The organism is Sphingopyxis sp. CCNWLW2 (assembly GCF_037095755.1).
Classification (GTDB): domain Bacteria; phylum Pseudomonadota; class Alphaproteobacteria; order Sphingomonadales; family Sphingomonadaceae; genus Sphingopyxis.
This window is the reverse complement of sequence record NZ_JBAWKJ010000001.1, coordinates 742672-794988: the sequence shown is the minus strand read 5'-3', so window position 1 is coordinate 794988 and position 52317 is coordinate 742672. Positions and strand designations below refer to the sequence as shown.

The 52317-nt window shown below is 64.6% G+C and carries 68 protein-coding genes (2 of these 68 cut by a window edge); 34 read left to right on the top strand and 34 right to left on the bottom strand.

The genetic code is table 11. The features are described 5' to 3' along the window. From V8J55_RS03780 to V8J55_RS03745, 8 genes are all read right to left on the bottom strand, one after another. Window positions 1-38: the start of a hypothetical protein gene (locus tag V8J55_RS03780; protein ID WP_056369387.1), read on the bottom strand. 256 nt of this gene lie to the left of the window's left edge; only the first 38 of its 294 coding nucleotides appear in the window; its start codon is at window positions 36-38; the stop codon falls past the left edge of the window. Between the two features lie 171 nt (window positions 39-209). Continuing rightward, window positions 210-479 (bottom strand): hypothetical protein, encoded by a 270-nt coding sequence (locus V8J55_RS03775; protein ID WP_056369389.1) that lies wholly within the window; start codon window positions 477-479, stop codon window positions 210-212. 201 nt (window positions 480-680) lie between these two features. Then, on the bottom strand, window positions 681-1238 hold the full coding sequence (locus V8J55_RS03770; RefSeq protein WP_056369390.1) for a hypothetical protein: 558 nt from the start codon (window positions 1236-1238) through the stop codon (window positions 681-683). A 36-nt stretch (window positions 1239-1274) separates the two neighbouring features. Beyond that, the gene (locus V8J55_RS03765) at window positions 1275-1697 is read right to left on the bottom strand and encodes an NADH dehydrogenase ubiquinone Fe-S protein 4 (RefSeq protein ID WP_193749215.1); all 423 of its coding nucleotides are present in this window, start codon (window positions 1695-1697) and stop codon (window positions 1275-1277) included. Between the two features lie 100 nt (window positions 1698-1797). Beyond that, window positions 1798-2313, bottom strand: coding sequence for an Hsp20/alpha crystallin family protein (locus V8J55_RS03760; RefSeq protein ID WP_336444418.1), 516 nt, complete (start codon window positions 2311-2313; stop codon window positions 1798-1800). 74 nt (window positions 2314-2387) lie between these two features. Next, a complete protein-coding gene (locus V8J55_RS03755) occupies window positions 2388-2867 on the bottom strand; it encodes an Hsp20 family protein (protein ID WP_062185590.1) in 480 nt (159 codons plus the stop codon). A gap of 204 nt (window positions 2868-3071) precedes the next feature. Next, window positions 3072-4166, bottom strand: a complete 1095-nt coding sequence (locus V8J55_RS03750) for a calcium:proton antiporter (RefSeq protein ID WP_238586768.1) — start codon at window positions 4164-4166, stop codon at window positions 3072-3074. A 106-nt stretch (window positions 4167-4272) separates the two neighbouring features. Next, a complete protein-coding gene (locus tag V8J55_RS03745) occupies window positions 4273-4641 on the bottom strand; it encodes a hypothetical protein (protein ID WP_062185588.1) in 369 nt (122 codons plus the stop codon). Between the two features lie 210 nt (window positions 4642-4851). On the opposite strand from V8J55_RS03745, the gene V8J55_RS03740 reads away from it, so the two are divergent. After that, window positions 4852-5547 (top strand): arsinothricin resistance N-acetyltransferase ArsN1 family B, encoded by a 696-nt coding sequence (locus V8J55_RS03740; RefSeq protein ID WP_238586767.1) that lies wholly within the window; start codon window positions 4852-4854, stop codon window positions 5545-5547. A gap of 87 nt (window positions 5548-5634) precedes the next feature. Here the strand turns inward: V8J55_RS03740 and arsH are convergent, their stop codons facing one another. From arsH to V8J55_RS03720, 4 genes are read right to left on the bottom strand one after another with little or no spacing between them, the layout of a single operon-like run. After that, complete coding sequence (gene arsH, locus V8J55_RS03735) at window positions 5635-6390, bottom strand: arsenical resistance protein ArsH (RefSeq protein ID WP_336444417.1); 756 nt, start codon at window positions 6388-6390, stop codon at window positions 5635-5637. Between the two features lie 5 nt (window positions 6391-6395). After that, a complete protein-coding gene (arsB, locus tag V8J55_RS03730; RefSeq protein WP_062186929.1) occupies window positions 6396-7463 on the bottom strand; it encodes an ACR3 family arsenite efflux transporter in 1068 nt (355 codons plus the stop codon). A 10-nt stretch (window positions 7464-7473) separates the two neighbouring features. Continuing rightward, window positions 7474-7902 (bottom strand): arsenate reductase (glutaredoxin), encoded by a 429-nt coding sequence (gene arsC / locus V8J55_RS03725; RefSeq protein ID WP_062185582.1) that lies wholly within the window; start codon window positions 7900-7902, stop codon window positions 7474-7476. A gap of 12 nt (window positions 7903-7914) precedes the next feature. Continuing rightward, entirely contained in the window at window positions 7915-8244 is a 330-nt protein-coding gene (locus V8J55_RS03720; RefSeq protein ID WP_058538767.1) for an ArsR/SmtB family transcription factor, read from the bottom strand. A 435-nt stretch (window positions 8245-8679) separates the two neighbouring features. Between V8J55_RS03720 and V8J55_RS03715 the strand changes: the two genes are divergently transcribed. Further along, window positions 8680-9054, top strand: a complete 375-nt coding sequence (locus tag V8J55_RS03715; protein ID WP_062185580.1) for a glycine zipper 2TM domain-containing protein — start codon at window positions 8680-8682, stop codon at window positions 9052-9054. A gap of 89 nt (window positions 9055-9143) precedes the next feature. Here V8J55_RS03715 and V8J55_RS03710 read toward each other — a convergent pair whose 3' ends face one another. Continuing rightward, on the bottom strand, window positions 9144-9425 hold the full coding sequence (locus tag V8J55_RS03710) for a DUF1153 domain-containing protein (RefSeq protein WP_336444416.1): 282 nt from the start codon (window positions 9423-9425) through the stop codon (window positions 9144-9146). 263 nt (window positions 9426-9688) lie between these two features. On the opposite strand from V8J55_RS03710, the gene V8J55_RS03705 reads away from it, so the two are divergent. Continuing rightward, window positions 9689-10123 carry a hypothetical protein gene (locus V8J55_RS03705; RefSeq protein WP_193749213.1) on the top strand — a complete coding sequence of 145 codons (435 nt, stop codon included), beginning with the start codon at window positions 9689-9691 and terminating at the stop codon, window positions 10121-10123. A gap of 181 nt (window positions 10124-10304) precedes the next feature. Here V8J55_RS03705 and V8J55_RS03700 read toward each other — a convergent pair whose 3' ends face one another. Continuing rightward, entirely contained in the window at window positions 10305-10808 is a 504-nt protein-coding gene (locus V8J55_RS03700) for a DUF983 domain-containing protein (protein ID WP_336444415.1), read from the bottom strand. Between the two features lie 149 nt (window positions 10809-10957). Here V8J55_RS03700 and V8J55_RS03695 point away from each other — a divergent pair, with 149 nt between their 5' ends. The 4 genes from V8J55_RS03695 (at window position 10958) to V8J55_RS03680 (ending at window position 14939) form a co-directional block, all read left to right on the top strand. Next, window positions 10958-11278, top strand: coding sequence for a helix-turn-helix domain-containing protein (locus V8J55_RS03695; RefSeq protein ID WP_062186927.1), 321 nt, complete (start codon window positions 10958-10960; stop codon window positions 11276-11278). After that, window positions 11275-12936, top strand: coding sequence for a SulP family inorganic anion transporter (locus V8J55_RS03690; RefSeq protein WP_152682485.1), 1662 nt, complete (start codon window positions 11275-11277; stop codon window positions 12934-12936). The genes V8J55_RS03695 and V8J55_RS03690 overlap by 4 nt, the downstream gene beginning before the upstream one ends. 95 nt (window positions 12937-13031) lie before the next feature. Continuing rightward, window positions 13032-13337, top strand: coding sequence for an alkylphosphonate utilization protein (locus tag V8J55_RS03685; protein ID WP_062185572.1), 306 nt, complete (start codon window positions 13032-13034; stop codon window positions 13335-13337). A 531-nt stretch (window positions 13338-13868) separates the two neighbouring features. Next, window positions 13869-14939: a fused MFS/spermidine synthase gene (locus V8J55_RS03680; protein ID WP_336444414.1), complete on the top strand. Its 1071-nt coding sequence runs from the start codon at window positions 13869-13871 to the stop codon at window positions 14937-14939. On the opposite strand, the gene V8J55_RS03675 is transcribed toward V8J55_RS03680, so the two are convergent. Next, window positions 14924-15136 (bottom strand): hypothetical protein, encoded by a 213-nt coding sequence (locus tag V8J55_RS03675; protein WP_336444413.1) that lies wholly within the window; start codon window positions 15134-15136, stop codon window positions 14924-14926. The genes V8J55_RS03680 and V8J55_RS03675 overlap by 16 nt on opposite strands. Before the next feature lie 371 nt (window positions 15137-15507). Between V8J55_RS03675 and V8J55_RS03670 the strand changes: the two genes are divergently transcribed. The 3 genes from V8J55_RS03670 (at window position 15508) to V8J55_RS03660 (ending at window position 17499) form a co-directional block, all read left to right on the top strand. Continuing rightward, complete coding sequence (locus V8J55_RS03670; protein WP_058538779.1) at window positions 15508-16053, top strand: cytochrome b; 546 nt, start codon at window positions 15508-15510, stop codon at window positions 16051-16053. A gap of 330 nt (window positions 16054-16383) precedes the next feature. Then, complete coding sequence (locus V8J55_RS03665) at window positions 16384-16623, top strand: hypothetical protein (RefSeq protein ID WP_152682483.1); 240 nt, start codon at window positions 16384-16386, stop codon at window positions 16621-16623. A gap of 216 nt (window positions 16624-16839) precedes the next feature. Next, entirely contained in the window at window positions 16840-17499 is a 660-nt protein-coding gene (locus V8J55_RS03660; protein ID WP_062185563.1) for a BON domain-containing protein, read from the top strand. Between the two features lie 61 nt (window positions 17500-17560). Here the strand turns inward: V8J55_RS03660 and V8J55_RS03655 are convergent, their stop codons facing one another. Then, window positions 17561-18028 carry an NUDIX domain-containing protein gene (locus V8J55_RS03655; RefSeq protein ID WP_062186925.1) on the bottom strand — a complete coding sequence of 156 codons (468 nt, stop codon included), beginning with the start codon at window positions 18026-18028 and terminating at the stop codon, window positions 17561-17563. 206 nt (window positions 18029-18234) lie between these two features. Here V8J55_RS03655 and V8J55_RS03650 point away from each other — a divergent pair, with 206 nt between their 5' ends. From V8J55_RS03650 to V8J55_RS03635, 4 genes are all read left to right on the top strand, one after another. Then, window positions 18235-18408, top strand: a complete 174-nt coding sequence (locus V8J55_RS03650) for a hypothetical protein (RefSeq protein WP_156419645.1) — start codon at window positions 18235-18237, stop codon at window positions 18406-18408. Window positions 18409-18668: 260 nt separating this feature from the next. Continuing rightward, window positions 18669-20222: a flavin-containing monooxygenase gene (locus V8J55_RS03645; protein WP_062185561.1), complete on the top strand. Its 1554-nt coding sequence runs from the start codon at window positions 18669-18671 to the stop codon at window positions 20220-20222. A gap of 73 nt (window positions 20223-20295) precedes the next feature. Then, window positions 20296-20586, top strand: a complete 291-nt coding sequence (locus V8J55_RS03640) for a hypothetical protein (protein WP_336444412.1) — start codon at window positions 20296-20298, stop codon at window positions 20584-20586. Beyond that, on the top strand, window positions 20472-20750 hold the full coding sequence (locus tag V8J55_RS03635) for a potassium channel family protein (protein ID WP_336445701.1): 279 nt from the start codon (window positions 20472-20474) through the stop codon (window positions 20748-20750). Before V8J55_RS03640 ends, V8J55_RS03635 begins: the two co-directional genes overlap by 115 nt. A 30-nt stretch (window positions 20751-20780) precedes the next feature. On the opposite strand, the gene V8J55_RS03630 is transcribed toward V8J55_RS03635, so the two are convergent. The 8 genes from V8J55_RS03630 to V8J55_RS03595 all read right to left on the bottom strand — a co-directional run bounded on the left by V8J55_RS03630 (window position 20781) and on the right by V8J55_RS03595 (window position 27631). Next, entirely contained in the window at window positions 20781-21521 is a 741-nt protein-coding gene (locus tag V8J55_RS03630) for an ATP-grasp fold amidoligase family protein (protein WP_238586766.1), read from the bottom strand. A gap of 333 nt (window positions 21522-21854) precedes the next feature. Beyond that, window positions 21855-22586, bottom strand: a complete 732-nt coding sequence (locus tag V8J55_RS03625) for a VIT1/CCC1 transporter family protein (RefSeq protein WP_062185554.1) — start codon at window positions 22584-22586, stop codon at window positions 21855-21857. Next, window positions 22583-22957 (bottom strand): STAS/SEC14 domain-containing protein, encoded by a 375-nt coding sequence (locus V8J55_RS03620; protein WP_336444411.1) that lies wholly within the window; start codon window positions 22955-22957, stop codon window positions 22583-22585. The genes V8J55_RS03625 and V8J55_RS03620 overlap by 4 nt, the downstream gene beginning before the upstream one ends. Beyond that, window positions 22945-23502, bottom strand: coding sequence for a hypothetical protein (locus V8J55_RS03615; RefSeq protein ID WP_062185550.1), 558 nt, complete (start codon window positions 23500-23502; stop codon window positions 22945-22947). The genes V8J55_RS03620 and V8J55_RS03615 overlap by 13 nt, the downstream gene beginning before the upstream one ends. Before the next feature lie 72 nt (window positions 23503-23574). Continuing rightward, window positions 23575-24228 carry a hypothetical protein gene (locus V8J55_RS03610; RefSeq protein ID WP_062185548.1) on the bottom strand — a complete coding sequence of 218 codons (654 nt, stop codon included), beginning with the start codon at window positions 24226-24228 and terminating at the stop codon, window positions 23575-23577. Beyond that, entirely contained in the window at window positions 24225-25292 is a 1068-nt protein-coding gene (locus V8J55_RS03605) for a zinc-dependent alcohol dehydrogenase family protein (protein ID WP_062185546.1), read from the bottom strand. Before V8J55_RS03605 ends, V8J55_RS03610 begins: the two co-directional genes overlap by 4 nt. A gap of 89 nt (window positions 25293-25381) precedes the next feature. Continuing rightward, complete coding sequence (locus V8J55_RS03600) at window positions 25382-26998, bottom strand: MBL fold metallo-hydrolase (RefSeq protein WP_336444410.1); 1617 nt, start codon at window positions 26996-26998, stop codon at window positions 25382-25384. Window positions 26999-27046: 48 nt separating this feature from the next. Beyond that, complete coding sequence (locus V8J55_RS03595; RefSeq protein WP_336444409.1) at window positions 27047-27631, bottom strand: NAD(P)H-dependent oxidoreductase; 585 nt, start codon at window positions 27629-27631, stop codon at window positions 27047-27049. A gap of 329 nt (window positions 27632-27960) precedes the next feature. Here V8J55_RS03595 and V8J55_RS03590 point away from each other — a divergent pair, with 329 nt between their 5' ends. From V8J55_RS03590 to V8J55_RS03580, 3 genes are all read left to right on the top strand, one after another. Beyond that, entirely contained in the window at window positions 27961-29835 is a 1875-nt protein-coding gene (locus V8J55_RS03590; protein ID WP_062186924.1) for a PAS domain-containing sensor histidine kinase, read from the top strand. Then, window positions 29825-30439: a response regulator transcription factor gene (locus tag V8J55_RS03585; RefSeq protein ID WP_054733988.1), complete on the top strand. Its 615-nt coding sequence runs from the start codon at window positions 29825-29827 to the stop codon at window positions 30437-30439. Before V8J55_RS03590 ends, V8J55_RS03585 begins: the two co-directional genes overlap by 11 nt. Window positions 30440-30511: 72 nt before the next feature. Continuing rightward, complete coding sequence (locus V8J55_RS03580; protein WP_058538791.1) at window positions 30512-30835, top strand: response regulator transcription factor; 324 nt, start codon at window positions 30512-30514, stop codon at window positions 30833-30835. Here the strand turns inward: V8J55_RS03580 and V8J55_RS03575 are convergent. From V8J55_RS03575 to V8J55_RS03560, 4 genes are read right to left on the bottom strand one after another with little or no spacing between them, the layout of a single operon-like run. Then, window positions 30832-32151, bottom strand: coding sequence for an NRAMP family divalent metal transporter (locus tag V8J55_RS03575; RefSeq protein ID WP_336444408.1), 1320 nt, complete (start codon window positions 32149-32151; stop codon window positions 30832-30834). The genes V8J55_RS03580 and V8J55_RS03575 overlap by 4 nt on opposite strands. Window positions 32152-32211: 60 nt before the next feature. Beyond that, window positions 32212-33489, bottom strand: a complete 1278-nt coding sequence (locus V8J55_RS03570; protein WP_062185539.1) for an MgtC/SapB family protein — start codon at window positions 33487-33489, stop codon at window positions 32212-32214. A gap of 20 nt (window positions 33490-33509) precedes the next feature. Beyond that, window positions 33510-33839, bottom strand: a complete 330-nt coding sequence (locus V8J55_RS03565) for a TraR/DksA family transcriptional regulator (RefSeq protein WP_054731556.1) — start codon at window positions 33837-33839, stop codon at window positions 33510-33512. Next, on the bottom strand, window positions 33839-34087 hold the full coding sequence (locus V8J55_RS03560; protein WP_062185537.1) for a YdcH family protein: 249 nt from the start codon (window positions 34085-34087) through the stop codon (window positions 33839-33841). Before V8J55_RS03560 ends, V8J55_RS03565 begins: the two co-directional genes overlap by 1 nt. 268 nt (window positions 34088-34355) lie before the next feature. On the opposite strand from V8J55_RS03560, the gene V8J55_RS03555 reads away from it, so the two are divergent. Next, window positions 34356-35039, top strand: a complete 684-nt coding sequence (locus V8J55_RS03555; RefSeq protein ID WP_062185535.1) for a Crp/Fnr family transcriptional regulator — start codon at window positions 34356-34358, stop codon at window positions 35037-35039. A 4-nt stretch (window positions 35040-35043) separates the two neighbouring features. Then, a complete protein-coding gene (locus V8J55_RS03550; protein WP_336444407.1) occupies window positions 35044-36021 on the top strand; it encodes a L,D-transpeptidase family protein in 978 nt (325 codons plus the stop codon). A gap of 24 nt (window positions 36022-36045) precedes the next feature. Here the strand turns inward: V8J55_RS03550 and V8J55_RS03545 are convergent, their stop codons facing one another. Both V8J55_RS03545 and V8J55_RS03540 read right to left on the bottom strand, forming a co-directional pair. Beyond that, window positions 36046-36174: a hypothetical protein gene (locus V8J55_RS03545; protein ID WP_274520274.1), complete on the bottom strand. Its 129-nt coding sequence runs from the start codon at window positions 36172-36174 to the stop codon at window positions 36046-36048. Window positions 36175-36253: 79 nt separating this feature from the next. Continuing rightward, on the bottom strand, window positions 36254-36739 hold the full coding sequence (locus V8J55_RS03540) for an Hsp20/alpha crystallin family protein (protein ID WP_238586763.1): 486 nt from the start codon (window positions 36737-36739) through the stop codon (window positions 36254-36256). Window positions 36740-37024: 285 nt separating this feature from the next. Between V8J55_RS03540 and V8J55_RS03535 the strand changes: the two genes are divergently transcribed. The 3 genes from V8J55_RS03535 (at window position 37025) to V8J55_RS03525 (ending at window position 39158) form a co-directional block, all read left to right on the top strand. Beyond that, complete coding sequence (locus tag V8J55_RS03535; protein ID WP_336444406.1) at window positions 37025-37684, top strand: BON domain-containing protein; 660 nt, start codon at window positions 37025-37027, stop codon at window positions 37682-37684. Between the two features lie 138 nt (window positions 37685-37822). Further along, window positions 37823-38617 (top strand): universal stress protein, encoded by a 795-nt coding sequence (locus tag V8J55_RS03530; protein ID WP_336444405.1) that lies wholly within the window; start codon window positions 37823-37825, stop codon window positions 38615-38617. Between the two features lie 121 nt (window positions 38618-38738). Next, window positions 38739-39158, top strand: a complete 420-nt coding sequence (locus V8J55_RS03525; RefSeq protein ID WP_336444404.1) for a response regulator — start codon at window positions 38739-38741, stop codon at window positions 39156-39158. Between the two features lie 22 nt (window positions 39159-39180). On the opposite strand, the gene V8J55_RS03520 is transcribed toward V8J55_RS03525, so the two are convergent. The 3 genes from V8J55_RS03520 to V8J55_RS03510 form a co-directional block, all read right to left on the bottom strand. Further along, entirely contained in the window at window positions 39181-39447 is a 267-nt protein-coding gene (locus V8J55_RS03520) for a hypothetical protein (protein WP_336444403.1), read from the bottom strand. Beyond that, window positions 39447-40442, bottom strand: a complete 996-nt coding sequence (locus V8J55_RS03515) for a zinc-dependent alcohol dehydrogenase family protein (protein ID WP_336444402.1) — start codon at window positions 40440-40442, stop codon at window positions 39447-39449. Before V8J55_RS03515 ends, V8J55_RS03520 begins: the two co-directional genes overlap by 1 nt. A gap of 72 nt (window positions 40443-40514) precedes the next feature. Further along, window positions 40515-41060 (bottom strand): GNAT family N-acetyltransferase, encoded by a 546-nt coding sequence (locus tag V8J55_RS03510; protein ID WP_062185525.1) that lies wholly within the window; start codon window positions 41058-41060, stop codon window positions 40515-40517. A gap of 335 nt (window positions 41061-41395) precedes the next feature. Between V8J55_RS03510 and V8J55_RS03505 the strand changes: the two genes are divergently transcribed. Next, window positions 41396-42205 (top strand): universal stress protein, encoded by an 810-nt coding sequence (locus V8J55_RS03505; RefSeq protein WP_062185523.1) that lies wholly within the window; start codon window positions 41396-41398, stop codon window positions 42203-42205. A gap of 31 nt (window positions 42206-42236) precedes the next feature. Continuing rightward, complete coding sequence (locus V8J55_RS03500) at window positions 42237-42926, top strand: Crp/Fnr family transcriptional regulator (RefSeq protein ID WP_062185520.1); 690 nt, start codon at window positions 42237-42239, stop codon at window positions 42924-42926. 25 nt (window positions 42927-42951) lie between these two features. On the opposite strand, the gene V8J55_RS03495 is transcribed toward V8J55_RS03500, so the two are convergent. Further along, window positions 42952-43623, bottom strand: a complete 672-nt coding sequence (locus V8J55_RS03495) for an OmpW/AlkL family protein (protein WP_336444401.1) — start codon at window positions 43621-43623, stop codon at window positions 42952-42954. Window positions 43624-43794: 171 nt separating this feature from the next. Here V8J55_RS03495 and ccoN point away from each other — a divergent pair, with 171 nt between their 5' ends. The 10 genes in view from ccoN to hemN are tightly spaced (at most 59 nt apart) and all read left to right on the top strand, a layout consistent with a single transcriptional unit that may run on beyond the window. Then, the gene (gene ccoN / locus V8J55_RS03490; RefSeq protein WP_062185516.1) at window positions 43795-45453 is read left to right on the top strand and encodes a cytochrome-c oxidase, cbb3-type subunit I; all 1659 of its coding nucleotides are present in this window, start codon (window positions 43795-43797) and stop codon (window positions 45451-45453) included. Window positions 45454-45465: 12 nt separating this feature from the next. Further along, on the top strand, window positions 45466-46230 hold the full coding sequence (gene ccoO, locus V8J55_RS03485; protein WP_058538806.1) for a cytochrome-c oxidase, cbb3-type subunit II: 765 nt from the start codon (window positions 45466-45468) through the stop codon (window positions 46228-46230). Further along, window positions 46227-46385 carry a cbb3-type cytochrome c oxidase subunit 3 gene (locus V8J55_RS03480; protein ID WP_054731544.1) on the top strand — a complete coding sequence of 53 codons (159 nt, stop codon included), beginning with the start codon at window positions 46227-46229 and terminating at the stop codon, window positions 46383-46385. The genes ccoO and V8J55_RS03480 overlap by 4 nt, the downstream gene beginning before the upstream one ends. Beyond that, entirely contained in the window at window positions 46378-47304 is a 927-nt protein-coding gene (gene ccoP, locus V8J55_RS03475; RefSeq protein ID WP_336444400.1) for a cytochrome-c oxidase, cbb3-type subunit III, read from the top strand. The genes V8J55_RS03480 and ccoP overlap by 8 nt, the downstream gene beginning before the upstream one ends. Beyond that, entirely contained in the window at window positions 47291-48748 is a 1458-nt protein-coding gene (ccoG, locus tag V8J55_RS03470) for a cytochrome c oxidase accessory protein CcoG (protein ID WP_336444399.1), read from the top strand. The genes ccoP and ccoG overlap by 14 nt, the downstream gene beginning before the upstream one ends. Beyond that, window positions 48745-49215 carry a FixH family protein gene (locus tag V8J55_RS03465; RefSeq protein ID WP_336444398.1) on the top strand — a complete coding sequence of 157 codons (471 nt, stop codon included), beginning with the start codon at window positions 48745-48747 and terminating at the stop codon, window positions 49213-49215. Before ccoG ends, V8J55_RS03465 begins: the two co-directional genes overlap by 4 nt. Then, a complete protein-coding gene (locus tag V8J55_RS03460; RefSeq protein ID WP_062185504.1) occupies window positions 49212-51326 on the top strand; it encodes a heavy metal translocating P-type ATPase in 2115 nt (704 codons plus the stop codon). The genes V8J55_RS03465 and V8J55_RS03460 overlap by 4 nt, the downstream gene beginning before the upstream one ends. Next, complete coding sequence (gene ccoS, locus V8J55_RS03455; protein ID WP_058538811.1) at window positions 51323-51478, top strand: cbb3-type cytochrome oxidase assembly protein CcoS; 156 nt, start codon at window positions 51323-51325, stop codon at window positions 51476-51478. Before V8J55_RS03460 ends, ccoS begins: the two co-directional genes overlap by 4 nt. Next, window positions 51475-51705: a hypothetical protein gene (locus V8J55_RS03450; RefSeq protein WP_062185502.1), complete on the top strand. Its 231-nt coding sequence runs from the start codon at window positions 51475-51477 to the stop codon at window positions 51703-51705. The genes ccoS and V8J55_RS03450 overlap by 4 nt, the downstream gene beginning before the upstream one ends. A 59-nt stretch (window positions 51706-51764) precedes the next feature. After that, window positions 51765-52317 carry the start of an oxygen-independent coproporphyrinogen III oxidase gene (hemN, locus tag V8J55_RS03445; protein WP_336444397.1) on the top strand. 803 nt of this gene lie beyond the right edge of the window, so 553 of the gene's 1356 nt are visible here — the first part of the coding sequence; its start codon is at window positions 51765-51767; its stop codon lies beyond the right edge, outside the window.

The window sequence follows — 52317 nt, the reverse complement described above, 5'->3', positions numbered from 1 at the left end:
CACAGCGCCAAGTCATCCACTCGCCAATCGTCCGTCATAATCAACCTCGTGGTTGTTACGCAGCATCTGCCAGAGGTTATCATATTTGAAGAGCAGTGACGAATCGCTTGCGCCATTGAAGGAATCCAGGGGGCGAGAGGAATGAGGACCGGTAGCAATCGGTCCAGATCAACATAGGCTTCCCGCCGCTGCGGCCGAGCGAAGGAACACTACCGTTCAAATGCCACTGATTCGGAGACTTCTAAAGGCGGATCGCACATCGCTGACAGCGCGCCAGAGCGGAATCCGGGAAGGCCCTTCAGGTGCTCGATCAGCAATTCCCATCCAACCAGCGCTTCATCGAACGTCCAGACTTTTCCGGCGACCCTGACGTCGCAACAGACCAGGTCGGTTGTGAGTTCGTCGCGCTTATAGAAGGTAACCTTCTGCACATCTGTGATGGGGAGCCGGGAAAGAAGCTCTGCGTCGATACAGGTCATGGGAACATGCCTCAAGATTCGCCCGCCGGGCTAAGTTTCGGGTTTCGAGAAACTGCGCCGCCCGATTGGGCAAGCCCGTGAGCGGCGGGTAAAATAAAACGCGTTTCCGTCGTCTCATGTTCCATTTTTTACGGCGCAAAAGAGAACAAAAGCCCAAAGGGGGAGCAGCGCGTGATGCGCCGCTCCGCGCTCCCGGTGGCTCTAGGTCGTGTATTGCGCCGGGTGTTCGATCGCGACCTCGGTCTCTTCGGCGGTCGGGTCCGACAACATGCCCCCGCAGTCGCCGGAGCTCCTCGACACGACCTTGGGCTTCTGTCCGGACCCGTGCGAAGTGACCTCGACGCTGCGGCTGCAGGTTCCCGCTCCGCTGCTGGTCGCTACGTAACGATAGCTTACGGTTCCGGCCGGCAGCGAGCCGAGGCTGGCGAGGTTGATCTCTCCGAGCGGATTCGGCTGAGATTGCAGCGCGAGCATATGCCGCATCATCATGTCGCTTTGCCGGTTCATTGCCGCCGCGATCCGGTCGAACATCGCGAAGGGGGCCGCGTCGAACGGGTCGATCCACTGGACCGGAACGAAGCGTGCCGCGGGCGCCACGACAACCTTCGGCGCGATCTCGCCTCGATATTCGATCCGCGCGATCGAGCCATCGGGCAGACCGACCTTCATCACACGGGTTTCGGCAGGTGCCGCCAACGCCGTGCCTGCGGCTGCAAGAGCCGCGACACCGGCGAAGACGGCCGTACGGATTTTACGCATCAATCGTCCTCCTCTGTTGATGATGGAAGCCAAAATCTATCCTGCGAAACTGAATGCAGAATGACTCGCCGCGTCCGGCCTGGCCTGTGTTTCGCGGTGCGCGCCGATCGGATAATCGCCGCAGCGCAAAGCGTGCGGACCAGTTGGCGAGCAACAAAGCCGGGGCGGCGCTTCGCTAGTCAAGCAGGGCATGGCTGGCCGGCGTACTTCAGACGAGCCCCGTATCTCGAACGGGATAGTCGCTCGCCGGCAGTAAAGCTCGGCCGCATCGCGGTTCGCGAAGCGAAGTTCGATCTGTCCGAGGGGATCGCCGCCGCCGGTCCATCCGGTCAGCGGATCGGCCCGTGGAACCCAGCGCGGGCCGAAGCGCAACCGCCACAGTCCGGCATGCGCGCGGCCCGACTGGTTTACACGAAGGGGCACAGGCTCGATAATCGCCCATGCATCGGGCGGCAACATGCTGGCGCGATGGCCGACCGATGCACAATTATCATTTGCCGGCGAGGGGGGCGACGCGCCCCCGTAGCCCGGCCCGGGACCGAAGTCCCGGACCTGCCCGTCACGCCGCCTGTCCATTGATCGGGATACGGCGGACATTTTCGTTCGCCGCCTCCGCCTTCGGCAGGGTGACCGTGAGCACGCCATTTCTGAAGGTCGCGCTCGCCTTGTCGCGTTCGACACCGCGCGGGAGACCGATCCGCCGCTCGAAGCGGCCGTAGCTGCGTTCGCTATAGCCGCGGTCCTTGTCTTCGACTTCGGACTTCTTCTCGCCGCGAAGCGTCAGCACGCCTTCCTCGACACTGATGTCGACATCCTTCTCGTCCAGCCCGGGGAGCTCGGCGACGATGCGGACCTCCTTGTCGGTCTCGCCGAACTCGAGGTTCGGCCACGCGGGTTCGCGGCTGAGACCGCCGAACGACGACAGGCCGAAGCCGCGAAAGACATCGTCGAACAGCCGGTTGACGTCGCGGTGAAGCGAGAGGAGCGGATGATCGCCCCGCCCCTGCTCGGCGCGCACCGCGACGGGGAGCCGGTTCTCCTGCCGGCTCCAGGGAATCAGATCACGAATAGACATGATGTCATCTCCTTTCTGGCTAGAGGGTTCAGCAAGGCTCGCCGCCGTCATCGGCGGCGAGCCGGTGGCCTCGATCAGGCCGATTCGCGGTCTTTCTCCCGCGGGGCTGCGAGGCGATCCTGGGCGGGCGAGCTGCCGCCGATCTCGATCTTGCGCGGCTTCATCGCCTCGGGGACGACGCGCTGCAGATCGATCCGCAGCAGACCATTGTCGAAACCGGCGGATTCGACTTCGACATAGTCGGCAAGCTGGAAGCGCCGTTCAAAGGGGCGAGCCGCGATCCCGCGGTGGAGATACTGCTCCTCGTCCTTCTCTTCGCCGCGCTTGCCGCTGATGGTGAGCTGGTTCTGCTGGGCGACCACCTCGATATCCTCGGGGCGGAAGCCCGCCACCGCTAGCGTGATGCGGTAGCTGTCCTCGCCCCGCCGCGAGAGGTCGAAGGGCGGATAGCCTTCGCTGCCGTCGCCGCGCTGATCGGTCTCGAGGAGATCGAACAGGCGGTCGAAACCGACCGTGGAGCGCCGGAAAGGCGCAAAATCAAAGCTGCTTCTCATTTTCCAAATCCTCCTAAGTGAGCAATTTGGGCATGAGACGCGCCGGAGAGAGCCGGCGCTCTCATTTGACCCACCGGGCCCGGTTTCGGCGCCCGGCGATAAAAAGCTAGGAAGCGCCAAATCACTTTCAAGAGCTTTTTGCTTCGCCACTGCTTCGGCCCGTCGCATCATCAGACTTTGCCCGGCACGGCGAACTCAGGACGATCAGGAAAAGACCGTCGTAAAAATATAGGCGGCCAACAGTACGAGATGCACGGCGCCCTGCAAAATCGTGGTTCGTCCGGTTCCGAAAGATAAAATCGCGACGCCAAGCGAGAGCGCCAGAAGTGTCATGCCCTTGGGGTCGAGGCCGAGGGATAGCGGCCAGCCCATGACGAGTGCCGCAATCGCTACCGTCGGGATCGTAAGGCCGATTGTCGCAAGCGCCGATCCCAGCGCAAGGTTGAGACTTGTCTGGAGGCGGTCGCGCCGCGCAGCGCGCAATGCCGCAAGACTTTCCGGAGCGAGAACGAGCGCGGCGACGGCAATGCCGACAAGCGCGCGCGGCAATGCGGCGGCAGCGATCGCTGTTTCGAACGGTTTGGAGAGGCTTTTGGCGAGGAAGACAACGCTCACCAACGCGAGCAGAAGAAGGCCAAGCGATAGTGCCGCCGCGCGCGAGCTGGGTGGCGAAGCATGCGCATCGCCGGCCAGCGCGCCTACGCCTTCAGGCAGGAAATAGTCGCGATGGCGGATGGTCTGGACAAACACGAAGGTTGCGTAGAGCAGCGTCGACACGATCGCGGTAAATATAAGCTGCGCGGCGGAATAAGAGGGCGAGGCTGCGTTCGCGCTCACACTCGGCAGAACAAGTACCAGCGTTGCCATCGCCGCCAGCACGCAGAGCGCGGCGTTGACTCCTTCGAGCACGAAACGCTGCTCGCCGTGCCGAATGCCGCCGACCAACAGGCATCCGCCGACAACGCCGTTGAGGATAAGCATGATTGCGGCAAACACCGTATCGCGCGGCAAGGCCGGATTCGCCGACCCGCTCAGCATCATGGACAGAATCAGCGAAGCCTCGATAATGGTGACCGCGCCTGCGAGGATCAGCGTGCCGAACGGCTCTCCTACCCGGTGGGCGACGACCTCGCCATGATGGACCGTCGCGAGGATGCAGCCGACAAGGATCGCGCTTGTTCCGGCAAGAGCGATACCGTCCGTTTGTGCCGGATGCAGCAGAAGTGCTACCAGGCCTGCAACAGGCATCCACCGGGGCCAGCTCGACATCACCGCAGCCGAAAGGGACTGGATTCTCATGACGCGCCTTTCTGAAACAGGCCGGCGCGCGAAAGTCAAACGTGCAACTCCGGTTCTCCTGGACCGGCCGAGTTCGGACAGAATTAAGCCCCTCTAGGGGTGCCGATCAGAAGTCGCAGGCCGGTATCTGCTTCGCGTCGCGCTCGGCGACGAGGGTCCGCACCTCGGTTTCCAGCTCGAAGCGCGCCGATCTGAAGTCGTCGTCGTGAATCGCGCCGCGGTCGTAGTCGCGTTGCAGCCGGTCGCGATCTCTTGCCCGTTTTGCGAGTTCGCCGTCGATCCGGGATCGGCGCCGTTCGCTCTCGGCGCGCAGTTTCTCGATTTCCGGCAGGGCCTTCTTCCGCCAGGCGGGATCGGTCGCACGGGCCATCTCACCCTCAGAATCGGCGAAAATCTCGAAGCAGGCCTGGTTAGGTGTTTCGGATGCTTCGGAAACGGACGGCGCGATCAGCGCGACAGCAAGGAGAAGGGGCATGAGCGTTGGATAGCAAATGGCATTCCCGGTTTCTACCGGGGCATATGGCGCCGAGATGATTACGCCGTGCGACTTTGCTCGCACTTCACGGCGATTGGTACCCGAGATCTCAAAGCGATCATCCTGACCGTTTGGAGAGCAGGTTTCGCACCTTCGTCGGAAGGGCACTGCAATCGTTCGCTTTGCGCCGTCCGCATGCGATCCTGGCGAATGTCGGCTACCTCGGATTGGCGGCCGGAAGCTGCCGGTCAGAAATCGGCCAATCCTGCATGGGACCAGATCTGCGGCGAATGGCCGGAGTGGGCGGCTTCCGTACAGGCAGCCTCCGCGCTCCTCACAGGCTTAAGTGGACGCAGTGCCTTGATTGCCGGGACGTGGCGGGCCAGTCTGATTAAATTCTGCTTCGGAGGTGGTGCAAACATGCATGTGCGTCAAATAACGATGGGGGACGCGCCAGCGGTTCAAGTAATTTACGCACCCTATGTAACTGCCACCACCATCTCGTTCGAGGAAGTCCCGCCTGATATTATGGAGATTGAAAGGCGCATCGCCGCTATTCTGCCGCGCTATCCCTATCTGGTAGCCGAAGTGGATGGGCGGGTCGTCGGTTATGCCTACGCCAGCGAACATAGGGCGCGCGCCGCATACCGGACATCTGTCGATGTAGCAGTCTATGTGGCGCCTGGCGCGCAACGGCGCGGTGTAGCGCGAAGTCTATACTCGCGCCTGCTGGCTGACGCGGCAAGCTTGGGCTATCACGCGGCTTTTGCTGGCATCGCACTCCCAAACGACGCAAGCGTCGGGCTGCACGAAACCATGGGCTTCGAGCCGGTGGGCATCTACCGTGAGGTCGGGCGAAAATTCGATGCTTGGCACGACGTCGGTTGGTGGCAACGACTGCTGTGAGCGATGTAGAAGTGCCAAGGCATCGCTGAAGCGATTTTACTCATATCGAAGTGTGGGCAATGGGCGGAAACTGGTCCCGATGGCTCTTCAGCGCCCCGGCAACCGGGCTAGTTCAGCCGGCGTGGCAGTTGGTTTCTTGCGGTCCTTGCGCTCGGAATAGCGGTCGACGAGCTGGTCCGCATGACCGCGTGTCAGCACGGTGAAGCGCACCAACTCCTCTGCGACGTCGACGATACGGTCGTAGTAGCTCGAGGGCAGCATCCGGCCGGCCTCGTCGAACTCCTGATAGGCCTTCGCGACGCTCGACTGGTTGGGAATGGTGATCATCCGCATCCAGCGGCCAAGGACGCGCAGCGTGTTGACGCTGTTGAACGATTGCGATCCTGCCGACACCTGCATCACGGCCAGCGTGCGGCCCTGCGTCGGGCGAAGGCCCTTGTAGGCGAGGGGGAGATGGTCGACCTGTGCCTTCATGATTCCGGTAATCTGGCCATGGCGTTCGGGGCTGCACCAGACCTGGCCTTCGGACCAGATCGAATGCTGCCGCAGCTCCTCGACCGCGGGGTGGTCGTCGTCGGCGATCTGATCGGGCAAGGGGAGGTCAGACGGATCGAAGATGCGTGTCTCGCAGCCGAAGAGCTGGAGCAGGCGCGCCGTCTCTTCCACGACGAGGCGCGAATAGGAGCGTTCGCGTAAAGACCCGTAGAGGAGGAGGATGCGCGGCGCCGGATCGAGCGGGCCGAGGCCGAGGGCGGGTTGCGCGCGGAGATATTCGGGGCTGAGCGCCGGCAGACGGTCGGGATCGGTAAGCGTGCGCAGGCGATTATGGGTCTGTTCTGTCATGATACTCAGGATTGTGAAGGAACGGTCGAGGGAAACCAGCGGCGTCCGAGGCGGAAAGCGACGCCGACGAGGAGAATGAGGATGGGAACCTCGACGAGCGGCCCGATCACGGCGGCGAAGGCGACCGGCGAAGCGAGCCCGAAGGCCGCGATGGCCACCGCGATAGCGAGCTCGAAATTATTGCCTGCGGCGGTGAAGGCGACCGCGGTGGTGCGCGGATAGTCCGCCTCGATGAGCTTGCCCATCCAGAAGCTGATGAGGAATTGGACGACGAAGTAGATAGTGAGCGGGATCGCGATCCGCACGACGTCGGCAGGGATGGTGACGATCTCGCCGCCCTTGAGGCTGAACATCGCGACGATCGTGAACAGCAGCGCGACGAGCGTGATCGGGCCGATCCTGGGCAGGAAGCGCGTCTCGTACCACTCGTCTCCCTTCGCCTTCGTGAGAAAGCGGCGGGTGAGGTAGCCGGCAATGAAGGGAATGCCGAGATAGATGAGAACCGCTTCGGCGATCGTCCAGAAGCTCACGTCGATGACGCTGCCTTCGAGCCCGAACAGCGGCGGCAGGACGGTCAGGAAGAACCAGGCGTAGATGCTGAAGAAGAGGATCTGGAAGATCGAATTGAAGGCGACGAGCGCCGCGACATATTGATTGTCGCCCTTCGCGAGCTGGTTCCAGACGATCACCATTGCGATGCAGCGCGCGAGGCCGATCAGGATCAGGCCTGTCATATATTCGGGCTTGTCCGAGAGGAAGATGACCGCGAGCGCGAACATCAACGCCGGGCCGATGATCCAGTTTTGGATCAGCGAAATCGCCAGAACGCGTTTGTCCTCGAACACGCGCGGCAGCTCGTCGTAACGCACGCGGGCAAGCGGCGGATACATCATCAATATGAGGCCGATTGCGATCGGGATGTTCGTCGTTCCGATCGACATGGCGTCGATCGCGGCGGGCAGCCCCTTGAAGGCCGACCCGAGCAACACGCCGAGGCCCATGGCAAGAAAAATCCAGAGTGTCAGATAGCGGTCGAGGAACGACAGGCGTTCGCGTTTGGCGGCAGTGGTCAAGATGCCGGCCTCATCCCTGGACGCGATTGCCAGCGGCATCGACGACCCGTTCGCCATCTTCCTTGGAGAAGGCTCCAAGCTGCCGTGCGGGCAGGATGTCGAGCACGGCTTCAGACGGGCGGCAGAGCCTGACCCCGAGCGGCGACACGACGAGCGGGCGGTTGATGAGGACGGGATGCTCCATCATCGCATCGAACAGGATGTCATCGCTCAGGCTTTCGTTTCCGAGGCCGAGGTCTGCATAAGGCGTGCCCTTCTCGCGGAGCAATTCGCGTGGCTTGATTCCCGCCCGGTCGATCAGTTGTTCGAGCAGTGCACGAGCCGGCGGCGTTTTTAGATATTCGACGACATGCGGCTCGATCCCGGAATTCCGGATCAGCGCGAGCGTGTTGCGTGACGTGCCGCAGTCGGGATTGTGGTAGATGATGATGTCGGTCACACGCCGGTTCCTTCAGCAGCAGGTGAGTTCGGCCAGAAGCGGTTCGCACAGCTCGGGGCGGCTTTGGCAACAGTCCTTCGCAAGGAAGAGCATCAGTTCTCGGAGCGTATCGATATCGGCTCGCTGTATCTGCTGCCGCCCGAGTTTCTCGGATTTTACGAGACCGGCTTTCGCGAGCACAGCGAGATGCGTCGAGAAGGTGCTCTGCGTGAGACCCGACGCGTCAACAAGTTCACCGGTCGATAGACCCTCCGGCTCATGCCGGACAAGAAAGCGGAAGGCTTCGAGACGTGTCGGATGGGCGAGAGCGGCGAGAGCGGGAAGCGCGGAATCGATATTCATACATCGGAATTATCCGATGCGTTGACGCTCGTCAATTCCTATCGGAAATATCCGATGAATTTAGCCGAGTGTCCGCTATTACCCCACTCGTTGGCTAATAGCGGACAGTATCCAACCGGCCACTTTGGTCTTCAAATCGCCAATCTTTGGACGCCAAAAAAGACGCCCGCGCGGCCGAAACCGTGCGGGCGTCAGATGAAGATCTCGGTTTTCTGAAAGGACGAGGTCTCCTGGGTCGCACGGCGCATATAATGTTGCGGGCCGGGTGATAATTGTACCGCTGCGCCAAAAAAGATGCCTTGGCGCGCATTGGACGTCGACCGCAGGTTGGTTCAAATAGGACCCGTTCTGCAATCGGCCGAGCCATGGCGGGTTGTTCAGCCGGGGTTCGGCTGCGCGCCGCTACGTCCGGTCCATGATTGAAGGAGACGGGTCATGAAAAAATATATCGCCGCCGCGGTCCTCGCTGCGCTCGCCGTTCCCGTCGGCCCGGCGCTGGCGGATCCGCCGCCCTGGGCGCCGGCGCACGGCAAGCGCGCCAAGGATCGTGGTCTTTATGACGGATATGGGCGCTATTACGAACCCCGCCGCATTTCGCACAACGACCGTATTTGGCGGAGCAAGGATGGCCGCTACCACTGCCGCCGCGAGAATGGCACGACCGGATTGATCATTGGCGCCGCCGTCGGAGCGCTCGTCGGGCGCGAACTCGATGGAGGGCGTGACCGCACGGTCGGCACGATCATCGGCGCGGCCGGCGGTGGCCTGCTCGGGCGGGCTATCGATCGCGGCGAACTGAAATGCCGCTGATGTGAAAGGACGGCGCGAGAGGGACCAGTCTGCTCGCGCCGTCCCCTTGGACACCGCACGCAGTGGGGGTGCGGGCGGTGACGAAAAATCTATCCGACAGTCTGATCCCGCAGGCGACGTGCTTCCGTCACGCGCAGCCCGGGTATGCCCGCCCGGTCGATAGTGCGGCGCCACGATTCCAGCTCTTCGCCGCTGAGGCGGTATCTTGCGCAGGCGTCGGCCAGCCCGTTCAGCCCGCCATCGATCGCGGCAAGCAACTCCGCCTTGCGGCGTGCGACCCAATAGCCTGCCGTCGATGAAGGCAGATCGTCGATTGTCAGCGGCCCGACCGGCCCGGCGACCGATGTCGGCCTCGTCGTAAATTCGAGCACTGCGAACTCTCCATTCGCTCGGCTGCTGCCGTATGAGTGCCCCCCGCGGCAAAGATGCGGTTTTGAGGTTAACAAAAGGTTGCGGAGGGGCATGGGATGCGCCCAACCGTTCGTCGCTCATGGGACGCGACGGGCCAATTTATGTGCGGGAGGGCGAGCCGCCTGCGGTCCTCTCAACGATTGCCGCTATTGCCAGGCCGGGCGGAATGCTGCAGCATTTTTCCATTAAGAGGGGGAAACTTATGCGAAATGCGAATATTTTTATGGCGATGGCGCTGGTGGCATCGCCGGCTCAGGCTCAGACGGTGCCGGACCTGCCCGCCAATCCGCTGAAGGCGATCGATGGCGAATGGTATGGCGTCGACCACAAGATCAAGTTGTCCGTGGCAAATGGCGTGGTAACGATCGTGGAGAACGACACCGCTGATCCCTACCTCAAGAAGATCGCGGCACCTGCCGGAACCGTCATCGCTCGCATCACGGGCGTGGAATCGACCGGACCCAAGTCGGCGCGGTTCGTCGGCCAATGCCTCGAATTGATCGACACCTCGCGGTCAGACACGATGGCGTGCCCTGGTCACGCTTTCGTGCAGTCGGCGGCCTACGACGGCAAGCCCGGATTGAAGATCAATTTCTGGACCGCCGCTTTTCTTCGCAAGGGCAATATTCCGGAGTATCAATGGCAATATCGGAAGTGACGGGCGAAAGAGCGGAGCAATAATTTCCGGCAACAAAATCAGGGGCCGCTTGGGCCAGATCCGATGTGATAGCAGCCCGTCCGCTATCAGCCACTAACCGCGCTGTCGCGGTTCGGATGCCGCGCGGAGGTTTCAAATCCCGCCTGATGGGCCATGATCGGGGCAGGCCCACCGATAACCTTCATTTGTCGCGACCGGTATTTTCCGGAGCGCGTCGTTCCGTGGTGAATCCGTGCATGCCGAACCACCACTGCAATGCGATTATCGCGCCCTTGGCGGGTTGAAGGAACCCGATCATCAAAACGAGCATGGCGGTCACGATTATCGCGGCCAATGCGATGAGCGACAGCTTCGTGTCCTGAACGAGTGCAATGATGATCGGCGCCATAATATGCCCCGTCAGGAGGATCGCGATATAAGCCGGGAAATCGTCGGCTTGCTGATGCGTCCAGTCTTGCGCGCACGCGGAGCAAATAAGGACGGGTTTGAGAAAGCGATGAAATAGCTTCGCTTCGTTGCAGCGGGGACAGCGACCGCGCGCGCCGCGGAGCATCGCTTTCCAGGCCGAGGCAGGAAGCTCCGCGCTTTCCGTCTTAGGATTCCCGTGATTGGCGGAGATCGGTAATTTTCGGGCGTTGTCCGCACGATAAGAGCGATCCAGAGGCGTTTGCATGAAATCGGGCATCAGCCGCCTCCTGCGCGAAGGTGGGAGCAGCGAGCGGCTCCCGCCAAAGCAAGCATATTCGATATAATGGCGAGCATGATGTATATATACAGCATCGATCCATAATGTTAAGATTGATAAATGATGTATGAAACATCATTGGAGTCGATATGATCACATCGCAGCAGATGCGCGCGGCGCGCGCGCTCCTCGGGATCGACCAGCGCGAGCTTGCCGAACTCGCGGGTCTCTCGCTTCCGACGATCCAGCGCATGGAGGCGTCGAACGGCCAGGTCCGCGGTGTCGTCGATACGCTGGTGAAGGTGATTACGGCGCTGGAAAGCGCCGGCATCGAACTGGTCGGCGAATATTCATCGAGTGTCGGATCCGGGCGCGGCGTGCGGCTTCGCGAGCCCGCCGACGCCGATCCCAAGGCGCCCGGCCGCGCGCTTCTGTCCGCCAAATTTCCGAGCCGGCCCGCAATCCGGTGAAGTCCGAGGCCTATACGCCGAAGCTCTTCACGGTCTTTCGCGAGGGTTATTCCGTCGCCACATTTCGCGCCGATGCGATCGCGGGTCTGACAGTTGCCATCGTCGCGTTGCCGCTTGCCATGGCACTCGGTATCGCCAGCGGCGCCTCGCCCGACAAGGGGCTGATTACAGCCGTCGTCGCGGGTTTCCTGATCTCGGCGCTCGGCGGATCGCGCGTGCAGGTGGGCGGGCCGACCGGCGCCTTCGTCGTCGTGATCTTCAACGTCATCGCGAGCCACGGCTATGACGGCCTGTTGATCGCGACCTTGCTCGCCGGGCTCATCCTCATCGCGGCGGGACTGCTCCGTTTCGGCCAGATGATCAAATATATCCCGCATCCGGTGGTGACCGGCTTCACCGCGGGGATCGCGGTCATCATCGCCTCGAGCCAGGTCAAGGATTTCCTCGGCCTCGCCATCGACAAGGTGCCCGCCGACTTCCTCCCCAAGTGGCAGGCTTATCTGGGGGCGCTGCCCAGCGCGAACTGGGCCGCGATCGGAATCGGCGGCGGCGCGCTGGCGATCATTATCGCGCTCCGCAAATTCGCGCCGCGGCTGCCGGGCTTCCTGATCGCGGTGGTCGTGACCTCGCTCGCCGTCCCGCTTCTGAACCTGCCGGTCGACACGATCGGATCGCGCTTTCCCGACATTCCGGCGGGCCTTCCGTTGCCCTCGTTTCCCGACATCTCGCTCGTCAAGATCAATGCCGTCCTGCCGTCGGCCTTCACGATCGCCTTTCTCGCCGGGATCGAGGCGCTGCTGTCCGCAGTCGTCGCCGACGGCATGGCCGGTACGCGGCATCGTTCGAACCAGGAACTGGTCGGGCAGGGCGTCGCCAACCTCGGTTCGGCGCTGTTCGGCGGCCTCCCGGCCACCGGAGCGATTGCGCGCACCGCGACCAATATCCGGTCGGGTGCGAAGACGCCCGTCGCGGGCATGATGCACGCGGCCTTTCTGCTCGTCTTCATCCTCTTCGGCACGGACCTGATGGCCTATGTGCCGATGGCGGCGCTCGCCGCGATCCTGTTCATGGTCGCCTGGGGCATGAGCGAGTATCAGCGCTTCCTCGCGCTGCTGCGGATGCCGAACAGCGACCGGGCGGTGCTGCTCATCACCTTCGGATTGACAGTCCTCGTCGATCTGACGGTGGCGATCGCGGTCGGGGTGACGCTCGCGTCGCTGCTTTTCATGGCGCGTATGGCCGAAGCGGTCGAGGTCGATCGAAGCGGGCGGCGCGACGCCGAACTCGATGCCGAAGATCTCGACCAGCGCGATGACCTGCCGCCGGGCGTCGAGGTGTTCCGGATCGCCGGTCCCTTCTTTTTCGGGGTCGCGGGTGAGCTGCTCGACACGCTGCGCCGCGTCGGGCAGTCGCCGCGCGTCATCATCTTGCGCATGCGGCTCGTACCGCTCCTCGATGCGAGCGGCGCGCAGGCACTTGAGGAATTTGTCGAACAGGCTCGGCTGGCGGGCGCGCGGGTGATTGTCTCGGGGGTGCAGCCCCAGCCGCGGGCGATGCTCGGGCGGATCGGCCTTGGCGAAGCGGCGGGCCGCATCGCCTATGCGGCCGATTATGCGGGCGCGCAGGCGCTTGCGATCGATCTCGCGGGTGCGAAATGACAGCGGCCCCTGTGAGCGGCAGGCCATTCGCACGCGCCGTTTCTCGATCGGCCGGCGGCCGGGAAACCCAATTCTGACCAAGTCTGGAGAATGAAATGAGTGACAGTGACGACTATGCCTATGACGAGGAAAGCGGCGAGTGGATGCCGGCGTCGGAGCTTGCGGAACGCAAGGCCGCGGCCTCGCAGGTCGAGGTTCGCGACGCGGTCGGGAACCTGCTCGAGGATGGCGACAGCGTCGCACTGATCAAGGATCTCGAGGTCAAGGGGGCCGGCAAGACGCTCAAGGTGGGGACGGTCATCAAGTCGATCCGCCTGACGGGCGATCCGCAGGAGATCGATTGCCGTCACGAGAGCATCAGGGGGCTCGTCTTGCGCGCCGAGTTCGTGCGCAAGCGCTAGGTTTTCCGCTTGCGAAGCCTTGTCGTGGCGGCAGCGGCGCGTGGCTCGTCGCCGGGCCGATCGGTGGAGCCGCAAAGTTCCGCCGGCCTGCCGGGGCCGGATCGACCGGGCCTCGCGATGACGTTCCACCACAATACCGAGAAACGGAACTTGCGACATGATTTCCCAGAATCTCAAACCGACCGCACGGAACAGCCGCTTCTATCTGGCTCGCATGCAGGCGTGTCAGACGGAAGCGAACGAGGCGTCGCTTCCGAACGTACGGGACCGGGCCCTTCGTGCGGCCGTTGCATGGCGCGAGATGTATCAGAAGGCACTGCAGTTCGAGCAGCGGCAAAGCCAATGATCCCGGCCGCGGTGATCATGACCCCGACGGGGTTTGTCTGGCGTTCGGAGGCGACCGGCAGCCTGGCCTTCGGGCAATCGACACATCCTTGCGGGAAGTGCGCATGACGATATTCCTGATCATTCTCGTCTCCGTCTTGCTTCTCGCCCTGTTTATCGGCGTCACCATTGCGGGCGGACGATCGCATGATCGGCAGAACGAGCGCCGCGACCATGACAGATAGGTCCGCGGAAGATTTCGAGGTCGAGATCGCTTGCGAACTCGAAACAGGGGCAGATTGCCGGAGCATCGATCAAGCGGAAACCGAACTCGATCGCTTTCTCGATCATCTCGACGATATCGACCGCGAACAGCGTTATTTTGAACGATATGGGACCGAACATCATCGCGCGTCTCCGATGGAGCCGGGCGAACTCGCCGCCCCGCTCGTCTTCGAGCTGGGCAATATACGGAGCCTCCTCGCAAACTGGGCTTTCGTGCAAAGCGCGATGAGTATCGACGATCCGGACATGTTGATCCTCGACTATACGCGCCGGATGATGGGGTTCCTCCTGTTCCATCCCTCTCCGGGGACCATCGAGATCATCGGGCTCGGCGGCGGATCGCTGGCAAAATACTGCCACCGATATCTTCCGGAGGCGTCGATCGTCGCGGTCGAGATCGACCCCGACGTCATTGCGGTCCGGGAGCAATTCTTCATGCCGCCCGAGAGCGAGCGCTTCGAGATCGTCTGCGATGATGGCGCGGAATTCGTGAGGCGGGATACACGAAGCTGCGATGTCTTGCTTGTCGATGGCTTCGACAAGGACGGACAGCCTGCGCAGCTCTGTTCTTCAAGTTTCTATCGTGATTGCCATTCGCGGTTGAAGCCTGGCGGCATTCTCGTCGTCAACCTGTGCGATGATTACTGGAAGCACGGCTCTATCCTGGCTCGCATAAGAGAGCATTTCGAATGTACGATCGATCTTCCCATGAAGATAGGGATGAACCGGATCATCTTCGCATTCAGGGATGGGCGGCTCCCTTCGGATCCTGCCGCGCTATTGCAGACCGCCGGCGATCTCGATCGCATCCATCCGATATCCTTTTTGCTTTTGGCGAACGAAATATCGGACGGCATCAAATCGCGCGATGAAAGGCTTGGCGACAGTTTCGATAGCGACTTTCAGGAAGCGCAGTCGCTGTCGATCGCCTCGCTTTGGCTCGCGACAGAAATTGAGCATCTGCCGACAATCGACCCCTATATTCTGATCTGAATGGCCGTCTTGAGCACGCCGCATTGCCCGCATAAGGTCTTGGCGCGGTTATATTCCTCGCGCTGGCCGAGTTCGCGGGTTACGACATTGGCCTGGCTTCGAACCGACAGGTTCAGCCGATCGGTGACGCAGTCGTCGCAGATGGGCGAGCCACCGAGGTTCCCTATCAATTGTTCGATCTGTCCGGCTATCGTCATTCGGCGTGGCATGGGTCCGTCATAGTCGCGGAGACAGCACGAAGAAAGTGGCAGCCTATGGACGGCGGTGGTCGTTGCGTGGACCCACAGAAGTTGGCCAGCGCTTCCTCACGGGGTGGCGGAGAAACCTTGATCGGGCCGTCAGGGCTGCTTCTGTGCACTGTGTTCCAAAAGCCGCCTGGCCGCAAAGCGGTTCAAGAGCGGACGGTCCCTTTGCGGCCAGGTCATTTTGTAGCGGGGCCTTGACCGGTGTCAGGTCAGGGGTTGGCCCAAACGGGGTAAAAAGCTTACCGCATAGCGATCCGCGCGGATTGATGCAGATCAATGTAGCGAGAATTCATACAGGGCAATGTGATCGCAGGAGCGCCGCCATGACGATTGAGAAAAAATCCGATTCTTACAGTCGGCCATCGATAATCCTCCACTGGCTTACGGTGCTGGTCATCGCTGCGGTCTACGCCGCTATCGAGCTACGGGAATTCTGGCCAAAAGGCAGTGTGTCCCGTGAAGCGCTCAAGAACTGGCACTTCATGCTTGGACTATCCGTCTTCGGACTCGTCTGGCTCAGGATCATGGCGCGGCTCATATGGCCGGCACCAGCGCCTTTGGAAGGGCCGGGCTGGCGGAAACTGATCGCAAACGCCACTCACTTTGCTCTATATCTTCTGATGATCGGAATGCCGATCGCCGGCTGGCTCATCCTCAGCGCTGAGGGCAAACCCATTCCCTTCTTCGGTTTGGAGCTGCCGCCCTTGGCGGCCCCAAACCATGCACTGGCGGAAGAGGTCGAAGACCTCCACGGCCTGGGCGGCACAATCGGATATTGGCTAATCGGTTTCCACGCAGCAGCAGCATTGTTTCGCCACTATGTTCTAAAAGACAGTCTTCTCTTTCGGATGCGCTATGCTCGGATTTGAATGTCCGCGACCCGGTCGTTTCCTGCCATCCCATCTGGGTCAGCGGCGTACGTCCGCTTTTTGCGATCCGTGCCAAAAAGCGGACTGACCGCAGCCGGTCAGCTCAGGGCGACAAGGTGGCGGTCAACCCTTGCCTTACGGGAACGAGGGCGAGAGCGAAGGCGGCGGCGAACCCGATCTTGCGTCGGGAGACCAAGCATGGCTGGCCGAGCCGAAAATGCCTCCGCCGACGAGGGCTAGCCAAAGCAGCAGGTATGGATTCCAGGCCGTCGGGCTACCGCCCAATGCCGCACCGCAAACCTATGGCCGAGTTTGGCCAAGGTGCCGGTCATGAAGGTGACGCTGATACGGACCTCTCCGTCGCGGTGGAAGATCGTGATCGAGGCGCCCGCCCGACCTGAGAAACCCGATGGCATCGACAAATCCCGCCGGCCCGGCGAGGCAGAATGCCACTCTTCGAAAGCTTTTATCGTACCGGATCATGGAGTCTTCGATTGCATCGCCGTGCCGGCGATGTCTCTACGCCATTGTTCGGCGCGAGCGGCCATCATGCTTCCGTTCAGGGGCTGAGATCGAAAGCAGGAGCAAAAGTCCGGTTCTCTGACCGGAGCCTTTAAGCCGACCCATATTTCGCTGACGTACGATGCCATTGGAGGCAGGCGCTACCCTTACGGAGTTTTCCGAATTGGGCCGGTGCGCGGGGAAGGCGAAGATCTCCGAACCGAACCATCGGGTCCTGCCGGCCTTTGGCCGGGTTGCGACCTTCGGACGAAGAGGAGACAGATGATGTTGAAGAAGACAGACGGGCAGTTGCAGCGCGACGTGATGGACGAGCTCGAATGGGAGCCAAGCGTCGATCATGCGGATATCGGCGTCGCCGTAACAGATGGCGTCGTCACTCTCTCGGGTTACGTGAAAACCTATCCGGAGAAGATCGCCGCCGAGAAGGCGACGCGCCGCGTCGCCGGCGTCCGGGCGATCGCCGAAGAGATCAAGGTCCATTTCGCGTCCGAGCCCAAGATGGCCGATCATGAAATCGCCAGGCGCCTGCTCGACATGATGGCTTGGACGGTGTCGATCCCGACCGACAGGGTTCAGGTCAAGGTCGAGCGGGGCCGGGTGACGCTGAGCGGCATGGTCGACTGGGACTATCAACGCAAGGAAGCCTTCCGGGCCGCCAGCCGCGTTACCGGCGTCGCGGGCGTGAGCAACCTGATCGAGGTCAAGCAGCACCCGGCGCCCGCCGACGTGAAGGAGCGGATCGTTTCGGCCTTCAAACGCCAGGCCGATCTCGACGCCGCCGCGGTGACCGTGACCACCGAAGGGGGAATTGTGAAGCTCGGCGGCAAGGTCAGGGCATGGGCCGAGCGCGGGGTCGCCGAGAGGGCCGCATGGTCGGCGCCGGGGGTCACCCGGGTCGAGGATAATATCACGATCGCCCTTTGAGCGGAGCGATCCCGAAGATACGCTTTGCGGCCGCCCTCGAAGACGGGCGGCCGCTTTTGCGTCAGTGTCGAAGCGCCAGATAATCGGCGAGCCGGTCGACAAAAGGCTGCTGGCTTGGAAGTATCATGGCCGCAGCCTCCGCCGCCGTGAACCATCGCGCCGCGTCGATTTCGGGAAACGACTGGTACAGGCCGCTGCGCGGTGGCCACTCGATCTCGAAGCGATTGCTCACGACCGCAGTAGCATCGAGATCCTGCTCGAGCGCGAAGCCTTCGACGATCTTTCCGCCAGCCTGCCGGAGCGGGCCCAGCGGAACAAGCGTACCTTGCAGCGATATGCCAAGCTCTTCCTGAGCTTCGCGCAAGGCGGCAGCCTCCGCGTTTTCACCCGCCCCAATTCCTCCCTTCGGTATCTGCCAGGCGCCGCGGTCGCGCCCACGCCAATAGGGTCCGCCGGGATGGACGAGCAAGACTTCCGCGCTCCCGCCCTTCAGCCGATAAAGCAGTATCCCGGCGCTTCGCGCTATCACTGGCAGTCGCAGCTGTTTGTCGGCATCGATCCCCTCTCCCAATCATCGCTGCGAGCGGTTCTGCCCGCCAGTCTTCGGCGCCGCCGCGCAGCTATGGCTGAAAGGTAACGCGCCCTTCGTTCCCCGGCCATGTGCGGAATCTACGTATTTCGCGGTCTGACGCTTTCGCTCAATCTCTGACCACGCTTAAGGTGAAGGAGGCCAATATGGATATGCCCGATGTCGACAAGTCGCTTGCGAAACTCGGCGTGCCGCGCCGGATGCGCAAGAAGATCGGCCGCGTTTCGCGATCGCCCAAGCTTCGCGCGGCGGCGGCGCTGGTCCCCATTCTTACCGCTGGCCTCCTCGCGGCGCGCAGATTTGCACGCAAGGGGTCCTGAAAGTGGCGCCATCGAACCCCGAGGATCCGATTGAGCGTGACCGCGAGCACGCGGCTTCGCTCCGACTGTGGCTCGTCTATTTCGCCTTCGTCATTCTGGGCTCGGTCTGGTTCTTTCTCTTCCGGCTCTGACCGGCGCCGCCCACGCGGGTGCGGCAAATCCCAGAGCAGATGAGGCGACGGCCTGGTTGACCAAGGTCAATGACCTTTGCCGATGCGGTGTTCATGCCTTTCCAAAGATAGAAGTGAAGGGAGCTGTCGATGGCGGAAATCAGGCACCGAGGGCGCGCGAGCCAGCCCCGTCCAATCCATGTCGACGTGTTGATCGTTGGTGCCGGCATCTCGGGCATCGGTTCGGCCTATCATCTCCAGCAGCAGTGCCCGGGGAAGAGTTACGCGATCCTCGAGGCGAAACCGACCTTCGGCGGGACATGGGACACGCACAGATATCCCGGCGTGCGATCGGACTCGGACCTCTACACCTTCGGCTATCGCTTCAAGCCCTGGGTGGGCGCGCCGATCGCCAGCGGCGCCGAAATCCTCAAATATATGGGCGAGGTGATCGAGGAGAACGAGATCGGGGTCCATATCCATTATGGCCATCGCATTACCGCCTGCCACTGGTCGAGCGCCGCCAATCACTGGACGATAGAGGCGGTGCGCGCGTCGGATGGCGCGCCGGTTACCTTCACGGCCGGCTTCCTGTGGATGTGCCAGGGCTATTATGATCATGAGAAGCCCTATATCCCCGATTGGCCGGGACTTTCGGATTATGAGGGGCAGTTCATCCATGCCCAGCTCTGGGATTCGGCGATCGATTATGCGGGCAAGCGCATACTCGTCATCGGGTCGGGTGCGACGGCTGCGACCATCGTGCCGGCCTTCGCCGAAAAGGCGGCGCATGTGACGATGCTCCAGCGTTCGCCGACCTATTTCTACTGCAGCGAGAACAGGAACGAACTTGCCGATCGGCTTCGCGAGGTCGGAATCGACGAGCCCACGGTCCACCGCGTCGTGCGGGCACAGATCATGCACGACCAGGATCTGATGACACGGCGGTGCCAATCCGAGCCCGACGCGGTGTTCGAGGATCTGAAAGCGCTGATCCGGGGTTATTCGGGCGATCCCGACTTCAAATTCGAGCCGCATTTCACGCCGAAATACCGCCCGTGGCAGCAGCGGCTCGCCTTCTGTCCCGAAGGCGACATCTTCAAGGCGGCGACCCAGGGAAAGCTGACGGTCGTCACCGATACGATCGACCATTTTACTGCGACGGGTGTCCGCACGGTCGGCGGCGAGGAGATCGAGGCCGACATCATCGTGGCCGCGACCGGATTCAATCTGTCGGTGATGGGCGGGATCCCGTTCGATATCGACGGCGCACCCGTCGATTGGGCGAAGACGATCACCTATCGCGGGATGATGATGACCGGCGTGCCCAACCTTGCCTGGGTCATGGGCTATTTTCGCGCCAGCTGGACCCTCAGGGTCGACATGATGGGAGACTTTGTCTGCAACCTCCTCAACCATATGGACGACATCGGTGCGAGGAGGGTCGAGGTCGCGCTCAGGCCCGAGGATGAGGGCATGCAGATCCTGCCGTGGATCGAGGAGGATAATTTCAATCCGGGCTATCTGATGCGTGGGCTGGGCGCGATGCCGCGCCGCGGTGACAAACCCGAATGGCGCCACAATCAGGATTATTGGGCGGAGAAGGACGCTTTCCCGCGCATCGACCTGCGCGGAGCGGAGTTCGTCTATGACGGTGAGCGACCGGGGGTGTCCAAGCGGGCCACTACGGACGTTGCGGCCTGATGGCGTGGCCCCGCCGCAACATCGGCGAGGGGCATAGGCCTCCCATGATAGAGGCGGCCGCCCCGCGCAGTCCGTGACGCTCGCCCATCAGCTGGCTCTCGCCACGCTCGTCGTCGGCGTCACGGTCGTCGTGCATCTCGCCGGCCTGGCACTGTTGCTCGCCATTCTGCGCCGCTATCGGCGTGCTTCGCGGCGTTATCTCGTCATTCTTCTCAACGGCGGCGCGATCCTCGTCGCCGCCTTCGGGCTATTCGCGCTGCACTCGGCCGAAATCTGGATCTGGGCAGGCATTTACCAGCTGCTCGGCGCTTTCACAGACTTCGAGCAGCGCTCTATTTCTCGACATCGACCTATGTCACGATAGGCTATGGCGATCTCGTCCTGCCCCCGGGGCTGCGCGTCCTCGGTGCGATCGAGGGCGCGAGCGGTATCATCCTGATCGGCTGGTCCACGGCCTTCTTTTTCTCGATCGTCGATCGCATGAAACTCCTCGAACGCAGTTTGGATACCGATCATGGTGGCGGATGACCTAGCGGTGATGCTGACGCGGTGTGGCTGCTAGGCATAACCAATCGGTGCGGATGACACCGGATTTTCAGCCATGGCCGCGAGCCAGAGCGCGCCCAGTTCAAGGTCTATCCAGTCCGCGGCAAAGGGGTCGAGACCGGAACCCGGATAGAGACAATATTCCCCGAAATAGGGTCGACCCCCGATGTCGTAGAAGTCGATGCGAAGAAAATTCATGTCGCCGGCCAGCGTTTCGGCCGCCTCCAGCATCGCAGGCAGTGACGGTGGCGGGGGTGGTTCGTCCGCGGCCCTGACGAGCTGTCGCCAGCTACGGTCGTGAAGGATCCATCGATGCCGGCGGCCCCGCCCGAGATGGACCTGGACATGCGTTGCGGTGCCGCCGAACACATAGATCTTATAGTCGATCGGGAGTGGGAGCGCGCCGCCAAGAAGCGGCTCGGTGAGGATGCCGCGCGGAACGTCGCGATAGGCCCATTCGTCGAGCCAGCGCCCGTGGGGTCTGCGCTGCCAGCGGCGGGCTGTTCTGCGCAGTTGCTGCCATCGCGCGCAGTCGGGCACGGCCGTGATGACCCTATATTGATTGCAGCCGTGGCGCGACTTGATGATCGCGGGGGCCGGGAACGGGATCAGCCAGGGCAGGTCCGTGCCTTGCCAGAGCGTCGGCACGATCCACTCCTCGCCCAGCCGCGCCCCCGCCAAGCGCTTCGCCGCGATCTTGTCCATCATCTGGGTCTGGATCTGCGACCGATCGGTCAGCTTTCTAAGCTGCACAAGTTCGGTGAAGCGGGCGGGATGGTTCCAGTCGATGGGGCGGCCATGGCGCCAGCCATAGAGAAGACCGACGCGCTGCGCGGCGAGCAGAAGCCCCGATCAACGCCGGGTTGGGTCGGCGCGGCAGCGACTGCCGCGGTCATGTTGCTCCCGTTCCACTACGACCGGCGCCCGGATTTCCACATGCGTGCAGGGTGGCCCAAGCGGCCGGGAGCCGCACATGCTTCGATGGTTTGTCCGCGGCCGTCATGAAACAGGTAACCGTGCAGGTGCGAAAAGGCTGCCTCGCCCGATCATTTGTTCTAAGATCGGGGCGGGGTCCGCCCATGTCCGTCAGACAGCCGTGCCCACCAGCCGGCCGATTCCGGCCGTGATGGCCATCGCAAGCGCCCCCCAGAATATGACGCGTGCAACCGGACGGGCGGGCGCGGCGCCACCTGCAAATGCGCCGAGCCATCCCAGCGCGGCGAGGAACAGCAGCGACCCGATGGCTTCGAGTGCAACGATCCCTGTCGTCGGCGCCAGCGCGGCGACGAGGAGCGGCAGCGACGCGCCGGCGGTAAAGGTGGCGGCAGACGCCAGCGCCGCGGTGACCGGGCGCGCGGCCGTCATGTCGGTGATATGGAGTTCGTCGCGCGCATGCGTCGTGAGCGCGTCGAACGCGGTCATCTGGTTGACCACGATGCGCGCGGTTTCCGGATCGAGGCCGCGTCGTTCATAAATGCCGGCCAGCTCGTCGCGTTCAGCCGCGGGGTCGCTCGCCAGCTCTCTCTTTTCGCGGGCAAGGTCCGCCCGCTCGGTATCGGCCTGCGAACTGACCGACACATATTCGCCGGCCGCCATCGACATGGCGCCGGCAACGAGGCCGGCAACCCCCGAAACCAGGATCGATTGACGGGTGGCACCCGACGCCGCGACGCCGATGATAAGACTTGCGGTGGAGACGATCCCGTCGTTCGCGCCGAGCACGGCTGCCCGCAGCCACCCCGTCCGCGATACGAGATGGGCTTCGCGGTGATCGCCGCGTGCCGACGGCCAGGGACCGGGCAGAAGGGTGCCAGTCATCCGTCGCGCCCTTCGACCCACATCAGCGCCGCGCCGCGATCCTCGGGCTTGAACACCCTATAGCTGATATGCGGCAGAAGGGCGCTTTCGATCCGCGTGAGGGCCCGGATCCATAACTGGTTGGCGACGACCGCGACGCGTCCGAACCGGTCGAGCTTTGCGAAAAGGGGCGCGGCGCGCGCGATATGAGCGCCCATCCCGCTGATCTCGATACCGTCGATCGACCGCGTCTCTGCATAGACATGCACCGTCTCGTTCGCCGCCATCGTGGCGTCGAGCCGGTCCATGATCGAGGCCAGTTCTGCCCCGGTGATCTTGCCCTCTATACGGACGGCGAGCACGTCGTCGTTCGTTTTGATCATCTCGAACATGCCGGGGCCTTTCCGGTGACGCTCGCCAGCATCGCCGCGACGGCGAGCAGGTCGAGCGTGAGGCTTTGCGCCGCGGGGACGATCGAGGCGAACGGCCAGGCGAATCCGATCGCGAGCGATACCATCATGCTGACCGCGCCCGAGAGATAGAGCCAGCCGCGGCCCGCATGGCCCCGCACGAGGGCAAGCGTCAGCCGCGCCGCCGCGCCAGCGGCGAGAATACCCGCCATCGCCATGGCGGTATGATAACCCCCGAGCAGCGGATCGACGAACAGGATGATCGCCTGGACGAGGCAGGCGAGCGCGCTTGCGAGCCATAGCCGCCGGTCCAGCCGGTCATTGCAGGTCGCCGCCATGCGGCCTTGGACGAGCGCGGCGAACAGCATCGCGGCGACCAGCATGTAGATGGCGGCGATCGTCTCGAGGAAGGTGCGCGAGAGGACGAACAGGATGAGGAGGCACACCGCCACCCCGATCTCGAGCACCGAGATTTCCTTCCAGAGGCCGCTCTGCACGGGTCGGCCGGGCGCGTCGGTCGCAATCATTATCGTCTCCTTTGCGGAAATTGCGTCGGGAGCAGGCATAACGCCGTGCCGCAAGCGCCGCATTGCGGGATTCTACGGACTCGTCTGTTCCTCCGCTTCCGGTCGCGGTGACGCGGCGCGGGTCCCGGCGGCGATATCGTCGCCGTCCGCGGCCAGCAGCTCGCGGAACGCGGCGAGACGCGTCCGATACCCCTCGGCATCGCCGAATTCGAGAAACTCATAATAGCGCTGGTGCGGATCGCTGATCCTGAGCGCATGCTTGATCGGGCACCAATATTGCTCGGTCCGGCTTCCGATCTCGCGGGCGTAGGCGATCACGCCATTGGCATAGGCGCAATAGGCACAATTCAGCGCTTCGACCCAGTTGAGATAGGCGAGGCGACCCCGGTCGAACGCGATATAGTCGCGTCGCTCGACACGGGCGATCCCATAGGCGCGAAAACAGATGGCCTGGTAGACGCTGATCCAGATATCGAGCAGGACCAGCGGAAGCAGCATCGAGTAGATGACGGGCGCGGTGATGATGACACCGAAGGAGGAGCGGGCGAGAAACGCCCGCACGCTCGTCTTGAGTTTCCTCTGTTCGATCACGATGCCGCGTTCGAACTCGACGAGCCGGTCATGAACCCGGACGCCCAGCGCCCTTCGCCGAAATTCGATCTCGCGATCGAGTTCGACCTGCAGTTCGACGATGGTCCGCGCGATCTCTTTCATGCGCTGCGTCACGCTGCAGGCCTCGCCGTGCGCGGATCGTCGGCTTCGATGATGACCTTCAGTGCCTTGGTCTCGGCCGCCCGCGAGAAGACCTCATATGCGTCCATCATGTCGGCCATCGCAAAATGATGGGTGACAAGCTCTCCGGGATCCAATTGTTTCGCCTCGACCATCCGCAAGAGCTGCGGCGTCGAGACGGTATCGACCAATCGCGTCGTGATCGTGATATTGCGGGACCAGAGGTGTTCGAGGTGCAGGTCGGCCTTGGCGCCATGCACGCCGACATTCGCAATCGTTCCCCCGGCTGCGACAAGCAGCTGACAAAGTTCGAAGGTGGCGGCAACGCCGACAGCCTCGATCACCGTGTCGGCGCCGCGCGCATCCGTCATCTCCATCAGCGCCGCCGCGGCGTCGCGTGTGCCGCTGTTGATCGTGTCGGTGGCGCCGAACCGGCGCGCGATGGCGAGGCGCGCCTCGTCCAGATCGATCATGATGATCCGGGCGGGCGAGAAGAGCTGCGCCGTGAGCAGCGCGGCAAGGCCGATCGGACCCGCGCCGACGATCGCGACGGTCGATCCCGGCGCGACCTTGCCGTTGAGCACGCCGCATTCGAAGCCCGTCGGCAGGATGTCGCTGAGCATGACCAGCGCATCCTCGCCGGCCTCCTCGGGGATGGCATGGAGGCTCGTGTCGGCATGTGGGATACGAACATATTCTGCCTGCGTGCCGTCGATGATGTTGCCGAGGATCCAGCCGCCCGTCGTGCAATGCGATGGCATGCCCCGACGGCAATAGTCGCAGCGGCCGCACGCGGTTATGCAGCTGATCAGAACATGGTCGCCGGGCGCGAAAACGGTCACGCCCGTCCCGATGCTGTCGACGATACCGACGCCCTCGTGCCCGAGGATGCGCCCCGGTTCGCAGCTCGGGACATCGCCTTTCAATATGTGCAGATCGGTGCCGCAAATGGTCGTCCTGGTGATGCGCACAATCGCGTCGCCCGCGTCCTGCACCTGAGGCACCGGCCGCTCCTCGACGGCTTTCAGGCCGGGGCCGTTATAGACGAGGGCTTTCATGCGATGTCTCCTTTGTATGTGGCGGGGCGTCCGGACCTTTGTCTTGGCGGCCTCGATCGCGTGGAACCCGCCGGTTGCGAGGATTTTGTCTATGCCGCGCGGCGCCGCCGCTTCTGCTGGGAGCGCGCCGCCTCATAGTTGGCGAGCACCCGCCGCATCTCGTCGAGCGCCTTGCGCCGCCCTTCCTCGCTGCGGATGTGCGCGAGGTTGTGCTTCAGATTGGCGGCGAAATCGGCGTAGTCATTCTGCCAGTCTTCACCCGCGAGCCGGGCGATATCGACGCGTCCGGTCCGGATTCGCTTGGGCGGTGCGCCGGGGGCGAGCGCGAAAGTCTCCCCGATCGCCGGAGCGACGACGGCGAGGCGGGGCGTTTCGGATTGGACGAGCGTGCGCAGCGCTTCGATCGATTCGCTCTCGCCATGACCCAGAAAAAGTCCGCCACGGATCGGGTGACGTTCGCGTATCCATGCCGCGAGCTCGTCGCGGTCGGCATGCGCCGAATAGCTGTCGATGCGCCGGACGGCGGCGCGGACATTGATGTCCTTGCCAGAAATCCGCACGCGCCCGGCTCCGTCGAGGATGACTCGCCCGAGCGATCCGCGCGCCTGGAACCCGACGAACAGGATCGTCGACTGGCGCCGATGAAGATTATGCTCGAGATGGTGGCGGATGCGCCCGCCCTCGCACATGCCCGAGGCAGCGAGAATGATGGCGCCCGACACGCTGTTGAGGCGGATCGATTCGGCGACATCCTCGACATAGCGGATCGAGGGATGCCGGAAGATGTCGGCGCCTTCGACATCTTCGAGCTCGGCAGCATGGGCCGCGAACACCTTCGTCGCCTGGCTCGCGAGCGGCGAGTCCACGAAGATAGGCACATTGGGGATGCGGTTCGCGTCGGCAAGGCGCGCGAGATCGAGCAGCAGTTCCTGCGTGCGTTCGAGCGCAAAGGTCGGGATCACGAGATTCCCGCCCCTCGCGAGAGCCGCTTTGACTTCGGTTTCGAGTAGCGCGCGGCGCTGTTCGATCGAGAGTTTGGGCCGCGTGCGGTCGCCATAGGTCGCTTCGCATATGAGGAAATCGATGCCCTCCGGCGCTGCGGGATCGTCGTGAAACGCCTTGTTGTCGGGGCCGATGTCGCCGGAAAAGAGCAGATGCACCCCGCCGGCTTCCAGTTCGACCGAGGCCGAACCCAGGATATGGCCGGCGTTCCACAGCCGCGCCCGGAAACCCGGCGCGGGTTCGAACCATGTCCCAAGTCCGACCGGCTCGGCGAGTCGCCAGGCGCGAAGGCCATCGGCCTCGGTATAGAGCGGCTCGAACATCGCTTCGCCGGCGCGGTCATAGCGGCGGTTTCGGCGCGCGGTGTCGCTCTCCTGAATTCTCCCCGCGTCGGCGAGCATATATTCGAGAAGGTCTGCGGTGGGCGCGGTGCACCAGACGGAGCCGTGATAGCCTTCCTTCGCGAGCTTCGGTAACAGCCCGCAATGATCGATATGGGCATGGGTCAGGAGCGCGGCGTCGATCTTGCCGACCTCGAACGCGAACGCGCCATGGTTCAGTGTTTCGAGGCTTCGCGATCCCTGGAACAATCCGCAATCGATCAGGATTCTGTACTGCCCGAGCGTGAGTTCCATGCACGAGCCGGTGACGGTTCCGGCGGCACCATGGAATTGGATCGTCAGCGGCGTTTCGGTATTGGCCATGACTAGCTGCCCTTCTTTCGCGGATGGGATCGACGACCTTGCATCGGCTCAGCGGCCCGCCGCGCCATGTTCGGCCATTGTCTCGAGCCACATGGTGCGGTGCTTGGGATCGCCCTCGACATTGCCGACGATGCTGCGTTCGGTCGGCGCGATGCCGACAAAGCGCAGAATGTTGCGCTCGAGGCTGCGCAGGCTGTGCGCGCGGAAAAAGAAGCGGTAGAAAAGCGCGGGCATCCCCATCGTCACGACGATATGGGCCGTCCGGCCCTTGAGGCGTTTTTCGGGCAAGCCGTTCGCCTTGGGCGCGAACGCGAAGCCCGGGCGCATCACCTGTTCGAAGAAGCCCTTGAGGCGAGCGGGCAGGTCTCCGAGCCAGAGCGGGTAGAAAATCACCAGATGTTCGGCCCATGCAATATCGTCCTGCGCCTCGGCGATCGCGGGCGGAAGCGGACCTTCTTCCCACTCGGCGCGACTTTCGAGCAAATCGAACGAGAGCTCCGCAACCGCGATGCGGCGGACCTCATGACCCGCCGCCAGCGCCGCCGCCGCATAGGTATCGGCCAGCGCATGGACGAACCGTCCCGGATCGGGGTCGGGATGTCCGTCGATGAGCGTGATCCGTCTGGTCTGCATGTGACATCCTGAACGAAGGGCCGCTGCCGGATTTTAGCGCGGGAGCAATGGACCGCCGCGCGGGGCCGAGCTGGACGGGACGGGCGAGGCGCGACGATCCGCGTGCCGCTTTTGATATCGCGGGCGGGTTCCTCCTATCCGTAGATTCCCGCATGGGCGCACGGCGCACACCGCCCTAGCGAAGCGGGATGTCCCTTAAGGAACAATACGGATCGCGAACGCGCCGGGCGTTTCGCGCCCCGCCAAAAGCCGCTATGGACGGTGATCGGGGGAAGGCGCACCGCGAGGGCGGCGGCGCCTTTGCAGCGCGGGCGGAGGCCGCGCGGTCGATGTCGATGATACAACGTCCTTTTGCGATACGCCTGGCGCTGGCGCTGCTGTTTGTCGCTGCTGCGGCGCTGCTCCGCTATGCGCTCACTCCCTGGCTTGGCGGCAGTGCATCCTTCCTGCTTTTCGCACCCGCCATCCTTGCGGCCGCTTTCTATGCCGGTCCGATGGCGGCATCGATTGCGACCGCGCCAGCCCTTGGGCTTGGTCTCTATTTCGCCGGCTTCCGGGACGGCGGCAGCTATAATCTCGTCGAGGTCATAGTGTTTCTGGTCACCGCGGCCGGCATCGTCGCGCTCTCGCAAGCCTTCGAGCGGATGCGGCGGCGCGTGCATGAAAGCGACCATCGCGCTGCGCGGCGCGATGCCGAGGCGGCGCTGGTCGCCGAGGAACTCAATCTGCTCATCGACGGCGCGCAGGGGCATGCGATCTACCTGCTCGATGCCGAAGGCCGCGTGACGATCTGGAACAAGGGCGCCGAACGCCTCAAGGGCTGGCGCGAGGAAGAGGTTGTCGGCAAGGATGCCGCGATCTTCTATCCGCCCGACGCCGTCGCGGCCGGCAAACCTGGGGGCGACCTTGCCGTTGCGGCGCGCGAGGGACGTCTCGAGATGGAGGACTGGCGCGTCCGCAAGGATGGATCCGAGTTCCTCGCCGATGTCTCTATCACGGCGCTTCGCACCGCGGGCGGCGATCTTCGCGGTTTCGCCAAGGTCGTCTCGGACATCACCGGACGGCGCGCCGCCGAGGAGGCGCTGCGGTCGCAGGAAAGCCATCTCCGGTCGATCCTCTCGACGGTGCCCGACGCGATGGTCGTCATCGACGATCAAGGTTCGATCGTGTCCTTCAGCGCGGCCGCCGAGCGGCTGTTCGGGTATCAGGAGGCCGAGCTGCTCGGGGTCAATGTCAGCCGGCTGATGCCCTCACCCGATCGCGAGCGCCACGATGCCTACATCCGGCGCTTCCTCGAAACGGGGGAAAAGCGCATCATCGGCATCGGACGCGTGGTGTTCGCCGAGCGCAGGGACGGCTCGACCTTTCCGATGGAATTGTCGATCGGCGAGGCGTCGAGCGACAGTCACCCGCTCTTTACCGGCTTCATCCGCGACCTCACCGAACGCCAGCAGACCGAGGCGCGGCTCGAATCGCTCCAGTCCGAGCTGATCCATGTTTCGCGCGTCAGCGCGATGGGGACGATGGCCTCGACGCTCGCGCATGAGCTCAACCAGCCGATTACCGCGGTCACCAATTATGTCGAAGCGGTGCGCGACCTGCTCGCCAATCCCGATCCCGACGATATTCCGATGATCCGCGATGCGCTCGACGATACGGCGAAGGAAGCGTTGCGCGCAGGGCATATCGTTCGCCGCCTGCGCGACTTCGTGGCGCGCGGCGAGGTCGAGAAGACGATCGAGAAACTGCCGGTGCTCATCAACGAGGCGGCGGTGCTCGGACTGATGGGCGCGCGCGAGAAGAGCGTTGAGCCGCGCTTCGACCTCGATCCCTATGCCTCGCCGGTGCTCGTCGACAAGGTCCAGATCCAGCAGGTGCTGATCAACCTCATTCGCAACGCTGTCGAAGCGATGGCCGACAGTCCGGTGCGGCAGCTGACCGTCACGAGCCGTCCCGACCAGCGCGGCTTTGTCCGCGTGATCGTCGCCGATACCGGACCGGGCGTGACGCCGGAGGTCGCCGAGCAGCTCTTTACGGCGTTCGTCAGCACCAAGGCAGAAGGCATGGGACTCGGTCTCTCGATCTGCCGGACGATCGTCGAGGCCAATGGCGGACGTATCTGGATGGAGCCGCGCACCGGCGGCGGGACCGAATTTCACTTCACACTGGTGAGCGCGAAGGCGGAGGAAAATGATGTCGGATAGGAAGCTCGTGCATATCGTCGACGATGAGGAGGCGATCCGGCGGTCGGCGAGTTTCATGCTCAAGACCTCGGGCTATGCGGTCGAGACCTGGGCCAATGGCGCGCTGTTCCTGAAGGAAATCCGGCACGTGCCCGAAGGCTGTGTCCTGCTCGACGTGCGCATGCCCGAAATGGACGGGCTCGAGGTCCAGCAGGCGATGCTGGAGCGCGGGGTTACCATGCCGGTGATCGTCCTTACCGGGCACGCCGACGTCTCGATCGCGGTCCGGGCGATGAAGGCCGGCGCGGTCGATTTCCTCGAAAAGCCGTTCGAAAAGGCGGTGCTCATTGCCTCGATCGAGGCCGCTTTCGCCCGCATGGCGGCGGCCGATGGAGCGGTGGCGCGCGCCGCCGAGGCCGAGGTCGTTCTTGGCATCCTGACCCCGCGCGAGCGCGAGGTTCTCGAAGGGCTCGCGCAGGGACTGCCGAACAAGACCATCGCCTATGACCTCGGCATCTCGCCGCGTACCGTCGAAGTCCACCGTGCGAACCTCATGGCGAAGCTCGATGTCCGCAGCCTGTCCGACGCGCTGCGGCTCGCCTTCGCCGCAGGACTCGGTGCCTGAAATCTGCGGACATTACGTAACGACCGCAGGACGCCCGAGCGCTAGACGACTGTCCATCGGAGGATGGACCGCATGACGACAGCCCGCCGCGAAGACCCACAGGCCGCGATCCGCCGCCCCGCGCCGGACCGCGCTGCGCGGTCGCGGCATTCGCCCCCTCTCATCGAACAGCTCACACATCGCGAGCTCGAAGTCGTGGGCGGGCTCGTGCGCGGTCTCACCAACAAGCAGATCGGGCAGGAGCTCGGCATCAGTCACCGCACCGTCGAAATTCATCGCTCGCGCCTGATGCGCAAGCTCGGCGCCGCGACGCTCGCCGGGCTCCTCGGTATCATCCTGCCCCAGCGCGACCGGATCGACGCACTGATCGCGCGGCACGCCCGCGCCCCGCGCTAGATATCTCCCGTCACGAGGAAGAAGAAAAACAGCAAGGTTGCTGCCGTCATCACCGCGGTTGCGGCCCAGCCCGACCAGCTCTGGCGGCGCGAAATGACGAGACGGCCCATCGCGCGCGGATTGCGGGCGATCAGCATCATCACCAGCATGAGCGGCGCGGCGAGCACGCCATTGACCACCGCTGCCCAGTAGAGCGCGCGTGCCGGGTCGATGCCGATCGCCGAGAGCGAGGCGCCGGCAAGCGTGGTCGCGGCGATCGTGCCGTAGAAGAGACGCGCCGAAAGCGGCTTGGCGTCGAGGCTACCTGCCATTCCCGCCATCTCGGTGACGGCATAGGCGGCCGATCCGGCCAGCACCGGGACCGCGAGAAGGCCGGTGCCGATGATTCCGAGCGCGAACATCGCGAAAGCAAACGGCCCGGCGAGCGGACGCAGCGCTTCGGCGGCCTGCGCCGATGTGGCGATATCGCGTATGCCCTCGGCATGCAGCGTCGCCGCGGTCGCGAAGACGATCGCGAGCGAAATGAGAGTGCTGAACGCCATGCCCGTCAGCGTGTCGACACGAATGCGCCTGAATTCGCCATCGGCTGCCGCGGGCGTCAGGCAGAGCGGCTTGGCATGATGGCGATGCTGTTCCTCGATCTCCTGCCCCGCCTGCCAGAAGAAGAGATAGGGGCTGATCGTCGTGCCGAGGATTGCGACGAACGCCGTGGCATAGGCTGCATTGAGTTCGATGTCGGGAAGCAGCAGCGCCGTGAGGGCCGTGCCCCATGGAACATGCACCACGAACAGCACCGCGACATAGGTAAAGAGGGTGAGCGTCGTCCATTTGAGGATTGCGGCGTAGCGAGAATAGCTAAGGCCGACTTCGAGGACGATGCTGAGGATCCCGAACAACAAGGTATAGAGTCCGGCCTTGCCTCCGGCGAGCAGGGCCAGCGCCGCACCCATCGCGCCGAGATCGGCGCCGAGATTGATGATGTTCGCGACGAGCAGCAGCGACACCATCGACCAGAGCAGGGGACGCGAATAATGCCGGCGGAGGTTGCGCGCGATCCCTGCGCCGGTAACCCGCCCGATCTCGGCGGCGATCTCCTGGATCGCCACCATCAGCGGGAAGCTCAGCACGAAGGTCCAGGAGAGCCGGTAACCGAATGCCGCGCCGATCTGGCTGTGCGTTCCGATTCCGCTCGGATCGTCGTCGGCGGCGCCGGCGATCAGGCCCGGACCGAGCGCGCGAAGAAATGTCCGCGGGTTTGACGAGAGGTTCGCCGGCTGGGTCGGCGGTCCTTCATTATGGTCTGTTGCTGCGGTCACCGAAGGCCCCCTTTTGAAACCATTCCACCTCTGGCCACTCCATGCGGCGTCCGATCGGGCTCAGACGAGAAGGGTCGGCAGGACCGCGAGGCTGGCTGCAACGCTCAGCACAAGCGGCAAGGCGAGCTTCCATCCTTTGCGCAGCCCCGCGATCGCCAGGGCGGTGGCGCCCTTGAACAGCGTGTTGGCGAGCACCGGGGCAATGATGACGATCGTCGCGATCTGGCCCTCGAGCAGACCCGGAGGTAGCGATCCCACCGTGATGATCGCGGAGTCGACGTCGGCCAGGCCCGAAAGCGCGATGACCAGCGCGAGGCCGCGTTCGCCCACCATCGCCATCATCCAGCGTGCGGCGACGGTCAGCACCATGACGAGCAGCATGAGGCCGATCGCCGGCGCGAGCCGGAACGGGTTCTTGAGCTCGACGGGACGGTTGGCAGCGCTTTCCTTGCGGCGGCTCCGCAAAGCCCAGAACATCGCGCCGCCGCTCACCAGCGCGGCGGGTGCCGCAAGCCAGCCGAAGGCCGGCATCGCTGCCGGCGCGAGGAACAGGGTCAGGACGATCGCGCGGATCAGCATGACCGCCGACGCCGCGCCGATGCCGGCAATGGCCATCGCCTCGCTTTCCTCTCCGTCGCGCACGCGCATCGCGAGCGCCGCGGTCACCGCGGTCGAGGAAACCATCGCGCCGGTCGCGGCCATGACGAGCGTGCCCCGCGAGGCGCCAAAGCGTTTCGCTGCGATATAGCCGAGAAAGGAGAAGCCCGAGACGAACACCACGACCAGCCAGAGCTGGCGAGGATTCCAGGCGTCATAGGGGCCGAAGCGCTGGTCGGGCAGCAGCGGCAATATGGCGAGCGCGATGAGCGCGAACCGGACGATCGCGCCGACCTCGATATCGCTGAGACCGGAAACCCAGCGATGAAGCTCGGTGCGCAGCGCAAGCACCAGCGTCATGGCAACGGCGACCACCGTCGCCATCTCGCTCCGACCGCTGGCCGCGAGATAGCCGCAACCGAGCGTGATGAGGGCCGCGAGGCTCGATGTCCCGCTCAGCTGCTCGGGCGCCCGCGCGGTTTTCGCATAGCCGATGAGGGTGAGGACAGCTGCAGCCCCGGCGACGATCGCCGCGATCGCCGGGCTTTGAGATCCGGTCGCTCCCGCGATGCCGCCCGCAAGGCCGAACAGCGCAAAGGTCCGCACACCCGCGAAGCGGCTGCCCGCGGTCTCGTTGCGCAGGCTCCAGCCGCGCTGGATGCCGACAAGCAGCCCGAGAAGAAGCGCCAGTCCGATGCCGGCGAGTTGCTGCAGGTTGGCGTCTGGAAGGGATTCGATCATGTCGTTCGCCGGGCGTATGTTCAGCCGCCGAACTCGCGCTCGCAGTCGATGCAATGCGCGGTGTGCGGAACGGCTTCGAGGCGCGCGGCATCGATCGGGATGCCGCACGCGGTGCAGAGGCCGTAATGGCCGGCATCGAGACGCGCGATCGCGAGCCGGATTGCCTTCATCTGCTCAGTTGCGGCGCTTTGCCGCGCATCGATCGTCTCGTCGTCTTCGCGCTCGACAGCCTGCTCGGCGGAATCGTCGTCGAGCGGCACGCGCTGCTCGCTTTCCAGCCGCTCAACCTCCGCTGCGAGCTGGTCGAGGCGCACGACCAGGCCCGCGCGTATTTCGGAAAGACTGTGCATCACGCCTCCTCCTCGATCGCGATGAGCGCGGCAATCTCGTCGAGGGTGAACAGCCGCCGTTTCTTGAGGTCCTCCAGCTGGTCGTCGGCGACCGCCGCAAGACCGGCCTCGACTCGCTGAATCCGGCTCTGAAGGTCATGATGCTCCTCGGCGAGCTGGCGAAAATTCGAACTGCCAAGCTTGAGTGCATGGAGCGCCGGCCCGTGGTCCGGAAACAGCGCATGAAGATCGTGGCCGGCTTCGCTCATCCTGGGTCCTTTCGTCGCGGATTTGTCTCGCCGGATTGCGCCGGGACGCGCGCCCTGTCGTTACGCAATAGCCCTTACGCCCCTGGCGGTTCGCGCCGGTCGGGCCTTTCCTCGCACCACATACGTACAGTTGCGTAATCACGGGCGCATGCGGAGCCGCTATTCCCGGCCGCATGAGGGGTCAGCCACATCTTTTCCGCCATCCAGGCCGCGACCGCCAAGCAACGGAGTGGCGTGCGGAGCGCGCGTCGCTTGCGGGTGCACGGCGATGAGCGATTGCGCATCCTGCGCCGTACGCTGCCGCGCCATCTGCGCCAGCCTTGCCGCCGACGAAGCCGCCGAACTCGGCCGCATGGGGCGGCGGCAACGCGTGAAGGCGGGTCACACCCTGCTCTGGGAAGGCGACGAAGCCCCGACGGTCGCAAATGTCCTGTCGGGCGTCCTGAAGCTGGTCGTCGCCACCGCCGATGGCCGCGAGCAGATCGTCGGGCTCGTCTTCCCTTCCGATTTTATCGGCCGCCCGTTCGGCAAGCAAAGCCCCTACCGGGTCACCGCTATGACCGACGCCGAGGTCTGCATCTTCAATCGCCAGCAGTTCGACGATTTCGCGGGTCGCCATCCGCATCTCCAGCAGAAATTGCTCCATCGCACGCTCGACGAGCTCGACCGCGCGCGGCACTGGATGATGCTGCTCGGCCGCAAGTCGGCACCCGAAAAGGTCGCCTCCTTCCTTCTCGACATGGAAGAGCGGCTGCCCGCCGACGCCGGCGAGACCCCGGGCGGGTTCGAGCTCCCCTTCGGCCGCCAGCAGATCGCCGACATATTGGGGCTGACGATCGAAACGACCTGCCGGCAGCTGACGCGCATGCGCAGCGACGGCCTCGTCGACTTGCCCTCGCGGCGCGCGGTACGGATCAACGACCGCGCCCGAGTGGCAGCGATGGCCGGTTGAGAAAGTGGGAACCTGGGCGAAGCTCGCCGGAAGGGCAGCGCTTTTGCTGGGAGCGGCGCTGCTGTTGCCACTCGCGGCCTCGGCCGAGCCCTCAAGCCCGCATGGGAGCGTGCTCGATGCCGCCGAGCGGTTGAAGCCCGGAGATTATATCTGGGCGCCCGAGATCGCGCCGCGCGGGCCCTTGATGATGATCGTGAGTCTCGCGACCCAGCGCGGCACGCTGTACCGCAATGGCGTCCCGATCGCGATTACCACTGTCTCGACGGGCAAGGCCGGCCATGAAACCCCGACCGGTGTCTTCACCATCCTCCAGCGCGACGTCGACCATCGCTCGAGCCTCTACGACGATGCGCCGATGCCCTATATGCAGCGGCTGACCTGGGGCGGCGTGGCGCTGCACGGCGGCACCTTGCCGGGCTACCCCGCTTCGCACGGTTGCATTCGCCTGCCGCATGGCTTCGCCCGTCTCCTCTATGGCGTCTCCCGGCTCGGCATGACGGTCATCGTCACCGATGCCGCAGCGGTGCCGCGTGCGGCCCCGACCGATCCGCTCGCCATGACCGAAACGCGCCCTTCCGATGGCGCGCTGCTCTGGACGCCCGAACGCGCGCGCAGCGGCCCCCTGTCGATCATCGCCAGTGCCACAGACCAGCGGATCCTGATCCTTCGCAACGGAACGATCATCGGCTCGGCGCCCGCGCGCATCGAGGGATCAATGACGGGCACTTCCGCCTTCATCCGGCGGTCGGGCGTCGAGGGGCCGGCAACCTGGACGGAAGTCCCCCTCCCGGGCGCGATCGCCGCGAGGACACCGACGTCGTTCGCCGGGCGCGTCCACATCGCGGCCGATCTGCGCGCGCTGCTCGGCCCGCTTCTGGTCGCGGGAACGAGCGTGATCATCACGCCCGATTCGCTGCGCGCCGGAAGCCCGGTGCCGGCGGAGATTCTCGGCGGGGACGAGGAAGGCGCGCCGGATCGCTAGGCGCCGACATCGGCGCGTCTGGTCCTACGGCCACAGCCGCGGAGCGAGCGACAGGATCAACGACGCGCAGATCACAAGCGAAAGCATCGCCGATCCGAGCTTGAGCCGAAGCAGCGCCTCGCCGTGCCGGTCGGTGTGAATACCAAGGGGCATGATATAACTCCGGTGCGAGGGAATCGCGCGAGATCGAGCGGGAGGGCCGGAGCCGCGTCTGCGGTTCCGGCCCGTTTGCCTAGCTGGCGATCTTGATCTTGCGAGCGTGATCGCGCGCCTTTTCGGTCTTCGCGATCTCGACGCTGAGCAAGCCGTGCTTGAACTTCGCTTCGATCTTGTCGGCATCGGCGTCGGCGGGCAGGGCGATGCGGCGCCGGAAGCTGCCGTGACGCCGCTCGCTGATCAGATGTCCATCCTCGCGGCGCTCGGAGGATTCCTCCTTTTCGCTCGCGAGCAGGAGGACCCCGTCGGCGACCTCGAGCCGGATGTCCTTCTCGGTGAGGCCCGCGAGCTCGGCGGTCAGCTTGTAGGCCGGGCCGGTATCGACGAGCTCGACCGCCGGGAGCGGGCTCACGAGCCGCGGGACATAGCTCAGCAGGCTGCGGCCGGGGCGAGCGAATTCCTCGAACATGCGGTCGAGCTCGCCGCGCAGCCAGTTCATCGCGCCAAGCTCCGCCTCAGCGGGCTGGCTACCCGCGGTGCGGGTCGGGGTCAGATCGTTCATCAGCTTGCTCCTTCTTGAAAATCGAGAGGGATCGCGGCGGCGGGCTGTACCCGGGCAGGGCCCTCCTCGCCGCGATGCGCCGGAGCGCAATCGGGACCTAGAGCAGGCAGCGACGGCAGAATCGGGGAAGCTCCCAAGCGGAGCTCTCCTTACGGAAAGTTGCGGATAAGCCGCACCCTTCGTCCCGGGTAAGGCTGCCCGCACGCGCCGGCGGCTCTTGCCGATGTTCGCCGGGCTTCGGTCCGCTCGCAACGCGAGCCGGATTTCTTTCGAAGGAGAATGATCATGCTGAAGAAGAGTGACGGCCAGCTGCAGGATGACGTGGTCGCCGAACTCGAATGGGATCCGAGCGTCGATCACGCCGATATCGGCGTCTCGGTCAATGACGGCGTCGTGACGCTGGCGGGCTATGTGAAGAGCTTTCCGCAAAAGGTCGCGGCCGAACGTGCGGTGCGGCGGGTCGCGGGCGTGCGTGCGCTCGCCGAGGAACTGAAAGTGCGCTTCGCGTCGGATCCCAAGACCGCCGATCATGAAATCGCCAAGCGGATCGTCGACATGATCGGCTGGACGGTCGCGATCCCCGAGGGCCAGGTCAAGGTGAAGGTCGAGCGCGGCTGGGTCACGCTGACCGGCACCGTCGACTGGCACTTCATCGCAAAGGAAGTCGCGCGCGCCGCGGGGCAGATATCGGGGGTCACCGGCGTCTCGAACCTGATCAAGGTCGGCGATATTCCCACCCCTGCCGACGTCAAGGCGCGGATCATGGCGGCGTTCAAGCGCCAGGCGGGTCTCGATGCAAGCGGCGTATCGGTCACCACCGAGGGGAGCACGGTCACACTGCGCGGCCGGGTCAAGGCGTGGGGCGAGCGGCGCATGGCCGAACTCGCGGCCTGGTCGGCACCGGGCGTGACCGACGTCGAGGATTATCTCGCAGTCGACGGCTGATCCCGCTCGCCTTGGGGAAGAGGCGACCCCCTGCGGCCGTCCGGACATCCGGGCGGCCGCCTTTCTATCCGTATCATTGCGCATATCGGCCTCGGCTGACGACACATAGTCTCGGCGCAGAAACCAAGGAGACGGCTCATGAAGAATATCCTGTTGCTCGTACATGACGACCATGGCCAGGAAGCTCGCCTGCAGGCGGCGCTCGATATCACCCGCGCGGTCGAAGGCCATCTGACCTGCATCGACGTCACGCCCTATCCGCTCATCGCCGGTGACGGGTTCGGCTTTGCCGAAACCGTCGTCATTCTCGACGAGCGCGAAAGCGAGGCGAAGAACAAGTCGGTGATCAGCGGTCGCCTGTCGCGCGAGGATGTCAGCTGGAGCTGGATCGACGCGATGGACGAGATCGCGAATGCGGTGCTCGATGCAGCCGACCTCGCCGACCTCATCATCCTCAATCGCGCGCTCGACGGCTTTCCGATGCCCGACATGCGCGACATCGCGAGCCGCATTGTCGCGCGCGCGAGTGCGCCCGTGCTGGCGGTGCCCGAGACGCTCGAACGCTTCGAGCTCGAGCGCGCGCTCGTCGCGTGGGACGGCCGTCCCTCGGCGGCGGCCGCCCTCCGAGCCGCTGTACCGCTGCTCGCCTTCGCGAAGGAGGTCGAGATCTTCACCGCGCAAGGGTCCGACAATCATATTGTGCCCGAGGATGCCGCGACCTATCTGTCGCGCCACGGCATCGCGGCGAATGTGCGCAAGACCGACATCGGCAAGTTTCACGCCGATTTCCTGATCTCGGACGAGGCCACGATGTTCCGCGCCGATTATATCGTGATGGGTGCCTACGGCCGCGGCCGGCTGCGCGAGACCTTCGGCGGCACTACGAAGAATCTGCTTTCGAAGAGCAAATTCCCCCTGCTCATGAGCCATTGATCGATGGCCCCCGGCCCTGTTTTCCGGCTTCGGGCTCGCACCTCCGAAAGGGCGAGCCCGATGATTTTACGAGACTTTGGTGGAGCATGTAGCGGCATGCAAAGGCGTCGATAGCGGGACCATGGACATGCTGATCGCCCGATCGGGTTGGAGCGAGGCACCGCCGACCGTTCTTATTGTCGAGGATGACCCGGCGGTGCGCCGCTCGCTCCTCCTGCTTTTGCAGGGACGCGGATTTGCGGTGAAGGCCTGGCCCGCCGCCGATCCCGCGCTCGCCGAGGCGGCGCGCGCCGCGCCCGACTGTCTGATCGTCGATTACCGGCTCGAGAGCAGCGACGGGATTGCGATGCTGGGCGCGTTGCGCGCGCAGGGTTGGGATGGGCCGGCCATCCTGATCTCCGCCTACTCGTCCGGGGAATTGAGCGCGCGGGCGCGCGAGGCGGGCTTCGCGCTCGTTCTGGAAAAGCCCTTGCGCGAGCATATGCTTGTCGACGCCGTGTCAAGACTCACGCGCAGCGGTACGCCGCCCGCAAGCCCTTGAGGTCTTGTCCGGCCGCGCGCAGCTATTCGGGATATTCGCGCGGCGTGGCTTCGGGATGGCTGTCGGGAAGCACCGGTGCCTCCGGCGACGTGCGCAGCGGCTGGCGATCGGGGTCCGGTGCCGGCGTCTCCGGATAGGCCTTGTCGGGCTGCGCCGGCGGGTCGCAATCGGGACATTCGGGAGGGCGCGCCGCGCTGGCGGGGTCTCGCTCGAAACGATCCATGGCAGTCTCTCCTGACAGGCCGATCTGGCCTTCGCCACTTTCGCGCCGCTGGTGCGAACGCGCCATTAGGGATTCCCCCTAGCCGCGCCCTCGGGGACGAGGACGAGCGCGCCTTCGACATCGCCGGCGCGCAACCGGTCGAGCGCGCGATTGGCGTCGGCGAGCGGTAGCGCGGTGACATGCGTCCGCAGGCCGCAGCGCGCCGCGGCTTCGAGAAACGCTGCACCATCGGCACGGGTCAGATTGGCGACCGAGCGGATAGACCTTTCCTCCCAGAGATCGGCATAAGGAAAGGACGGGATGTCGCTCATATGAATGCCCGCGCAGATGACTCGTGCGCCCTTGCGGACATGGCGTAGCGCTTCGGGAACGAGTGCCCCAACCGGCGCAAAGAGGATCGCTGCGTCGAGCGTGGCGGGCGGGGCCTCGGTCGACGCGCCCGCCCAGGCGCAACCGAGGCGGCGGGCGAAATCCTGACCAGCGGTATCGCCTTCGCGTGTGAAGGCGTAGACATCGGTGCCGTCGGCGATCGCGAGCTGCGCGAGAATATGTGCGGCGGCGCCGAAACCATAGAGGCCGAGCGCCTTCGCGCTGTCCGCCATGCGATAGGCGCGGTAGCCGATCAAGCCGGCGCAGAGCAAAGGCGCCGCATGAAGATCGTCGAAGGCGGCAGGGATTGCGAGGCAGAAGCGCGCATCGGCGACGACATGCGAAGCGAAACCGCCGTCGCGCGTGAATCCGGTGAACTCGGGCGCGTCGCAGAGATTTTCATGGCCCGCAGCGCAATAGGGGCAGGTGCCGCAACTCCTGCCGAGCCAAGGCACGCCGACCCGCTCGCCAAGCCCGAACTGGGTGACGCCCGCGCCGAGTGCGTCGACGCGGCCGACGATCTCATGGCCCGGGACAATCGGAAGCCGGCCACTGATGTCGCCGTCGGCGATATGGAGATCGGTCCGGCACACGCCGCACGCGGTGATCGCGATCCTGATTTCGCCGTCGGCCGGAGTCGGGATCGCGCGCTCGACGCGGTGCAGCAGCGCGCCCGGCGAGTCGAGCTGCATGGCATGAAAGCCTTGGTCCATTGGGAGTGTCTCCAGCCGGCTGCCGGTCGGGCGCCGACCCGATGGCCAAGGTCAGCGAAGCTCGAGTTCGAGCAGAGCGAGCGTGGCGTCGCCATCATAGTCGCTCGCCTTGAATCCCAGCGTCCGTTCGACCTCCATCGCGCCTCGATTGGCGCGGCTCTCGATCGACCGCAGCGTCTTGAGGCCGCGGGCGCGGGCAAGATCGACGGCATGGTTGAGGAGAGTCCAGCCGACGCCGCGTGTCTTATATGCCGGCGCGACCGAAATCGCGACCTCGGCGGTCACAAACGCATCGTCGGCAGCAATCAGCAGGCTCGCAATCAGTTCCGAGGTCGCGGCATCGAACGCGAGCAGATGCTCGCGGTGGCGGTGATCGACACCGATCATCGCCGCGAGCTGGGCGCTCGAAAGGTGCGACTGGCCGCTCAGGAAGCGGAACTGCATATCATCCGCCGTCAGGCCGTCGAAGAAATGATTGACGATATCCGCGTCGCTCTCCGCGACCGGCCGGAGACGAAGGTCGACGCCGCTGCGGGTCTGCAGGCAAGTCTCGGTCGCCTCGCTGAGCGTGGTGTCGGGCGCATTGGTGAGCGTCATCCTCTGTCTCCTTGATTTGGATCGGACCGCCGGAGCGGCGAAGGGCGAAGGGTGAGGGTGCCCGCGATACGGCTTTGCTCGCGCCGCGGGTCCGCCGGCGCGCGATTCACCGGAGTCCGGCGCGGGTGCGCGCGAAATGGGGTCAATGGACTGGGTCTCGGCATCGCTTGCTCCTTTGCGACGTCAGGCTAACGCCCCGCGCGGTCGGCGCATTTCGTAATTATACGGAGCGACCGCAGTATGGCGCCCGGCCTGAAGGGCGCGGTTTATTGACCGGTGTCAATGAAGCCGGTGCGCATAAGCGCTTCCCTCTCCATCATGAAGGAGAGCAAGACATGCGAAATCTTTTGATTCACGCCGACGCGAGCCCGGCCATGGCCGCGCGCACCGAGACGGCGCTCGCTATCGGACGGCGCCTCGGCGCTCATCTCAGTTTCCTGATCTGCTCGCCCTTCCAGCAGTTCATCGCCTCCGATCCCTTTGGCGGCATGTATCTGGCGCGCGAACAGCTCGCCAAGGCGCAGCTTGCCGATGCCGAGCTCGAGACCCGGCTCGCGGCGCAGCTCGCGCGCGAGGATGTGCCCTGGGACGTCGCCATCGCCGACGGCGATGCGCTCGCGGCGCTCTCGCTCGCCGCGACGCTAGCCGATCTTGCCATCGTATCGCTCGGCCCCCGCGACCGGCGCGGTCTCGCTCAGCCGACGCTGGCGGGCGACCTCGCAATGACTGTGCCCGCGCCCGTGCTCGCGTTGCCCGCCGAAGGCCAGCCGCTCGACCTTGATGCCCCGGTGATGATCCTGTGGAACGGCAGCCCGCAAGCCGCGCACGCCTTGCGCGCCGCTGGGCCGTTGATGGCGGGCGCGGGCAGCGTGACGATGGTGCAGGTCGGGCCGGATGAGGGACGGGTGCCGGCCGAGGACGCGCTCTGCTATCTGTCGCGGCACGGCATTCATGCTGAGCTTCGCCGCCACGATCGCGGGGCGCTTACGCCCGAGGAGATACTCGAGCGAACCGCGAAGGAAATGGCCCCGGGGCTCATCGTGATGGGAGCCTATGGGCGTCCGCGGCTGCGCGAGACCCTGTTCGGCGGGGTGACGCGCTATCTGCTCGAAGCCGCGCCGGCGCCGCTCCTCCTCGCCCATTGACCGCGATGCCTGCCTGCCGGGCACCCGGCGCATGACCGATTGCCTGTCCTGCATCGTGCGCAACCGCGCCATTTGTGCGAGCCTGCGGCCGGACGAGCTCCTGTTGCTCGGCCGGATGGGCCGGCGCCAGCGCGTGAGCAGCGGGCATACGCTCCTGTGGGAGGGCGACGACGCGCCGGTCGTCGCCAATGTCCTTGAAGGCGTCCTGAAACTCGTCGCCGCCACCGCCGACGGGCGCGAGCAGATCGTCGGTATCGTCTTTCCCTCGGACTTCATCGGGCGGCCGTTCGGGAAGGAAAGCCCGTATAGCGTCAGCGCGATCAGCGCCGCCGAGCTTTGCATCTTCCATCGCGACCAGTTCGACGAGTTCGCCGCCGACCATCCCGATCTCCAACAAAAATTGCTGCGCCGCACGCTCGGCGAACTCGATCGCGCGCGCCGCTGGATGCTTCTGCTCGGGCGCAAGTCGGCGTCCGAGAAGGTTGCTTCCTTCCTGCTCGAAATGGCCGATCGCTTGTCGCCACCTCCCGGTGCGGCGGATACGGCGCGAGGCTTCGAGCTGCCCTTCGGCCGTCAGCAGATCGCCGACATCTTGGGTCTCACCGTCGAGACCACGAGCCGCCAGTTCACCAAAATGCGCGCCGATGGCCTGATCGACCTTCCATCCCGCCGCAAGATCGTCATCAACGACCTTGCGGCTCTGAACGAAATGGCAGGCTGACCGGCCAACGGCGCCAGTTGGGAGGTCAGAAACGAAAAGCGACGCCGGCGCTGATCACCCAGGGATCTAGCTTGTGCCGCGTCTTCAGCACCTCGGTCGTCCCGGCATACCATGTCGCGGTCGGACGCAGGAAATAGCGTTTGGCATCGAAGGATAGCGCGAGTCCCTTGTCGTTCACCGGAATATCGACCCCGGCCTGGAGCGCGGCGCCGAGCTTGTCGCCCATCTTCTGGCGGGTCGCGCCGAGCGACCGGGTCGTGGCGCCGGGCTTTTCGTCGATGAAGATGAAGTAGCTCGGACCCGCCCCCACATAAGGCTGGATGCCGCCTTTCTTGCCGAAATGATATTTGAGCGTCAGCGTCGCGGGGACGATCTTGGCGTTCGACACCAACGTCGCGCCGCTCAGCGCGCCACGGCCGTTCACGTCATGCTGGGTCACCCCGGCAATCGTCTCGAGCGAGATATGGTCGGCGACATAATATTCGATCGCGACCGTCGGCGTGACATTGTCGTCGGCCTTGGTTTGTGTCCCGGCCGGAAGCCCGATCCGGTCGAGCTTGACGTCGCTGATCTTGCCGTCGGGTGCGACATAGGTCGCGAAAATCTTGAACTGGACATCGCCGGCCTTGGCCGCGGCCTGCCCGGGAATCGCGGCGGCGGCCGCCAGCGCGATCAGCGAGAGATGCTGTTTTTTCATGGTCGTTGCTCCTTGCGTTGACCTGGGCTCCCTGCACCCGGCGTGGTCGCCGGGCATTGATGCCGCGCAATCTATTCGTTGATCCTGGTCAATGTTTTTGCCCCGCCGCACGGCCAAGAGCGGTCCTGAACCATGCGGCGCCAAAGCCGCGCGAAAACAGGGACAAGCGATATGGACACTCTGGTAGCAAAGGCGGGGGGCTGGCTCGGCCTGGCCCTGCTCGCGCTGGTGATGGCGGCGGTCGCGGTCGATGCGCCCTTCGCCGTCCATATGATCATCGTCGCGCTGGCCGCTTTGCTGATGCTCTGGACGACCGTGTCGCGCGCCGATTATGAGGCGATCGCGCGCGGGATATTGAAGATGCCCGCCGATCAGGGCGTCTATGACGACGATCCGGTGCGTTGGGGGGTCGTCGCCACGCTGTTCTGGGGCATCGCCGGCATGGCGGCAGGCCTCTTCATCGCATTGCAGCTCGCTTTCCCGGCGCTGAACCTCAATCTTGAATATACGACCTTCGGCCGCCTGCGGCCGCTGCACACCTCGGCGGTGATCTTTGCCTTCGGCGGCAACGCGCTGATCGCGACGAGCTTTTACGTCGTCCAGCGCACCTGCCGCGCGCGGCTTGCCTTTCCGGCGCTCGCGCGCTTCGTTTTCTGGGGATATCAACTCTTCATCGTGCTGGCCGCGACCGGCTATCTGATGGGCGTCACCGCGGCCAAGGAATATGCCGAGCCCGAATGGTATGTCGACCTATGGCTGACGATCGTCTGGGTCGCCTATCTGGTCGTTTTCACCGGCACGATCGTCAAGCGCCGCGAGCCGCATATCTATGTCGCCAACTGGTTTTACCTCAGCTTCATCGTCACCATTGCGATGCTCCACATCGTCAACAATCTGTCGGTGCCGGCGAGCATCTTCGGGTCGAAGAGCTATGCCGCCTTTGCCGGGGTGCAGGATGCGCTGACGCAATGGTGGTACGGGCATAATGCGGTCGGCTTCTTCCTGACCGCGGGCTTCCTCGCGATGATGTATTATTTCGTGCCGAAGCAGGCCGAGCGGCCGGTGTACAGCTATCGCCTGTCGATCATCCACTTCTGGTCGCTGATCTTCCTCTACATCTGGGCGGGGCCGCACCACCTCCATTACACCGCGCTGCCCGACTGGGCGCAGACGCTGGGCATGGTCTTTTCGGTGATCCTGTGGATGCCGAGTTGGGGCGGCATGATCAACGGTCTGATGACGCTCAACGGCGCGTGGGACAAGATCCGCACCGACCCGATCATCCGCATGATGGTGATGGCGCTCGCCTTCTACGGCATGAGCACCTTCGAAGGCCCGATGATGTCGATCAAATGGGTGAACTCGATGTCGCATTACACCGACTGGACGATCGGCCATGTGCACTCGGGCGCGCTCGGCTGGAACGGCATGATCACCTTCGCCTGCGTCTATTATCTCGTGCCGCGCCTGTGGGGCCGCGAGCGGCTCTACAGCCTGCGCATGGTCAACTGGCACTTCTGGCTCGCGACCGTCGGCATCGTTTTCTACGCCGCGTCGATGTGGGTCGCGGGCATCATGCAGGGGCTGATGTGGCGCGAATATGGAGCCGACGGCTACCTCGTCTACAGCTTCGTCGAAAGCGTCGCGGCGATGCACCCGATGTACCTGATCCGCGCCGCGGGCGGGGCGATGTATCTCGCCGGCTTCCTGATCATGGTCTTCAACGTCTGGGCGACGCTCAGCGGCAAGGTGCGCGCCGAAAAGCCGATGACCGAAACCCCGTACAACGCCGCAGCGGACCGCCCGCTCGCGCCCGTCCCTGCCGAATAAGGAGCCCGGATCATGGCCACCAGACCCGCCAAACAGGGCTTCAGCCACAAGAAGATCGAACGCAATGTGACGTTGCTCGGCGCGCTCGCGCTGCTCACCGTCACCATCGGCGGCATCGTCGAGATCGCGCCGCTCTTCTGGATCGACAACACGGTCGAGAAGGTCGAGGGCATGCGCCCCTATACCCCGCTCGAGCTCGCCGGACGCAACATCTACATGCGCGAGGGCTGCTACACCTGCCACAGCCAGATGATCCGTCCGTTCCGCGACGAGGTCGAACGCTATGGCCACTACAGCCTCGCCGCCGAGAGCATGTACGACCACCCGTTCCAATGGGGGTCGAAACGCACCGGGCCCGACTTGGCGCGCGTCGGCGGCCGCTATTCGGACGAATGGCACAAGGCGCATCTGATCGACCCGCGCAGCGTCGTGCCCGAATCGATCATGCCGCCCTATGCCTTCCTCGCCGAACGCGATCTCCAGACGGGCGACATGGCGAACGACCTGACCGCGCTCTATCGCGTCGGTGTGCCCTATACGAAGGCCGACATCGCCAAGGCGAACGATGACATCCGGGCGCAGGCCGACCCCGATGCCGGCGCGGGCGATCTGCAGAAGCGCTATCCGAAGGCGCAGGTCCGCGACTTTGACGGCGACCCCGCGCGCGTGACCGAGATGGATGCGCTGATTGCCTATCTTCAGATGCTCGGCACGCTGGTCGATGTCGACAAGGCGGCGCCGCAGGAACGCGCCGGCGAAACGGAGGCGGCGCGATGAGCTACGACGCGCTTCGCCATTTCGCCGATAGCTGGGGGCTGCTCGCGATGGCGCTGCTGTTCCTCACCCTTATCGCCTGGCCGTTCCGGCCGAGCGCGCGCGCGCGCAACGAAGAGGCCGCGAACATGATCTTCAAGGACGACGAGCATGGCTGATCTGAAACAGCGCATCGACGAGGCGACCGGCACGAGCACGGTCGGCCATGAGTGGGACGGGATCGAGGAACTCGACACGCCGATGCCGCGCTGGTGGCTCTGGACCTTTTACGCCACGATCGTCTGGGGGCTGGCTTATGTCGTCCTCTATCCGGCGTGGCCGATGGTCGACAGCGCGACCAGGGGCGTCCTCGACTGGTCGAGCCGCGGCGACCTTGCAAAGGAAATGGCGGCCGATGCGAAGCGCCGCGCGCCGACGGTCAATGCCATCGCCGCAACCGCGATTACCGATCTGCCCGCGAAGCCCGAACTGATGCAGGCGGCGGTGCAGGGCGGCGGCGCGGCGTTCCGCGTCCATTGCGTCCAGTGCCACGGCGCTGGCGGTGCGGGGGTGAAGAAGCTCTATCCGAGCCTGACCGACGACGACTGGCTGTGGGGCGGCGATCTGGCGACCATCGAATATACGGTCACCCACGGCATCCGGAATCCCGACCATAAGGCGACCCGCACCAGCCTGATGCCCGCCTTCGGCCGCGACGGCATTCTCGACGCGGCGCAGATCGGCGATGTCGTCAGTTTCGTGCGCACGATCAGCCGGCAGGAAAAGGTCAGCGCGTCGTCGTCGCGCGGCGCGACGCTGTTCGCGGACAATTGCGCGGTCTGCCACGGCGCGGGCGGCGAAGGCGGGCGGCAGGTCGGCGCGCCGAAACTGACCGATGCGATCTGGCTGTACGGCGGCGATCGCGACAGCCTGACCGCGACGATCACGCAGCCGCGAAACGGCGTGATGCCGCGCTGGGGTGGCCGGCTCGATCCGGTCACGATCAAGATGCTGTCGGCCTATGTCTATTCGCTGGGCGGCGGCGAGAAGGGGCTCGCGCCCGTCGCCGAAGGGGCGGGAGCCGATGGCCAGCCCTGAAGATCTTTCCGGCCAGTCGGCGCCGCTCTATGAAGCGCGGAAGGGCGTTTACCCGAAAGCGGTGAACGGTCCCTTCCGCCGCTTCAAATGGGCGATCATGGCGGTGACGCTGGCGATCTATTACGGCACGCCGTGGATCCGCTGGGATCGCGGTCCTTACGCGCCCGATCAGGCGGTGCTCGTCGACCTTGCGAACCGGCGTTTCTACATGTTCCAGATCGAGATCTGGCCACATGAATTCTATTATGTCGCGGGCCTGCTCATCATGGCGGGGATCGGGCTGTTCCTTGTCACCAGCGCAGTCGGGCGCGCCTGGTGCGGTTATGCCTGTCCGCAGACGGTGTGGACCGACCTGTTCCAGCATGTCGACCGGCTGATCGACGGCGACCGCAACGCGCAGGTCCGGCTGGCGAACGGCCCGTGGACGGCCGAAAAGCTGGCGAAGCGGGTGATCAAATATGGCATCTATCTGGCCATCGCCTTCTGGACCGGCGGCGCGTGGATCATGTATTTCGCCGATGCGCCGACGCTGACGGCGGATTTCTGGACGGGACAGGCGGCGCTTGTCGCCTATGGCACCGTCGCCGTGCTGACCGCGACGACCTTCATCCTCGGCGGATTTATGCGCGAACAGGTGTGCGTCTATATGTGCCCCTGGCCGCGCATCCAGACCGCGATGATGGATGAAAAATCGCTGCTGGTGACATACAAGGACTGGCGCGGCGAACCGCGCGGCAGCGTCAAGAAGGCGCAGGCTCACCCCGGCGGCTTCGGCGACTGCATCGACTGCAACCAGTGCGTCGCCGTGTGCCCGACGGGAATCGACATTCGCGAAGGGCCGCAGATCGGTTGCATCACCTGCGCACTCTGTATCGACGCGTGCGACAGGGCGATGGCGCAGGTCGGTCGCCCGCGCGGGCTGATCGACTATTGCACGCTCGACGATGCGGCGACCGAAAAGGCAGGCGGCACCGGGCAGCCGATCCGCAAGACGCTGCTGCGTCCGCGCACCTTGATCTATTTCGGCGTCTGGACCGCAATCGGTGCGGCGATGCTCTTTTCGCTCGGCCAGCGGACGCGGCTCGACCTTGCCGTCCAGCACGAGCGCAGCCCGCTCTTCGTCCAGCTTTCCGACGGCCACATCCGCAACAATTACACGCTGAAGCTGCGCAATATGGAAACGCGCCCGCGCCGGGTCGCGGTGAGTGTCAGCGGGCTTCCCGGTGCGGTGCTGTGGACCGACGCCGGTTCGCGTGAAAAGGCCGGGCAGCGTATCGAACTGGCGCTGCCCGCCGACAGCGTCACGAGCGTCAAACTTTTCGTCGCGGCGCCCGCCATCGGTCCGGCGCGGCAGGATTTCACGATCGGTACGCGCGGGCTCGACGGCGATCCGCGCGGCGACAGCGACATCATCCAGTTCGACCGGCCGGAGGCAGGACAATGACCGACACACGCAAACCCAAGGCCTTCACCGGCCGGCATATGACGGCGATCCTCGTCGCCTTTTTTGCGGTCGTGATCGCGGTCAATCTCACCATGGCGCGCTTCGCCATGTCGACCTTTGGCGGCAAGGTGGTCGAGAACAGCTATGTCGCGAGCCAGCATTATAACGAATGGCTGAAACGCGCCGACGCGCAGGACCGGCTCGGATGGGATGCGCGCATCAAGCTCGACGCGAAGCGGCACGTCCTTCTGGCGATCAGCAAGGATGGCGTTCCGCTCGGCGGCATTCGGGCGTCGGCGACGATCAACCACCCCGTTGGGCGCACCGCGCCCGCCGCGCTCGATTTCGAGCCGGCGGCGGGCGGCGTGCTGCGCTCGGTCGAGCCGCTGGTGTTGGGGCGCTGGCGGCTCGACCTTATCGTCCGGCGTGGCGCGGACGAAGCCCGTTATCGCGAGAATCTTCAATGACCGCGACCGCCCTCGTCGAACGCGACTTCGCGGTGCCCGACATTCGTTGCGCCGGCTGCATCGCAAAGCTGGAGCAAGGACTGGTGCGCGACAGGCGCATCGCCGCCGCGCGCGTCAACTTCACCGAAAAGCGCGTCCATCTGTCCTGCACCCCCGACACCGACATGCCCGACCTGATCGGCGCCTTTTCGAGCCTGGGGTTCGAAGCCCACCCGATCGGGAGCGGCCCTGACGAAGCCGATGCCGAAGCCGAAACGAGCCGTGAGTTGCTGCGGGCGGTCGCGGTGTCGGGCTTCGCGATGATGAACATCATGCTGCTCTCGGTGTCGGTATGGTCGGGCGCGGCGGGGGCTACGCGCGACCTGTTCCACTGGCTGTCGGCGGCGATCGCCCTGCCGACGATAGCTTACGCCGGACGCCCCTTCTTTCGTTCGGCCTGGCGCGCGCTGCGTCATCGCCGCACCAATATGGACGTGCCGATCAGCATCGGGGTCCTGCTCGTCAGCGTCATGAGCCTCTACGAGACGGCGACGCACGGCGCCCACGCCTATTTCGATGGCGCAGTAATGCTGCTCTTTTTCCTGCTCTGCGGCCGCTGGCTCGACAGCGTGATGCGCGACCGCGCGCGGGGCGGCGTCACCGCGCTGCTCCGCAACATGGGCACCGGTGCGATGGTCTTTGGGCACGAACGCTCGACGCGCTGGGTGGACGCGACTGCGCTTGAGCCGGATATGGTCATGCTCGTCGCTGCCGGTGAGCGGCTCGCGGCGGACGGCGTCATCGCGAGCGGATCGAGCAGCATCGATCTGTCGCTGCTGACCGGCGAAAGCGCGCCGCAGACGGTTCGCCCGGGCGACGTCGTTCATGCGGGCACCCTCAACCTCGATGCACCGCTGAAGGTTCGCGTCACCGCTGCGGGCAGCGATACTGCGATCGCCGATATCGCCAGGCTGATGGGCGAGGCCGCGCAGGGTAAGTCGCGCTATGTCCGGATCGCCGATCGCGCGGCCCGCCTCTATGCACCGGCCGTCCATTGCCTTGCGCTGCTTGCCTTTGCAGGCTGGATGATCGCGGGCGCCGGCTGGCATCACAGCCTGCTCATCGCTGCAGCGGTGCTGATCATCACTTGCCCGTGCGCACTCGGCCTTGCTGTGCCCGCCGCGCAAATCGTCGCCGCGGGGGCCCTGATGCGCAAGGGGGTGCTGATCAAGGATGGCTCGGCGCTGGAGCGCCTGTCCGAAGTCGACCTCGCGCTTGTCGACAAGACCGGGACGCTCACGCTTGGCCGCCCCGAGGCGCTCGATCTCGGGCTGCTCGATATCGGCGTCAAATCGTTGGTCCTCGCGCTGGCTCAGTCGAGCCGTCATCCGCTCAGCGAAGCGCTGACCCGCGGGCTGCAAGCCTATGACGTTCGTCCCGCCGAGGTCGCTTCGATCCGAGAAACCGCGGGGTTCGGGGTGGAAGCTCGCTGGGCCGGCCGCACCGTGACGCTCGGTCGGCCGCTCGGCACCGGGCTGGGCGATGCGCTCGCGACCCAGTTCGCCGTCGACGGGCGTCCGGTGGCGACGATCCGCTTCGCCGACCAGCTGCGTCCCGACGCGCGCGACGCGGTCGATGCGCTGCGCGAAGCCGGGATCGCGGCCATGATCCTGTCGGGCGATCGCGCCGAAGCCGTCGCCCCCGTGGCGCGTGAGCTCGGCCTTACCGCGCAGACCGGTATGACCCCGCAAGACAAGCTCGCCGCGATCGCACGGCAGACGGCGCTCGGGCACAAGGTGTTGATGCTCGGCGACGGCCTCAATGACGGTCCGGCGCTTGCCGCGGGGCATGCCTCGATGGCGCCGGGCTCCGCGAGCGACGTCGGCAAAAATGCCGCCGACTGCATATTTATGGGCGACCGGCTGATGCCCGTGGTCGAGACGGTGCGCATGGCGCGGCGAACCCAGGCGGTCGTTCGGCAGAACTTCATGCTCGCGATCGTCTACAACGTCGTCGCCGTGCCGCTCGCTTTCGCCGGACTCGTCACCCCGTTGATCGCCGCGGTCGCCATGTCGGGATCGTCGCTTCTCGTCGTCGGCAATGCCCTGCGCCTTAAAGGCGCGATCCGGTGAACGGCCTTATACTGCTCATACCGATCGCGCTGGGGCTCGGCCTGCTCGGGCTCGCTGCATTCTTCTGGTCATTGCGCCAAGGGCAGTTCGAGGATCTCGACGGCGCGGCGCTGCGGATCTTCGTTGAGGATGAAGAGGACCGGGCCGCATGATCGCGCGCCGGATCGGAGCCGTTGTGGCGGCGGCGGGCCTCGCCACCGCACCGCTCGCGACCGACGCGCGCGTCATACGCGTCGGGAAGTGCGGCGGCGCCGCGCAGCATCTTGTCGTGCCTGCCGATCCCGCCCGGCCGAGCGACGAGGGCGGCAATTGCGCCAAGGCGTGTCACACCATGACCGACCGGCGGGACCGGCTGTCCGGCAAGCGAGGATGCTGTTGACGCGGCGGGTTTTGATCCCGGTCAATGTCGCCGCTGCGGGCGCCGCGTAAAACCGTCGCATGTGGTCCTATCATCCCGATCTTCTCGCCCGGCCCGTGCCGCGCTACACCAGCTATCCAACGGCGATGGAATTTGCCGACGACGTCGGCGCCGACGCCTATGCACAGGCACTCGACGCAGTCGAAGCCGCGACGCCGATTTCGCTTTATGTCCATATCCCCTTTTGCGAGCAGATCTGCTGGTATTGCGGCTGCAACACCGGCGCGGCGGGACGCAAGCATCGGCTCGCCGACTATCTCGCGGCGCTCCAGTCGGAGATTACGCTTGTCGCCAAGCGGCTCGGGGGCCGCGGACGCGTGCAGCGCATTGCATTCGGCGGCGGTAGCCCTAATGCGATCGCCCCGGTCGAGCTGGTGCGCCTGCTCGACCTGTTGCTTACCCTGTTCGATGCGCACCGGCCCGAGATATCGATCGAGCTCGATCCTCGCGGCTTCTCTGCCGAATGGGCACTTGTACTGGCTGCCGCGCGCGTGACCCGCGTGAGCCTCGGCGTGCAGACCTTCGCACCGCATATCCAGCAGGCAATCGGACGCATCCAGCCGCTCTCCCATA

What these genes read in the sequence shown, in the direction of transcription:
- V8J55_RS03775 (WP_056369389.1), bottom strand. Translation starts at nt 479, where the DNA reads ATGACCTGTATCGACGCAGAGCTTCTTTCCCGGCTCCCCATCACAGAT.
- V8J55_RS03770 (WP_056369390.1), bottom strand. Translation starts at nt 1,238, where the DNA reads ATGCGTAAAATCCGTACGGCCGTCTTCGCCGGTGTCGCGGCTCTTGCA.
- V8J55_RS03765 (WP_193749215.1), bottom strand. Translation starts at nt 1,697, where the DNA reads ATGTTGCCGCCCGATGCATGGGCGATTATCGAGCCTGTGCCCCTTCGT.
- V8J55_RS03760 (WP_336444418.1), bottom strand. Translation starts at nt 2,313, where the DNA reads ATGTCTATTCGTGATCTGATTCCCTGGAGCCGGCAGGAGAACCGGCTC.
- V8J55_RS03755 (WP_062185590.1), bottom strand. Translation starts at nt 2,867, where the DNA reads ATGAGAAGCAGCTTTGATTTTGCGCCTTTCCGGCGCTCCACGGTCGGT.
- V8J55_RS03750 (WP_238586768.1), bottom strand. Translation starts at nt 4,166, where the DNA reads ATGAGAATCCAGTCCCTTTCGGCTGCGGTGATGTCGAGCTGGCCCCGG.
- V8J55_RS03745 (WP_062185588.1), bottom strand. Translation starts at nt 4,641, where the DNA reads ATGCCCCTTCTCCTTGCTGTCGCGCTGATCGCGCCGTCCGTTTCCGAA.
- V8J55_RS03740 (WP_238586767.1), top strand. Translation starts at nt 4,852, where the DNA reads ATGTCGGCTACCTCGGATTGGCGGCCGGAAGCTGCCGGTCAGAAATCG.
- arsH (WP_336444417.1), bottom strand. Translation starts at nt 6,390, where the DNA reads ATGACAGAACAGACCCATAATCGCCTGCGCACGCTTACCGATCCCGAC.
- V8J55_RS03720 (WP_058538767.1), bottom strand. Translation starts at nt 8,244, where the DNA reads ATGAATATCGATTCCGCGCTTCCCGCTCTCGCCGCTCTCGCCCATCCG.
- V8J55_RS03715 (WP_062185580.1), top strand. Translation starts at nt 8,680, where the DNA reads ATGAAAAAATATATCGCCGCCGCGGTCCTCGCTGCGCTCGCCGTTCCC.
- V8J55_RS03705 (WP_193749213.1), top strand. Translation starts at nt 9,689, where the DNA reads ATGGCGATGGCGCTGGTGGCATCGCCGGCTCAGGCTCAGACGGTGCCG.
- V8J55_RS03700 (WP_336444415.1), bottom strand. Translation starts at nt 10,808, where the DNA reads ATGCCCGATTTCATGCAAACGCCTCTGGATCGCTCTTATCGTGCGGAC.
- V8J55_RS03695 (WP_062186927.1), top strand. Translation starts at nt 10,958, where the DNA reads ATGATCACATCGCAGCAGATGCGCGCGGCGCGCGCGCTCCTCGGGATC.
- V8J55_RS03685 (WP_062185572.1), top strand. Translation starts at nt 13,032, where the DNA reads ATGAGTGACAGTGACGACTATGCCTATGACGAGGAAAGCGGCGAGTGG.
- V8J55_RS03680 (WP_336444414.1), top strand. Translation starts at nt 13,869, where the DNA reads ATGATCGGCAGAACGAGCGCCGCGACCATGACAGATAGGTCCGCGGAA.
- V8J55_RS03675 (WP_336444413.1), bottom strand. Translation starts at nt 15,136, where the DNA reads ATGACGATAGCCGGACAGATCGAACAATTGATAGGGAACCTCGGTGGC.
- V8J55_RS03670 (WP_058538779.1), top strand. Translation starts at nt 15,508, where the DNA reads ATGACGATTGAGAAAAAATCCGATTCTTACAGTCGGCCATCGATAATC.
- V8J55_RS03665 (WP_152682483.1), top strand. Translation starts at nt 16,384, where the DNA reads ATGAAGGTGACGCTGATACGGACCTCTCCGTCGCGGTGGAAGATCGTG.
- V8J55_RS03660 (WP_062185563.1), top strand. Translation starts at nt 16,840, where the DNA reads ATGTTGAAGAAGACAGACGGGCAGTTGCAGCGCGACGTGATGGACGAG.
- V8J55_RS03650 (WP_156419645.1), top strand. Translation starts at nt 18,235, where the DNA reads ATGGATATGCCCGATGTCGACAAGTCGCTTGCGAAACTCGGCGTGCCG.
- V8J55_RS03645 (WP_062185561.1), top strand. Translation starts at nt 18,669, where the DNA reads ATGGCGGAAATCAGGCACCGAGGGCGCGCGAGCCAGCCCCGTCCAATC.
- V8J55_RS03625 (WP_062185554.1), bottom strand. Translation starts at nt 22,586, where the DNA reads ATGACTGGCACCCTTCTGCCCGGTCCCTGGCCGTCGGCACGCGGCGAT.
- V8J55_RS03620 (WP_336444411.1), bottom strand. Translation starts at nt 22,957, where the DNA reads ATGTTCGAGATGATCAAAACGAACGACGACGTGCTCGCCGTCCGTATA.
- V8J55_RS03615 (WP_062185550.1), bottom strand. Translation starts at nt 23,502, where the DNA reads ATGATTGCGACCGACGCGCCCGGCCGACCCGTGCAGAGCGGCCTCTGG.
- V8J55_RS03605 (WP_062185546.1), bottom strand. Translation starts at nt 25,292, where the DNA reads ATGAAAGCCCTCGTCTATAACGGCCCCGGCCTGAAAGCCGTCGAGGAG.
- V8J55_RS03600 (WP_336444410.1), bottom strand. Translation starts at nt 26,998, where the DNA reads ATGGCCAATACCGAAACGCCGCTGACGATCCAATTCCATGGTGCCGCC.
- V8J55_RS03595 (WP_336444409.1), bottom strand. Translation starts at nt 27,631, where the DNA reads ATGCAGACCAGACGGATCACGCTCATCGACGGACATCCCGACCCCGAT.
- V8J55_RS03590 (WP_062186924.1), top strand. Translation starts at nt 27,961, where the DNA reads ATGTCGATGATACAACGTCCTTTTGCGATACGCCTGGCGCTGGCGCTG.
- V8J55_RS03585 (WP_054733988.1), top strand. Translation starts at nt 29,825, where the DNA reads ATGTCGGATAGGAAGCTCGTGCATATCGTCGACGATGAGGAGGCGATC.
- V8J55_RS03580 (WP_058538791.1), top strand. Translation starts at nt 30,512, where the DNA reads ATGACGACAGCCCGCCGCGAAGACCCACAGGCCGCGATCCGCCGCCCC.
- V8J55_RS03570 (WP_062185539.1), bottom strand. Translation starts at nt 33,489, where the DNA reads ATGATCGAATCCCTTCCAGACGCCAACCTGCAGCAACTCGCCGGCATC.
- V8J55_RS03565 (WP_054731556.1), bottom strand. Translation starts at nt 33,839, where the DNA reads ATGCACAGTCTTTCCGAAATACGCGCGGGCCTGGTCGTGCGCCTCGAC.
- V8J55_RS03560 (WP_062185537.1), bottom strand. Translation starts at nt 34,087, where the DNA reads ATGAGCGAAGCCGGCCACGATCTTCATGCGCTGTTTCCGGACCACGGG.
- V8J55_RS03555 (WP_062185535.1), top strand. Translation starts at nt 34,356, where the DNA reads ATGAGCGATTGCGCATCCTGCGCCGTACGCTGCCGCGCCATCTGCGCC.
- V8J55_RS03545 (WP_274520274.1), bottom strand. Translation starts at nt 36,174, where the DNA reads ATGCCCCTTGGTATTCACACCGACCGGCACGGCGAGGCGCTGCTTCGG.
- V8J55_RS03540 (WP_238586763.1), bottom strand. Translation starts at nt 36,739, where the DNA reads ATGAACGATCTGACCCCGACCCGCACCGCGGGTAGCCAGCCCGCTGAG.
- V8J55_RS03535 (WP_336444406.1), top strand. Translation starts at nt 37,025, where the DNA reads ATGCTGAAGAAGAGTGACGGCCAGCTGCAGGATGACGTGGTCGCCGAA.
- V8J55_RS03530 (WP_336444405.1), top strand. Translation starts at nt 37,823, where the DNA reads ATGAAGAATATCCTGTTGCTCGTACATGACGACCATGGCCAGGAAGCT.
- V8J55_RS03525 (WP_336444404.1), top strand. Translation starts at nt 38,739, where the DNA reads ATGGACATGCTGATCGCCCGATCGGGTTGGAGCGAGGCACCGCCGACC.
- V8J55_RS03520 (WP_336444403.1), bottom strand. Translation starts at nt 39,447, where the DNA reads ATGGCGCGTTCGCACCAGCGGCGCGAAAGTGGCGAAGGCCAGATCGGC.
- V8J55_RS03515 (WP_336444402.1), bottom strand. Translation starts at nt 40,442, where the DNA reads ATGCAGCTCGACTCGCCGGGCGCGCTGCTGCACCGCGTCGAGCGCGCG.
- V8J55_RS03510 (WP_062185525.1), bottom strand. Translation starts at nt 41,060, where the DNA reads ATGACGCTCACCAATGCGCCCGACACCACGCTCAGCGAGGCGACCGAG.
- V8J55_RS03505 (WP_062185523.1), top strand. Translation starts at nt 41,396, where the DNA reads ATGCGAAATCTTTTGATTCACGCCGACGCGAGCCCGGCCATGGCCGCG.
- V8J55_RS03500 (WP_062185520.1), top strand. Translation starts at nt 42,237, where the DNA reads ATGACCGATTGCCTGTCCTGCATCGTGCGCAACCGCGCCATTTGTGCG.
- V8J55_RS03495 (WP_336444401.1), bottom strand. Translation starts at nt 43,623, where the DNA reads ATGAAAAAACAGCATCTCTCGCTGATCGCGCTGGCGGCCGCCGCCGCG.
- ccoN (WP_062185516.1), top strand. Translation starts at nt 43,795, where the DNA reads ATGGACACTCTGGTAGCAAAGGCGGGGGGCTGGCTCGGCCTGGCCCTG.
- ccoO (WP_058538806.1), top strand. Translation starts at nt 45,466, where the DNA reads ATGGCCACCAGACCCGCCAAACAGGGCTTCAGCCACAAGAAGATCGAA.
- V8J55_RS03480 (WP_054731544.1), top strand. Translation starts at nt 46,227, where the DNA reads ATGAGCTACGACGCGCTTCGCCATTTCGCCGATAGCTGGGGGCTGCTC.
- ccoP (WP_336444400.1), top strand. Translation starts at nt 46,378, where the DNA reads ATGGCTGATCTGAAACAGCGCATCGACGAGGCGACCGGCACGAGCACG.
- ccoG (WP_336444399.1), top strand. Translation starts at nt 47,291, where the DNA reads ATGGCCAGCCCTGAAGATCTTTCCGGCCAGTCGGCGCCGCTCTATGAA.
- V8J55_RS03465 (WP_336444398.1), top strand. Translation starts at nt 48,745, where the DNA reads ATGACCGACACACGCAAACCCAAGGCCTTCACCGGCCGGCATATGACG.
- V8J55_RS03460 (WP_062185504.1), top strand. Translation starts at nt 49,212, where the DNA reads ATGACCGCGACCGCCCTCGTCGAACGCGACTTCGCGGTGCCCGACATT.
- V8J55_RS03450 (WP_062185502.1), top strand. Translation starts at nt 51,475, where the DNA reads ATGATCGCGCGCCGGATCGGAGCCGTTGTGGCGGCGGCGGGCCTCGCC.